56 protein-coding genes and 1 riboswitch (1 of these 57 only partly in view) are annotated in these 55690 nt (G+C 63.5%); of the genes, 29 read left to right on the top strand and 27 right to left on the bottom strand.

The window, feature by feature from the left end:
• Positions 1-70: 70 nt before the first annotated feature.
• Together LB559_RS15540 and LB559_RS15535 are read left to right on the top strand one after the other, a co-directional pair.
• Positions 71-877, top strand: a complete 807-nt coding sequence (locus LB559_RS15540) for an alpha/beta hydrolase (protein ID WP_013529363.1) — start codon at positions 71-73, stop codon at positions 875-877.
• 98 nt (positions 878-975) lie between these two features.
• On the top strand, positions 976-2529 hold the full coding sequence (locus LB559_RS15535; RefSeq protein WP_224674437.1) for an acetolactate synthase large subunit: 1554 nt from the start codon (positions 976-978) through the stop codon (positions 2527-2529).
• Between the two features lie 15 nt (positions 2530-2544).
• On the opposite strand, the gene LB559_RS15530 is transcribed toward LB559_RS15535, so the two are convergent.
• Positions 2545-2847, bottom strand: coding sequence for a BolA family protein (locus tag LB559_RS15530; protein ID WP_013529365.1), 303 nt, complete (start codon positions 2845-2847; stop codon positions 2545-2547).
• Between the two features lie 181 nt (positions 2848-3028).
• Between LB559_RS15530 and LB559_RS15525 the strand changes: the two genes are divergently transcribed.
• The 4 genes from LB559_RS15525 to LB559_RS15510 all read left to right on the top strand — a co-directional run bounded on the left by LB559_RS15525 (position 3029) and on the right by LB559_RS15510 (position 7706).
• Positions 3029-3658 carry a J domain-containing protein gene (locus LB559_RS15525; protein WP_013529366.1) on the top strand — a complete coding sequence of 210 codons (630 nt, stop codon included), beginning with the start codon at positions 3029-3031 and terminating at the stop codon, positions 3656-3658.
• A 123-nt stretch (positions 3659-3781) separates the two neighbouring features.
• Positions 3782-4768, top strand: a complete 987-nt coding sequence (cobS, locus tag LB559_RS15520) for a cobaltochelatase subunit CobS (RefSeq protein WP_013529367.1) — start codon at positions 3782-3784, stop codon at positions 4766-4768.
• An 11-nt stretch (positions 4769-4779) separates the two neighbouring features.
• Positions 4780-6681, top strand: a complete 1902-nt coding sequence (cobT, locus tag LB559_RS15515) for a cobaltochelatase subunit CobT (RefSeq protein ID WP_063169108.1) — start codon at positions 4780-4782, stop codon at positions 6679-6681.
• Entirely contained in the window at positions 6678-7706 is a 1029-nt protein-coding gene (locus tag LB559_RS15510; protein ID WP_224674436.1) for an esterase-like activity of phytase family protein, read from the top strand. Before cobT ends, LB559_RS15510 begins: the two co-directional genes overlap by 4 nt.
• 11 nt (positions 7707-7717) lie before the next feature.
• On the opposite strand, the gene LB559_RS15505 is transcribed toward LB559_RS15510, so the two are convergent.
• The 3 genes from LB559_RS15505 to rpmB all read right to left on the bottom strand — a co-directional run bounded on the left by LB559_RS15505 (position 7718) and on the right by rpmB (position 9587).
• Positions 7718-8389: a spermidine synthase gene (locus LB559_RS15505; protein WP_024503742.1), complete on the bottom strand. Its 672-nt coding sequence runs from the start codon at positions 8387-8389 to the stop codon at positions 7718-7720.
• A gap of 59 nt (positions 8390-8448) precedes the next feature.
• Positions 8449-9129, bottom strand: coding sequence for a queuosine precursor transporter (locus LB559_RS15500; protein ID WP_024503743.1), 681 nt, complete (start codon positions 9127-9129; stop codon positions 8449-8451).
• Between the two features lie 161 nt (positions 9130-9290).
• The gene (gene rpmB, locus LB559_RS15495; RefSeq protein ID WP_013529373.1) at positions 9291-9587 is read right to left on the bottom strand and encodes a 50S ribosomal protein L28; all 297 of its coding nucleotides are present in this window, start codon (positions 9585-9587) and stop codon (positions 9291-9293) included.
• 258 nt (positions 9588-9845) lie between these two features.
• On the opposite strand from rpmB, the gene LB559_RS15490 reads away from it, so the two are divergent.
• From LB559_RS15490 to LB559_RS15480, 3 genes are read left to right on the top strand one after another with little or no spacing between them, the layout of a single operon-like run.
• Positions 9846-10634 (top strand): DUF3108 domain-containing protein, encoded by a 789-nt coding sequence (locus LB559_RS15490; protein WP_013529374.1) that lies wholly within the window; start codon positions 9846-9848, stop codon positions 10632-10634.
• A 34-nt stretch (positions 10635-10668) separates the two neighbouring features.
• Positions 10669-11580, top strand: a complete 912-nt coding sequence (locus tag LB559_RS15485) for a DMT family transporter (RefSeq protein WP_024503744.1) — start codon at positions 10669-10671, stop codon at positions 11578-11580.
• Positions 11577-12263 carry a lysoplasmalogenase gene (locus LB559_RS15480; protein ID WP_024503745.1) on the top strand — a complete coding sequence of 229 codons (687 nt, stop codon included), beginning with the start codon at positions 11577-11579 and terminating at the stop codon, positions 12261-12263. Before LB559_RS15485 ends, LB559_RS15480 begins: the two co-directional genes overlap by 4 nt.
• 1 nt (position 12264) lies before the next feature.
• Here LB559_RS15480 and LB559_RS15475 read toward each other — a convergent pair whose 3' ends face one another.
• Positions 12265-12693: a cupin domain-containing protein gene (locus LB559_RS15475; protein ID WP_013529377.1), complete on the bottom strand. Its 429-nt coding sequence runs from the start codon at positions 12691-12693 to the stop codon at positions 12265-12267.
• A gap of 22 nt (positions 12694-12715) precedes the next feature.
• Positions 12716-13483 (bottom strand): hydroxyacylglutathione hydrolase, encoded by a 768-nt coding sequence (gene gloB, locus LB559_RS15470; RefSeq protein ID WP_013529378.1) that lies wholly within the window; start codon positions 13481-13483, stop codon positions 12716-12718.
• Positions 13484-13620: 137 nt separating this feature from the next.
• On the opposite strand from gloB, the gene LB559_RS15465 reads away from it, so the two are divergent.
• The 3 genes from LB559_RS15465 to LB559_RS15455 all read left to right on the top strand — a co-directional run bounded on the left by LB559_RS15465 (position 13621) and on the right by LB559_RS15455 (position 17249).
• The gene (locus LB559_RS15465; RefSeq protein WP_013529379.1) at positions 13621-14403 is read left to right on the top strand and encodes a class I SAM-dependent methyltransferase; all 783 of its coding nucleotides are present in this window, start codon (positions 13621-13623) and stop codon (positions 14401-14403) included.
• Positions 14404-14535: 132 nt separating this feature from the next.
• Entirely contained in the window at positions 14536-16362 is a 1827-nt protein-coding gene (locus LB559_RS15460) for an ABC transporter ATP-binding protein/permease (RefSeq protein WP_224674435.1), read from the top strand.
• An 83-nt stretch (positions 16363-16445) separates the two neighbouring features.
• Positions 16446-17249 carry a DUF1194 domain-containing protein gene (locus LB559_RS15455; RefSeq protein ID WP_224674434.1) on the top strand — a complete coding sequence of 268 codons (804 nt, stop codon included), beginning with the start codon at positions 16446-16448 and terminating at the stop codon, positions 17247-17249.
• 71 nt (positions 17250-17320) lie between these two features.
• On the opposite strand, the gene LB559_RS15450 is transcribed toward LB559_RS15455, so the two are convergent.
• Positions 17321-18253 (bottom strand): glycosyltransferase family 2 protein, encoded by a 933-nt coding sequence (locus LB559_RS15450; protein ID WP_027162915.1) that lies wholly within the window; start codon positions 18251-18253, stop codon positions 17321-17323.
• Positions 18254-18617: 364 nt separating this feature from the next.
• Between LB559_RS15450 and LB559_RS15445 the strand changes: the two genes are divergently transcribed.
• The gene (locus LB559_RS15445) at positions 18618-18968 is read left to right on the top strand and encodes a DUF1330 domain-containing protein (protein WP_063173160.1); all 351 of its coding nucleotides are present in this window, start codon (positions 18618-18620) and stop codon (positions 18966-18968) included.
• A 30-nt stretch (positions 18969-18998) separates the two neighbouring features.
• Here the strand turns inward: LB559_RS15445 and LB559_RS15440 are convergent, their stop codons facing one another.
• The 3 genes from LB559_RS15440 to metX all read right to left on the bottom strand — a co-directional run bounded on the left by LB559_RS15440 (position 18999) and on the right by metX (position 21994).
• Entirely contained in the window at positions 18999-19991 is a 993-nt protein-coding gene (locus LB559_RS15440; protein ID WP_063169100.1) for a glycosyltransferase family 2 protein, read from the bottom strand.
• 160 nt (positions 19992-20151) lie between these two features.
• A complete protein-coding gene (gene metW, locus LB559_RS15435) occupies positions 20152-20766 on the bottom strand; it encodes a methionine biosynthesis protein MetW (protein ID WP_013529385.1) in 615 nt (204 codons plus the stop codon).
• 58 nt (positions 20767-20824) lie between these two features.
• Positions 20825-21994 carry a homoserine O-acetyltransferase MetX gene (gene metX, locus LB559_RS15430; protein WP_224674433.1) on the bottom strand — a complete coding sequence of 390 codons (1170 nt, stop codon included), beginning with the start codon at positions 21992-21994 and terminating at the stop codon, positions 20825-20827.
• 114 nt (positions 21995-22108) lie between these two features.
• Positions 22109-22186, bottom strand: a riboswitch (SAM riboswitch).
• Positions 22187-22323: 137 nt separating this feature from the next.
• Between metX and hisC the strand changes: the two genes are divergently transcribed.
• Together hisC and LB559_RS15420 are read left to right on the top strand one after the other, a co-directional pair.
• Positions 22324-23433: a histidinol-phosphate transaminase gene (hisC, locus tag LB559_RS15425; RefSeq protein ID WP_224674432.1), complete on the top strand. Its 1110-nt coding sequence runs from the start codon at positions 22324-22326 to the stop codon at positions 23431-23433.
• A gap of 5 nt (positions 23434-23438) precedes the next feature.
• A complete protein-coding gene (locus tag LB559_RS15420) occupies positions 23439-24374 on the top strand; it encodes a prephenate/arogenate dehydrogenase family protein (RefSeq protein WP_224674431.1) in 936 nt (311 codons plus the stop codon).
• Between the two features lie 7 nt (positions 24375-24381).
• Here the strand turns inward: LB559_RS15420 and LB559_RS15415 are convergent, their stop codons facing one another.
• Complete coding sequence (locus LB559_RS15415) at positions 24382-25305, bottom strand: sugar kinase (RefSeq protein ID WP_224674430.1); 924 nt, start codon at positions 25303-25305, stop codon at positions 24382-24384.
• Between the two features lie 7 nt (positions 25306-25312).
• Positions 25313-26311, bottom strand: coding sequence for a DUF2125 domain-containing protein (locus LB559_RS15410; RefSeq protein WP_224674429.1), 999 nt, complete (start codon positions 26309-26311; stop codon positions 25313-25315).
• Positions 26312-26453: 142 nt separating this feature from the next.
• On the opposite strand from LB559_RS15410, the gene LB559_RS15405 reads away from it, so the two are divergent.
• The 3 genes from LB559_RS15405 (at position 26454) to LB559_RS15395 (ending at position 28760) form a co-directional block, all read left to right on the top strand.
• A complete protein-coding gene (locus tag LB559_RS15405; protein ID WP_224674428.1) occupies positions 26454-26975 on the top strand; it encodes a gamma-glutamylcyclotransferase in 522 nt (173 codons plus the stop codon).
• Between the two features lie 120 nt (positions 26976-27095).
• On the top strand, positions 27096-28043 hold the full coding sequence (locus LB559_RS15400; protein WP_224620163.1) for an aldo/keto reductase: 948 nt from the start codon (positions 27096-27098) through the stop codon (positions 28041-28043).
• Positions 28044-28133: 90 nt separating this feature from the next.
• Positions 28134-28760: a LysE family translocator gene (locus LB559_RS15395; RefSeq protein WP_063169095.1), complete on the top strand. Its 627-nt coding sequence runs from the start codon at positions 28134-28136 to the stop codon at positions 28758-28760.
• A gap of 25 nt (positions 28761-28785) precedes the next feature.
• On the opposite strand, the gene LB559_RS15390 is transcribed toward LB559_RS15395, so the two are convergent.
• Both LB559_RS15390 and LB559_RS15385 read right to left on the bottom strand, forming a co-directional pair.
• On the bottom strand, positions 28786-29586 hold the full coding sequence (locus tag LB559_RS15390; RefSeq protein WP_064993070.1) for a lysophospholipid acyltransferase family protein: 801 nt from the start codon (positions 29584-29586) through the stop codon (positions 28786-28788).
• Between the two features lie 118 nt (positions 29587-29704).
• Positions 29705-30607 (bottom strand): LysR family transcriptional regulator, encoded by a 903-nt coding sequence (locus LB559_RS15385; protein ID WP_224674427.1) that lies wholly within the window; start codon positions 30605-30607, stop codon positions 29705-29707.
• Between the two features lie 119 nt (positions 30608-30726).
• Here LB559_RS15385 and LB559_RS15380 point away from each other — a divergent pair, with 119 nt between their 5' ends.
• Both LB559_RS15380 and LB559_RS15375 read left to right on the top strand, forming a co-directional pair.
• On the top strand, positions 30727-31197 hold the full coding sequence (locus tag LB559_RS15380) for a DUF1348 family protein (RefSeq protein ID WP_224674426.1): 471 nt from the start codon (positions 30727-30729) through the stop codon (positions 31195-31197).
• Between the two features lie 24 nt (positions 31198-31221).
• On the top strand, positions 31222-31854 hold the full coding sequence (locus LB559_RS15375; protein ID WP_224674425.1) for a pyridoxamine 5'-phosphate oxidase family protein: 633 nt from the start codon (positions 31222-31224) through the stop codon (positions 31852-31854).
• On the opposite strand, the gene LB559_RS15370 is transcribed toward LB559_RS15375, so the two are convergent.
• From LB559_RS15370 to ftsE, 3 genes are all read right to left on the bottom strand, one after another.
• Positions 31855-32580, bottom strand: coding sequence for a YdcF family protein (locus LB559_RS15370; RefSeq protein WP_024503762.1), 726 nt, complete (start codon positions 32578-32580; stop codon positions 31855-31857). It abuts the gene before it with no gap.
• A gap of 135 nt (positions 32581-32715) precedes the next feature.
• On the bottom strand, positions 32716-33711 hold the full coding sequence (locus LB559_RS15365) for a cell division protein FtsX (RefSeq protein WP_013529399.1): 996 nt from the start codon (positions 33709-33711) through the stop codon (positions 32716-32718).
• The gene (ftsE, locus tag LB559_RS15360; protein WP_010911739.1) at positions 33704-34363 is read right to left on the bottom strand and encodes a cell division ATP-binding protein FtsE; all 660 of its coding nucleotides are present in this window, start codon (positions 34361-34363) and stop codon (positions 33704-33706) included. Before ftsE ends, LB559_RS15365 begins: the two co-directional genes overlap by 8 nt.
• Before the next feature lie 192 nt (positions 34364-34555).
• Between ftsE and LB559_RS15355 the strand changes: the two genes are divergently transcribed.
• The 3 genes from LB559_RS15355 (at position 34556) to LB559_RS15345 (ending at position 36371) form a co-directional block, all read left to right on the top strand.
• Positions 34556-35200, top strand: a complete 645-nt coding sequence (locus tag LB559_RS15355; protein WP_024503763.1) for a hypothetical protein — start codon at positions 34556-34558, stop codon at positions 35198-35200.
• A 182-nt stretch (positions 35201-35382) separates the two neighbouring features.
• Complete coding sequence (gene hpt, locus LB559_RS15350; RefSeq protein ID WP_013529401.1) at positions 35383-35925, top strand: hypoxanthine phosphoribosyltransferase; 543 nt, start codon at positions 35383-35385, stop codon at positions 35923-35925.
• A gap of 74 nt (positions 35926-35999) precedes the next feature.
• Positions 36000-36371, top strand: a complete 372-nt coding sequence (locus tag LB559_RS15345; RefSeq protein ID WP_024503765.1) for a response regulator — start codon at positions 36000-36002, stop codon at positions 36369-36371.
• On the opposite strand, the gene LB559_RS15340 is transcribed toward LB559_RS15345, so the two are convergent.
• On the bottom strand, positions 36372-37319 hold the full coding sequence (locus LB559_RS15340) for a DMT family transporter (protein WP_063173806.1): 948 nt from the start codon (positions 37317-37319) through the stop codon (positions 36372-36374).
• A gap of 222 nt (positions 37320-37541) precedes the next feature.
• On the opposite strand from LB559_RS15340, the gene LB559_RS15335 reads away from it, so the two are divergent.
• Positions 37542-38423, top strand: a complete 882-nt coding sequence (locus LB559_RS15335) for a LysR family transcriptional regulator (RefSeq protein WP_024503767.1) — start codon at positions 37542-37544, stop codon at positions 38421-38423.
• Here LB559_RS15335 and LB559_RS15330 read toward each other — a convergent pair.
• The 6 genes from LB559_RS15330 to argH form a co-directional block, all read right to left on the bottom strand.
• Positions 38402-38773 carry a glyoxalase superfamily protein gene (locus LB559_RS15330; RefSeq protein WP_224674424.1) on the bottom strand — a complete coding sequence of 124 codons (372 nt, stop codon included), beginning with the start codon at positions 38771-38773 and terminating at the stop codon, positions 38402-38404. The two genes, LB559_RS15335 and LB559_RS15330, sit on opposite strands and share 22 nt — an antisense overlap.
• A 112-nt stretch (positions 38774-38885) precedes the next feature.
• Complete coding sequence (locus tag LB559_RS15325; protein ID WP_224674423.1) at positions 38886-41471, bottom strand: TIGR02302 family protein; 2586 nt, start codon at positions 41469-41471, stop codon at positions 38886-38888.
• A gap of 238 nt (positions 41472-41709) precedes the next feature.
• On the bottom strand, positions 41710-42651 hold the full coding sequence (locus tag LB559_RS15320) for a threonine/serine dehydratase (protein WP_224674422.1): 942 nt from the start codon (positions 42649-42651) through the stop codon (positions 41710-41712).
• Positions 42652-42690: 39 nt separating this feature from the next.
• Positions 42691-43959 (bottom strand): diaminopimelate decarboxylase, encoded by a 1269-nt coding sequence (gene lysA / locus LB559_RS15315; RefSeq protein WP_224674421.1) that lies wholly within the window; start codon positions 43957-43959, stop codon positions 42691-42693.
• 62 nt (positions 43960-44021) lie between these two features.
• Positions 44022-44228 carry a lipoprotein gene (locus LB559_RS15310; protein ID WP_013529409.1) on the bottom strand — a complete coding sequence of 69 codons (207 nt, stop codon included), beginning with the start codon at positions 44226-44228 and terminating at the stop codon, positions 44022-44024.
• A 151-nt stretch (positions 44229-44379) separates the two neighbouring features.
• On the bottom strand, positions 44380-45780 hold the full coding sequence (gene argH / locus LB559_RS15305; RefSeq protein WP_063169086.1) for an argininosuccinate lyase: 1401 nt from the start codon (positions 45778-45780) through the stop codon (positions 44380-44382).
• Positions 45781-45815: 35 nt separating this feature from the next.
• Between argH and tlpA the strand changes: the two genes are divergently transcribed.
• Entirely contained in the window at positions 45816-46505 is a 690-nt protein-coding gene (gene tlpA, locus LB559_RS15300) for a thiol:disulfide interchange protein TlpA (protein WP_063169085.1), read from the top strand.
• 1 nt (position 46506) lies between these two features.
• Here tlpA and LB559_RS15295 read toward each other — a convergent pair whose 3' ends face one another.
• Positions 46507-48939, bottom strand: a complete 2433-nt coding sequence (locus LB559_RS15295) for an EAL domain-containing protein (RefSeq protein WP_224674420.1) — start codon at positions 48937-48939, stop codon at positions 46507-46509.
• 361 nt (positions 48940-49300) lie between these two features.
• Here LB559_RS15295 and ugpB point away from each other — a divergent pair, with 361 nt between their 5' ends.
• The 4 genes from ugpB (at position 49301) to LB559_RS15275 (ending at position 53617) form a co-directional block, all read left to right on the top strand.
• Positions 49301-50611 carry a sn-glycerol-3-phosphate ABC transporter substrate-binding protein UgpB gene (ugpB, locus tag LB559_RS15290; RefSeq protein ID WP_224674419.1) on the top strand — a complete coding sequence of 437 codons (1311 nt, stop codon included), beginning with the start codon at positions 49301-49303 and terminating at the stop codon, positions 50609-50611.
• 158 nt (positions 50612-50769) lie between these two features.
• Positions 50770-51690 carry a sn-glycerol-3-phosphate ABC transporter permease UgpA gene (gene ugpA, locus LB559_RS15285; protein WP_224620169.1) on the top strand — a complete coding sequence of 307 codons (921 nt, stop codon included), beginning with the start codon at positions 50770-50772 and terminating at the stop codon, positions 51688-51690.
• A gap of 9 nt (positions 51691-51699) precedes the next feature.
• The gene (gene ugpE / locus LB559_RS15280; protein WP_013529415.1) at positions 51700-52548 is read left to right on the top strand and encodes a sn-glycerol-3-phosphate ABC transporter permease UgpE; all 849 of its coding nucleotides are present in this window, start codon (positions 51700-51702) and stop codon (positions 52546-52548) included.
• A 7-nt stretch (positions 52549-52555) separates the two neighbouring features.
• Positions 52556-53617 (top strand): sn-glycerol-3-phosphate import ATP-binding protein UgpC, encoded by a 1062-nt coding sequence (locus LB559_RS15275; protein ID WP_013529416.1) that lies wholly within the window; start codon positions 52556-52558, stop codon positions 53615-53617.
• Between the two features lie 36 nt (positions 53618-53653).
• Here the strand turns inward: LB559_RS15275 and LB559_RS15270 are convergent, their stop codons facing one another.
• Positions 53654-54736, bottom strand: coding sequence for an ABC transporter ATP-binding protein (locus LB559_RS15270; protein WP_013529417.1), 1083 nt, complete (start codon positions 54734-54736; stop codon positions 53654-53656).
• On the bottom strand, positions 54733-55690 hold the 3' portion of the coding sequence (locus tag LB559_RS15265) for an ABC transporter permease (RefSeq protein WP_024503777.1). 623 nt of this gene lie beyond the right edge of the window; 958 of the gene's 1581 nt are visible here — the last part of the coding sequence; the start codon falls outside the window, past its right edge — the gene reads right to left on this strand; its stop codon occupies positions 54733-54735. Before LB559_RS15265 ends, LB559_RS15270 begins: the two co-directional genes overlap by 4 nt.

The raw sequence follows: 55690 nt of genomic DNA, 5'->3' as shown, positions 1-55690 counted from the left end.
GGTGTGTTGCGAACCCCTGACTGGACGGCTGGGGCGGCCGCGTGCAGTCTTGCCTTGCCAGGAGACAATGATGATCGATCGACGAAGCCTGATCATGGCCTCCATGGCGGCGATGCTGCCGTTGGAAGCGTCGGCCGCGTGGAAAACACGCCGGCCCACGCCAGAAACCTTCGACTACGGGCCGGCCAAGCTCGACATCTACGCGCCCGATGGTGCAATCGGCCTGCCGGTCGTGTTTTTCGTTCATGGCGGCACCTGGCAGTTTGGCAAACGCAGTCAGGTGGACGCCAAACCGGCCTTCCTGCTCGCCAACGGCTTCTGCTTCGTCTCCATCGATTACCGCATGCTGCCGCAGGCCAATGTCGCCACCCAGGCTGGTGACGTCGAAAAGGCCTATGCCTACATCAGGGCCAATATCGCCCGGCATGGCGGCGATCCTAACCGCATCGTCGGCATGGGCCATTCGGCCGGCTGCCATCTGGTTGCGCTGACCGGCATGCGCGGCGGATTGCCGGGCATAGCCGCGCTCATCCTCGACGACACCAGGGCCTATGATCTTGCAGCACTTGCCAAGAATGGCGGTATGGTCCGGGCCTATGCCCGCGTCTTTTCCGATCCCGCGCAATGGGCGGCACTTTCGCCGGCCAGCTATGTCGACGGCCGCAAGCACCCGCCGACTTTCATCGCCTATTCGCGGGCATCGGGCCGGAGCGAGGACTCCAAGGCCTTTGCCGAGCGCCTGCGCTCGACGGGCACCAAGGTTACGCTGTTCGACGGCAGCGCCTATACGCATATGTCGATCAATCGCGATTTCGGCGAGGACGGCGACGCGTTGACCGCGGCCGCGCTGGCATTCCTGAAATCGACGGTTGGCTGATCTATACGGCACTGGATTAGATCAAAAGTAGCGGCAGGACATTGCTGCGGGTGCTCGCGGGTGCAACTGCTCTGCGATCTTGAGCGGGAGGGAATTGCATGAACGGCGCCGATGTCCTGTGTGACGTGCTTCTGGCCAATGATGTGACGGTCTGCTTCGCCAATCCCGGCACCTCCGAAATGCACTTCGTTGCAGCGCTTGACCGCAAGCCGAAAATGCGTTGCGTGCTCGGGCTGTTCGAAGGCGTGGTGACGGGTGCCGCCGATGGCTATGCGCGGATGACCGATCGGCCGGCCGCGACGCTGCTGCATACCGGTCCCGGCCTGGCCAATGGGCTGGCCAACATGCACAATGCCCGGCGTGCCTTCAGCCCGATGATCAACATCGTCGGCGACCACGCCTCTTACCATCTGCCGCTCGATGCCCCACTCACCAGCGATATCGAGAGCCTTGCGGCGCCGATGTCCAACTGGGTCGGCCGCGTCAAGGGTCCGGCCGATGTCGTGCCGGCAGCTGAAGCGGCCTTTCGCGCCTCGCTGACACCACCCGGCGTCGCGACCCTGATCCTGCCGGCGGATGCCGCCTGGGGCGAAGTCGAGGCGGTTTTGCCCGGCAAGGTGACGTTGGCGCCGACGCCGGCCGTCGATATGGACGCGGTACGCAAGATCGCCGCGGCGATCCGTGCCGCTCCGGGCCGGGCCGGCATGATCGTTCGCGGAAAGGCCGCGCGCGCCGATGCGCTCGCCATCGCCGGGCAGATCTCGACGGGCAGCGACGTCCGGCTGTTCGGCGAGGTTCTGATCGCACGGATGCAACGCGGGCGCGGGCGTGCCGCGCCGACCCGCATCCCCTATCCGGTCGATGCGGCGATGGCTGTGCTGAGCGACGTCGATGTTCTGATCCTGGTCGGCGCAAAGGAGCCGGTTGCCTTCTTCGCCTATCCGGGAAAACCGGGACGGCTTGTCCGGGAAGGCTGCGAGGTGCTGACATTGGCCGCCCATGGCGACGATCTGCATGCGGCGCTGGAGGCGCTTCGCGACGAACTTGGCATCAAGCCGTCGCAACACAAGGTGCTGGCGGCCGCTTTTCCCGACGAGGCAACGCCGAACGGCAAGCTGACGGAAGATGCCGTCGCACTTTCGGTGGCGCGCAAACTGCCGGCCGATGCGATCGTCTGCGATGAAGCGGTCACCTCGGCCAGGCGTTTCTTCGCGCTGTCGGCCTTTGCCGCGCCGCACGACTACATGATGGGCACGGGCGGATCGATCGGTGGCGGCATCCCGATGGCGACCGGGGCGGCAATCGCCTGTCCCGACCGCAAGGTGGTCAATCTCGAAGCCGACGGCAGCGGCATGTACACGGTGCAGGGATTGTGGACGCAGGCGCGGGAAAAGCTCGACGTGGTGACGATCGTGTTTTCCAACCGAACCTATGCGATCCTGCATGGCGAGATGAAGAATGTCGGCGTCGGCGCCATCGGCGAGAACGCCAGGCGCATGCTCGACCTCGACCATCCCTCGCTCGACTGGGTATCGCTGGCCAAAGGCATGGGCGTGGAGGCGGCTCGCGCCGATACGTGCGAGCGCTTCGACGCGTTGCTGGACAGTGCGCTGTCACGGCGCGGGCCGTTCCTCATCGAAGCGGTGCTCTGAGCGCGGGGAAGCGACCTACCAGCGGGTCTTTTCGCCGGGAGCCGCGGGTTCGATCGCCAGCGCGTGCACGCCGGCCTTCAGTTCGTCGGCAAGCAGTTCGTTGACGGCGCGGTGACGGTCGATGCGGCTCATGCCGGCAAAGGCGGAAGCGACGACGCGGACGCGAAAATGCGTCTCGCCGGTGCCGTCGTAAGTGCCGTGATGGTCGGAGCCGTGATGGTGGTGGCCGGCATGGAGATGGCTCTCGTTGATGATAACCAGCCTGTCCGGCGAAAATGCCTTGTTGAGCTTGTCTTCCATGGTCGCCTGTATGGACATCGCCATCTCCCTTCACCACATATCGTTGGCGTCTCGGCCTGGAAACCGAAAATCGGTTTCGCGAAGGGCCGCCGCCGCGCAACAAAATCCGCCATTCGCCTGCTTTATGCCGCGATTCAGCGGTTAGGGCGATGATCGCGAAAATGTCAATTCTTGTTTCGCATCTGCGAACGCCCCATAAATGGGTAAGATGAAGCCGTACCCCAAATATTTCGAGAAGATTCGCGTCCGCCCCGACAAGGACGCGGAGCTGAAGTCGCACTCGCCGATCTGCCAGTGGGACGGCTGCAAGGAAGCGGGCACCCATCGTGCGCCGGTCGGGCGCATGAAGGAGGGTGAGTATTTCCACTTCTGCTTCGATCATGTGCGCGAGTACAACAAGGGCTTCAACTACTTTTCCGGCGTACCGGACACCGAGGTCGCGCGCTTCCAGAAGGAAGCCATGACCGGGCACCGGCCGACCTGGAAGATGGGCGCCAACGGGGCCTCGACCCGGTCGTCGCCCGATATGGCCCAGATGCGTTCCGGCCGCGCCGGCTACTATAACCGCATGCGCGACCCGTTCGACCTGTTCAAGGGACCCAAGGATCCGCGCGAGGCGCGCGAGCGCAAGGCCAAGCCGCTTGAGGCCAAGGCGCTGGAAACGCTTGGTCTTGATACAAAGGCGACTGGCAAGGAGATCAAGGCGCGCTATAAGGAACTGGTGAAACTACACCATCCGGATGCGAATGGTGGCGACAGAGGTTCGGAAGACCGGTTCCGCGATGTGCTGCAAGCCTATCGCGTGCTCAAACAGGCGGGCCTGTGCTGAGCGACCATACGGTTCGTGTCGTTTTCCAACTTTCATAAGGTTGGAAAAGGCTTTAAGACCGCCCCCGGACAAAATCGATTGCCGGCGAAATCAGACGTTTCGCCCGTGGAGACGTTGAGAGATATGAACAAGGTCGATCGCGACATCGCCAACCTGCCCGACACGACGGTGTCGGTGAAGGAGAAATTCGGCTTCGAATCCAAGATGGTGGTGCCGGCCTATTCGGTGACATCGGAGCATGTGCCCGACATCGACCCGGACTATCTGTTCGACAAGAACACGACGATGGCGATCCTTGCGGGCTTTGCCTACAACCGCCGCGTCATGGTGTCGGGCTATCACGGTACCGGCAAGTCGACCCATATCGAACAGGTCGCCGCCCGCCTCAACTGGCCCTGCGTGCGCGTCAACCTCGACAGCCATGTCAGCCGTATCGATCTCGTCGGCAAGGACGCGATCGTGGTCAAGGACGGCTTGCAGATCACCGAATTCCGCGACGGCATCCTGCCCTGGGCCTACCAGCACAATGTCGCGCTGTGCTTCGACGAGTATGATGCCGGCCGTCCGGATGTGATGTTCGTCATCCAGCGCGTGCTGGAATCGTCAGGCCGGCTGACGCTGCTCGACCAGAGCCGGGTTATCCGCCCGCATCCGGCCTTCCGGTTGTTCTCGACCGCCAACACGGTCGGCCTGGGCGACACCACCGGCCTCTATCACGGCACCCAGCAGATCAACCAGGCCCAGATGGACCGCTGGTCGATCGTCACCACGCTGAATTATTTGCCGCACGACAATGAAGTCGCCATCGTGCTGGCCAAGGCCAAGCACTATCGCGACGGCAAGGGCAAGGACATCGTCAACAAGATGGTGCGCGTCGCCGACATGACGCGCTCGGCCTTCATCAACGGCGATCTGTCGACCGTGATGAGCCCGCGCACGGTGATCACCTGGGCAGAGAATGCCGAGATATTCGGCAATATAGGCATGGCGTTCCGGCTGACCTTCCTCAACAAGTGCGACGAACTGGAGCGCTCGGTGGTGGCCGAGTTCTACCAGCGCGCCTTCGGCGAGGATCTGCCCGAGAGCGCCGCCAACGTGGTGCTGGGGTAAGCACAGTCTCAATGGCGGGGCCGGGCGACAACACGCGCAACAAGTCGAAGACGGGGTCTGAAGCCGACAGCTTCAAGCGTGCCGTCACCGTCTGCATGCGCGCCATTGCCGGCGACAAGGAACTGGAAGTCGGTTTCGCCAAGGACCGGCCGGCGCTCGCCGGCAGCCGTGCGCGTCTGCCCGAATTGCCGAAGAAGGCGTCAAAGACCGATATTGCGATCACCCGCGGCCTCGGCGATTCCATGGCGCTGAAGCGCGCCTGCCACGATGTGCGCATCCACACCAAGCTGGCGCCGGAAGGCAAGGCGGCCCGCGCCATCTATGACGCGGTCGAGCAGGCTCGCGTCGAGGCGATAGGCTCACGCGCCATGCAGGGCGTCGCCGACAATATCGGCTCGATGCTGGAGGACAAATACGCCAAGGCCAACCTCGTCGACATCAAGGACAAGGCCGACGCGCCGATCGAGGAAGCTCTTGCCCTGATGGTGCGCGAGAAGCTGACCGGCCGTCCGATCCCGAAAAGCGGCGAGCGGCTGGTCGAACTTTGGCGCCCCTGGGTCGAGGAGAAGGCCAAGGCCGACCTCGACGGATTGTCGGCCAAGCTCGGCGACCAGCAGGCGTTCGCCCGGGTCGTGCGCGAGATGCTGGCCTCCATGGAAATGGCCGAGGAACTCGGCGACGACCAGGAGACGGAAGATTCCGAGGACAATGACGACAACCAGCCGCAAGGCGAGGAGCAGAGCGAGGAGGGCGGCGAAGAGGATTCCGGCTCCGAGCAGTCGCAGTCCGAGGATGCCGAAGCTTCCGCCGATGACGAACAGTCGGCCGAGACGGAAGCCTCCGACGCCACCGCCGACGATCTGTCCGACGATGACGACGCCGATGCCGAAACACCCGGCGAGGCGCGCCGCAACGACAATCCCTTCACCAATCTGCCGAAGGAGATCGACTACAAGGTCTTCACCACGGCTTTCGACGAGACGGTCGGCGCCGAGGAGCTGTGCGAAGAAGAAGAACTCGACCGGCTGCGTGCCTTCCTCGACAAGCAGCTGGCCAATCTGTCCGGCGTCGTCGGGCGGTTAGCCAACCGCCTGCAGCGCCGGCTGATGGCGCAGCAGAACCGCTCCTGGGATTTCGACCTGGAAGAGGGTTACCTCGACCCGGCAAGGCTGGTGCGGGTCGTCATCGACCCGATGCAGCCGCTGTCGTTCAAGCAGGAGCGCGACACCAAATTTCGCGACACGGTGGTGACGCTGGTGCTCGACAATTCCGGCTCGATGCGCGGCCGGCCGATCACGGTTGCGGCAACCTGCGCCGACATCTTGGCGCGCACGCTGGAGCGTTGCGGCGTCTCGGTCGAGATCCTCGGCTTCACGACGCGGGCGTGGAAGGGCGGGCAGGCGCGCGAGAAATGGCTGAAGGATGGCAAGCCGCCGAATCCTGGCCGGCTCAACGATCTGCGCCACATCATCTACAAGTCCGCCGACCATCCATGGCGGCGGGCACGGCGCAATCTCGGCCTGATGATGCGCGAAGGCCTGCTCAAGGAAAATATCGACGGCGAGGCGCTGCTGTGGGCGCACAACCGGCTGATCGCCCGGCCCGAGCAGCGCAAGATCCTGATGATGATCTCGGACGGCGCGCCGGTCGACGATTCGACGCTGTCGGTCAATCCGGGCAATTATCTCGAACGCCATCTGCGCGCCGTCATCGAGCTGATCGAGACGCGTTCGCCGGTGGAACTCTTGGCCATCGGCATCGGCCACGACGTCACGCGCTACTACCGCCGCGCCGTCACCATCGTCGATGCCGAGGAGCTGGCTGGCGCCATGACCGAGCAGCTGGCTTCGCTGTTTGCCGAGGAAAGCGCGAAGGATACGCGGCGCGGCGGTGGTATGCGGCGCGCCGGATGATCTCCAGGCGCGGCGGCTTTCAGCAGACGCTTTTCGCCGCCATCGCCCTGCTTTCCGGCTTGGCTTCGGCGGCAGCCGGTTCGCCCGACTCTGGTTCTGTCGAACCGGTCGAAATCTCGGCCCGCCCGATCACCGAATTTCACATTGGCCGTGCCGACAAGCAATTCGGCCCTTTCGAATTCGTCGGCGGGCTGGAGATGACCTCGCCGACACGCGATTTCGGCGCGCTGTCGGCCTTCCGCTTCCTGAAGGCCGGCGGTGACTTCATCGGCGTTGCCGACACCGGCTTCTGGTTCTTCGGCACGGTGGTCCGCGACGCGGAAAAGCGGCCCTCCGGCATCCAGAATTTCCGCATGCAGCAGATGGTCGACGAGACCGGCCGGCCGATCGACAGGAAATGGGAGGTCGATGCGGAAGGCCTCGCCGTCAAGGACGGCATTGCCACCGTCGGCTTCGAGCGCAGCCACCGCGTCGCCCAGTTCAAGATCGACCCCAACGACATGAAGGCGCCGTTCAAGCCGCTGGATTTCGTCGTTCCGGCCCAGGAGCTGCGCCAGAATCGCGGCTTCGAGACCGTCACCCACGCCAATGCCAACGGTCAGCATGAGGGCGGCCTGGTCGTGGTCTCCGAAAAGAGCCTCGACAAGGCCGGCAACATCTATGCCGCCATCATCGAAGGGCCGCACAAGGGCGTCTTTACTGTCAAGCGCAACGGCGATTTCGACATCACCGACGGCGCCTTCCTGCCGGATGGCGATCTGCTGCTTCTGGAGCGCAGTTTCTCGATGGCGAGGGGCGTCAAGATGCGGCTGCGGCGCATCTATGGCGAAAGCGTCGAGAAGGGCGCGGTCGCCGACGGGCCGGTGCTGCTGGAGGCCGACATGGGCTACCAGATCGACAATATGGAAGGGCTGGACGTCTGGACCCGCGACGACGGCGCGCTGATGGTGTCGCTGATCTCCGACGACAACCACTCGATCCTGCAGCGCAACCTCTATCTGGAATTCATCCTGCACCAGGATTGAGCCCGCCGGCTTTACGTCTTGGTGGCGATCCAGATGATATGGCGCGCGCCGCGCTTGCCGTTGGCGCGCGTACTGACCTCTTCGACCCCGAAGCCTGCCTGCTTCAGCCGCCGCGTGAAGCCGTTGTCGGGGCCTTGCGACCACACCGCCAGCACGCCGCCCGGCTTGAGGGCGCTGCGTGCGGCTGCGAGGCCCTGCAGGCTGTAGAGCGCGTCGTTGGATTTGTGGACGATGCCTTCCGGGCCGTTGTCGACATCGAGCAGGATGGCGTCCCAGGCCGCGGGCTGCGAGCGTATCAGCTGCCCGACATCGGTCTCCTGAATGGTGACGCGCGGATCGTCGAGACAGCCGCCAAAGATTTCGGCCATCGGACCGCGCGCCCAGGCGACAACGGCCGGCACCAGTTCAGCGATAACGATTCCGGCATCATTGGCCAATTCTGCAAGCGCGGCGCGCAAGGTAAAACCCATGCCAAGCCCACCGATCAGGATTGTTGGCTGGCTATGGCCGGCAATCCGCCCGCAGGACAGTTTTGCCAGCGCTTCCTCGGAACCGCTGAGGCGGCTGTTCATGAGCTCGTTGGTGCCCAGCATGATCGAGAATTCGGTGCCGCGCCGCTTGAGGCGAAGTTCTTGTCCGCCGTCTGGGGTCTTCGCTGAATCGAGCTGGATCCACGGGATCATGATCTTTGTCCGACCATGATCTTTTCCGAAAACCGGGTCCCACTTTTCGGGATCATGGTTTAAGCCGCAACCGCGGGCTGGCTCCAGCGGGCGGCGAGCAGCCGGTAGGGGATGAGTGCGACGACGGCGATGATCAGCTTCACCGAGAGATCACCAAGCGCCCAGGAGATCCAGCGCATCGCCTCGACATGGAAGACGCCCATCAAGGGTGCGTTTTCCAACGCAAAGCCGTCGTTTGGTCCGGCGAAGGCAAAGGCAGCCGAGAAAGCGACGGTGAAGAACACGGCGGTGTCGAACACCGACCCGACCAGCGTGCCGATGATCGGCGCCCGCCACCAACTCTGCCGGCGCAGCCGGTTGAACACGGTGACGTCGAGCAGTTGCGCGGAAAGGAACGCCGCTCCGGACGCGGCCGCGATACGCACCAGCCGGTCGGCGGCGGTCTCGAATTCGATCAGGCCGTGACGGAACAGGAAGGGCGGGACAAGGATCGAGCAGATCACCGCCGTCATGAAGCCGACAAGGACGATCCGGCGCGCCACAGTGGGTCCGTAGCGGCGGTTGGCGAGGTCGGTGACCAGAAACGAGAAGGGATAGGTGAACGCCCCCCAAGTCAGAAGGTCGGCCAGCGAGAGGCCCCCGATCTGGCCCTGCATCGGGAATTGCACGAGAATGTTCGATGCCACGACGACAAGCGCCATGGCGGCCACGAAGGGCAAATACCGCGAGAAGGAAGTCATTTTTTTATCCTGGGTAATGGAACCAGCCAAGCATCATGCCCATGCGGGCGATGCTCGCCTTCATATGTGGGCACCGGATTGCCAAAACCTTGCGGCTTCGATCCGATGCCCAAGGCCAACAAGATGTTGGCCAGGGCGGTCGTCCCCCGCCTTTGAACTGTTTAAGCGGCAGCCTGCTCGGCGGTCTTCTTGGCGATCTGCTTCTTCAGTAGACGGGCGCGCTGCGACAATTCCTTGACGTCGGCCTTGGCCAGGAAGGCGTCGAGACCGCCGCGATGTTCGACCGAACGCAGTGCGTTGGCCGAAATGCGCAGGCGCACATTCTGGTTCAGCGCTTCCGAAATCAGCGTCACATTGACGAGGTTCGGCAGGAAGCGACGCTTGGTCTTGTTGTTGGCGTGGCTCACATTGTTGCCGGACATGACTGCCTTGGCAGTGAGTTCGCAGGTGCGGGACATTGTTCTAACCTTCAGTTCTCGGGGTCTGCCAAACACTCAAGCCCACGCCGGGTGGCGCGCGGTTCTGGTCAGGCGGCCTTATGGAAAAAGTTGGCGTTCCATAGTTGCATTTCGCCGAGGCGTCAAGCTCCTGCATTGCCCACGGCGCGCCCGGCATTTTCATATTAAGGCCGGAATTCATCCTATAAGCGGTCTCATAGGGACATGCCAGACCGGAGTTGCCCGCCTCCGGCCGAAAATCAAGGACCCGATCCCGCCATGCTTCGTTCGTCACATGCCTTTGCCGCCATGCTTGCCGCAGCCTTGCCGTCCGCCGCGTCTGCTGCCTCGCCGCAGTCGTTCAAGGGCGAGTATACGGTGTCGTTCCTTGGACTTTCGATAGCGAAATCAACGTTTTCCAGCCGTTATGAGAACGGCGCCTACGCGATCGAAGGCAGCGTCAGCGCGGCAGGGTTGGCAAAACTGTTCGACGACACGCGTGGCACGATCTCGTCCAAAGGCACGATTGCGGGCAAGAGGATGGTGCCGCAGGCATTCCGCGCCGATTACACCTCCGGCAAGAAGGCATCGGTGGTCGACATCCGCTTTGCAAATGGCAGGGTCACCTCGACGCAGGTCGTCCCGGCGCCGGGCAAGCGCGACCCCAAGAGTTGGGTGCCGCTCGGTGCCGGCGACCTGGCATCGGTGCTCGATCCGATGGCTGCCACCGTCATCCATGCCGACAGCCTCGACCAGGTCTGCGGCCGCACGGTAAAGTTCTACGACGGCGAGATGCGCGCCGATCTGACGCTGACCTACGCTTCGAAGGGCACGATCTCGGTGCCGGGCTACAAGGGCGACACGGTTACCTGCCGGATGGGCTTCGCGCCGGTGGCTGGCTATCGCAAGGGCCGCAAGGCGCTCAACTATCTCAAGAACAAAAGCCGCATGATGGTGACGTTTGCACCGCTCGGCCAAACCGGCGTATATGCGCCGATCCATGCCACGGTGGGCACGCAGATCGGCACCTTGACCATCAGCGCCGGACGTTTCGAAGCGGTACAATAGCCAGGCGCAGAATTGGCGCGCCACTGGAGACAGAATGGGGCGCGCAACACTGATCGGCTTTTCGGCGGTCGCCATGTGGGCGCTGCTCGCACTGCTCACCGATGCGTCGGGCCAGGTGCCGCCGTTCCTCTTGTCGGCGATCACCTTCTCGATCGGCACCGGTGTCGGGCTGGTCGCGCGGCTGTTCATGCCGGCACCCGACAAGAGCCAGAGGATACCGCCGCAGGTGTGGCTGATCGGCATTGCCGGGCTGTTCGGCTACCACTTCTTCTATTTCACAGCGCTGCGCAATGCGCCGGCTGTGGAGGCGAGCCTGATCGCCTATCTATGGCCTTTGCTGATCGTGCTCGGCTCGGCGCTGATGCCGGGCGAAAAACTGGCCTGGAACCATGTCGTCGGCGCGCTGCTCGGCCTTGCCGGCACCGTGCTGATCGTCACCAAGGGCGGGGGCCTCGCCTTCGACGCCCGTTACGCCTTCGGCTATGCGATGGCCGCCGTTTGTGCCGTGCTGTGGTCGTCCTATTCGCTGTTGTCGCGGCGCTTCCCGTCGGTGCCGACCAGCATCGTCACCTGGTTCTGCGCGGCGACCGCGGTGTTGTCGCTCGCCTGCCACCTGGCGCTGGAACAGACGGTTCTGCCTGACGGTGCCGGCCAGTGGCTGGCCGTGCTCGGCCTTGGCCTGATGCCGGTGGGGGCGGCCTTCTATGCCTGGGACATCGGCGTCAAGCGCGGCAATATCCAGGTGCTGGGTGCTGCAAGCTACGCCGCACCGCTGTTGTCGACGCTGGTGCTGATCGCGGCCGGCGTCGCCGAGCCGTCGCTGCGCATCCTCGCCGCCTGCGTGCTCATCACCGGCGGGGCCGCACTTGCAGCGAAGTCGCTGTTCCTGCGCAAACCGGCGGCTGAGAGCGGGGCCAGGGCATCCCAAAGCGGAGCCGGGGCATGACGATGCCGTTTGCCGGCGGCATCGACGCAAATGCCAATGCGACACTGATCTTTTCGCTGGCGGCGGCGGTGATCTACGCCTTTACGCTTGGCATGCCACCAACGCTCGCCCGCTCGGCGGCAAAGACGCTCGCCGTGGCGATGCTTGCCGTGCTGGCCGGGCTGCAGGGCGGCCCGCTGCTGCTCGCCGCCGCGCTCGCCCTCAGCGCCGTTGGCGACGCATTCCTGTCGCGCGACGGTGAAAAGGCCTTTCTCGGCGGGCTGGCCAGTTTTCTTGTCGCCCACATCGTCTATGTCGCGCTGTTCCTGCGCAGCGGTGGCGGGTTGGGGGTGCTTGGCGCCGAGTCGTGGCGCGGAGCGATCGCGCTCGCCATGGCGGTGTTTGCGGCCGTCATGCTGGCGGCGCTGTGGCGGCGCGTCGGTCCCGGCCTGCGTATCCCGATCGCCGTCTATGTCGCTGCGATCCTGGCAATGGGTATCTCGGCGCTGACCACCAGCAACGTCTCCGTGATCGGCGGCGCGCTGTTGTTCATGGCATCCGACGGGCTGCTCGCCACGGAGAAATTCCTGGTGGCCGCCATCTCGCCGCACCGCGCCTGGATGCGCTTCGCCGTCTGGGCGCTGTACTACGCCGCCCAACTCGCGATCACGCTTGGGTCCCTGCTATATCCGGGCTCTTATTGAGCTACGGTTGTTTCGGCTGCCAGCCGGGTGCTGCCAGTTCGAAGGCGGCAAACTCGAAGCCCGGCGCGACGGTGCAGCCGACCAGCGTCCATTCGCCGAGGCTGCGCGCCGATTGCCACCAGCCCGCCGGCACGACGATCTGCGGCCGCTCACCGGCTGCGAGATCGATTCCAAGCACCTGCTCCACAACGGTGCTGCCTTCTTCCCACATTGCCAGTGCCAGCGGGGCGCCGGCATGGAAATGCCAGACCTCGGCGGCGTCCTTGACCCGGTGCCAGGCCGAAACCTGATGCTCCTCAAGCAGGAAATAAATGGCGGTCGAATGGCCGCGCGCGCCGCCAGTGCCATCGCGAAAGGTCTCGGCATACCAGCCGCCTTCCGGATGCGGCTTCAGCCCGAGCGTCGCGATGATTTCGGCGGAGCTGGTCATGGCGTCGACGATATCACGGGCTCTAGAAGTTGTCCTTGCGCTTGCGGATTTCGGCAAAGACCTCGGCGTCGGAAGCCTTCTCCAGCCCAAGATGCTTGCGGATCGCCGGGTCGTGCCAGCGCAGGAAGGGATTGGTCGACAGTTCCTCGCCGATCGTCGTCGGCAGCGTCGGCTTGTTCTCGGCGCGCAGCTTTTCGATCCTGGCGGCGCGTTCCTTCAATGCTGAATTGGACGGGTCGACGGTCAGCGCGAAACGGGCGTTGGAGAGCGTGTATTCGTGGCCGCAATAGATGGCCGTTTCAGCTGGAAGTGCAGCCAGCTTCTTCAGCGAATCATACATTACCGGCGGCTTGCATTCGAACAGCCGCCCACAACCCAGCGCAAACAGCGTGTCGGCGGTGAACGCCACGCTCGAGGCCGGCAAATAATAGGAAACGTGGCCGGCAGTGTGGCCGGGGGTGGCGATGACTTCGATCCTTTCATCGCCAAGATGGAGAACCGAGCCGTCTTCGACGGTCTCGTCTATGCCGGGGATCTTGGCCTTTTCGGCCTCTGGACCGACGATGCGCAGCTTGAAGCGCTCCTTCAGCGCCAGATTGGCCTCAACGTGATCCATGTGATGATGTGTGGTCAGGATCATCGTCGGCGTCCAGCCGGTGCGCTTTATCGCGGCCAAGATTGGCGCTTCCTCGGGCGCATCGATGATCGCGGTCTGGCCGCTTTTGGGGTCATGCACCAGCACGCCGAAATTGTCGCTGCGGCACATGAACTGTTCGATTTCGACCGGCATCACATCTCTCCGTTATGGCCGCAGACATAGGGCGCTTGCGGGTCGATGTCATCCCGGATGTCGAATGACATTCCCGGAATGTCGGGTCGTCGCGGCCTTTTGTTGAAACCTGGCGACATCACGGCTACATCCCTGCCATGCATTCCGACATCGTCGATCTTCGCTCGTTCTATTCGACAACGCTCGGCCGGTTCGCCGAGCGTTCGATCACCATGGCGTTGTCGTCGATATGGGCGGCCGTTCCCAACGAGCGGCTGGTTGGTCTGGGCTACACCTTGCCGTGGCTGGAGCGGTTCGGCAGCGACGCCGAGCGGGTCTTCGCCTTCATGCCGGCAACGCAAGGCGCGGTGGTGTGGCCGGCGACGGGGCCGACGGCGACGGCACTGGTCTTCGACGAGGAACTGCCGCTGGTCGATTCCTGCATCGACCGCATGCTGCTCGTCCATTCGCTCGAACATGTCGAGAACCCGCGTGAGACGCTGAACGAGATCTGGCGCGTGCTGTCGCCGGCCGGCCGGGTGGTCATCGTCGTGCCCAACCGGCGCGGTGTCTGGGCGCGCTTCGAGCACACCCCATTCGGCAACGGCCGGCCCTTTTCGCGCGGCCAGCTTACGGAACTGCTGCGCGAGGCCAATTTCACGCCCGCCGCCTGGTCCGATGCGCTGTTCTTTCCGCCATCGCGGCGCCGTTTCATGATGCGCTTCCACAATGTACTGGAGCGCGCCGGCCGGCGGCTGTGGCCGATCTTTTCCGGGGTCATCGTGGTCGAGGCGCAGAAGCGGCTCTATCAAGGCGTGCCGGTGGCGCAGCGCGCATCGCGCCGCGTCTTCGTGCCGGTGCTGTCGCCGCATGGCGCCACCCGGCTTGGCCGTCACAAAGCGGATGCCAAGCCCTTGGCTGCGCGGGTGACGGCTTCGTGATCGCGGCAAGCGTGCCTGACGTCGTTTCCCTGCCTATCTGTCGCAAGCAGACCGACAGCCCATCCGGCAGCCCATACGAACGCCTGTCAAGTTTCTCCATCCGGTTGCAGCACTGACGCAAGGACCTCGGCCATGGCTGATCAACCGGACAATGCCGCCGCCGTTCAGCCGGTTGCCGTGGCGGTCGAGGCCAGCAGCCTGCACGATCAGGTGATGACGATCCGGCGGGCGCTTGCGGGATCGCCGGTTCGCAGATGGTTGCTGTGGACATCGGTCGGCATCATGGCCGTGATCATCGCAACGTCGATCGGCCAGGTTCTGCTCAACCGCTGGAACCAGCCTTTCTACGATGCGCTTGCCCGCCGCGACATGGCGGCCTTTTTGCACCAGCTCCTCGTCTTCGCGGCCATAGCCGGGGGACTTCTGGTGCTCAATATCGGCCAGACCTGGCTCAACCAGATGATCAGGCTCAAGCTGCGCGAGGCGCTGACGCTGGATCTGATCGATCAATGGATGCGGCCGGCGCGCGCCTTCCGGCTGGCCAATGCCGGTGCCATCGGCGTCAATCCCGACCAGCGCATGCAGCAGGACGCCGCGCATCTGTCCGATCTGTCAACCGATCTCGGCGTCGGCCTGCTGCAGTCATGCATCCTGCTCGTGTCCTTCGTCGGCGTGCTGTGGGAGCTGTCCTCGGGCTTCGTGTTCCACATCGGCGGGACCTCGCTGGCCATACCTGGCTATATGGTCTGGGCCGCCATCCTTTACGCCGGCATCGCCTCCTGGCTGAGTTGGCTGGTCGGGCGGCCGCTCATCCGCCTGAACAGCGACCGTTATACACGCGAAGCCGAGCTGCGCTCCTCGATGGTGCGCGTCAACGAGAATGTCGATGCCATTGCGTTGTATCATGGCGAGGCCGACGCCAGGCGGCGGCTCGAACTCGATCTCGGCACGGTGCTGGGCGCCATGCGGTGCATCTACACCGCCCAGATCAATCTGTCCTGGGTGACCGACACCTATGGCTGGATCACCGTCGTGGCACCCATACTGGTTGCTTCGCCGGTCTATTTCTCAGGTGATATCAGCTTTGGCGGGCTGATGATGGCGGTCGGCGCCTTCAACCAGGTCCACTCCTCCTTGCGCTGGTTCATCAACAACATCGGCAGCATCGCCGATTGGCGCGCCACGCTGATGCGCGTGGCCGATTTCCGCATCGCGCTCGATGAAACCGATGCGCTGCACGACACCGAAAAGCGCATCGCCTTCGGCCAAAACGGCAGTGGCAGCCTGACTTTCGAGAAGCTCGAAGTGGCCTCGCCGGAGGGCTGCACCAGGCTCGCCGACCCGCATGTCGAAATCCGCCCCGGCGAGCGCGTCATGATCACCGGCGATCCCGGTGCGGGCAAGACGCTGTTCTTTCGTGCCATTGCCGGCCTGTGGCCATGGGGAAGCGGCCGGATCGGCCTGCCGGCGGGAGAAACCCCCATATTCGTGCCGCGCGTGCCTTATTTTCCGGTCGGCACATTGCGCGAAGTCCTCGATCACCCGAACGGCCCCGCGCCGGCGGACGATGCCGACATTTCGGCGGTGCTGGCCGAGGTCGGTCTGGGACGGCTATCCTCATCGCTCGACCGCGCCGGGCGTTGGGACCATGAGTTGGGCGATGACGAACAGCGCTCGCTGGCCTTCGCCAGGCTCGCGTTGCGGCAGCCGAAATGGGTGATCATCGACGAGGCGCTGGATGCATTCGACGGCCCATCGCTAAGACGCGTGCTGTCGATGCTCGAGAAGCGTTTGCCGGGGACAGCGATCCTCAACATCGGGCGCGGCCAGCACAACAACCACTTCTTCCCGCGCGCGTTGACGATCGTCAAGGATTCCGGTGCGCCAGCGCTGAAGCCCGCCCGCGTCAGAGCCGGCGCGATCGAACCGCCGCCAGTCGCCGCCCGCCGCAAGAAATGAGCTGATATCCGGACGGGGAAGCAAAGCTTTATTTTGCCGTGATCGCGAGGGAAGCTCTTCGGGAGAACAACCTGGCGACGGCCATGCTTGATGCTCTGCGCCTGCTTGCCTGTCTTGCCTGCGCCCAGGCTGCTCCCGCCGCCTCGCCGCGGGATGCGCTCGCCGTTGACGTCGAGCTGGTGCTGGCAGTCGACATCTCGCTGTCGATAGACGAGAAGGAGTTCGCGCTGCAGCGCGCCGGTTATGTCGAGGCGCTGCGGCATCCCGACTTCATCAAGGCTGTCCGCGCCGGCGCCACGGGCCGCATAGCGCTGACCTATTTCGAGTGGGCCGGCACGGTGCGCGACGACGCGGTCATCGGCTGGCAGATCATCGATAGTGCCGAGAGCGCCAACAGCTTTGCCGACGAGGTCGCGGCGCGCCCGTTCCGCAGCTTTCGCGGCACTTCGATTTCCGGCGCGCTGGCCTTCGGTGCCGAGCTTTTCGACCGCACGTCTTTCCAGGGCGAACGTAGCGTCATCGACATTTCGGGCGACGGACCGAACAATATCGGACCGCCAGTCACCGCGACGCGTGATGCGGCGACTGCCAAAGGCATCGTCGTCAACGGCCTGCCGATCCTGATCAGCCCGTCGCCCACCTTCAGCCATCTCGACCAGTATTACGCGCAATGCGTGACCGGCGGGCCCGGTTCCTTCGTGCTGCCCATCTATGCCGCCGCGGAGTTTTCGACAGCCATCCGGCGCAAGCTGATCCTCGAAGTGAGCGGCATTCGGGACAAGGCGAGAATCACCCCCGTCGACGCGGCCAAGCCGATAGACTGCCTGCAGGGCGAACGGGACAGGCGGTTTTTATCGGATCCGTATTTTCCCGAACTTGACCGCTGAGCTCTCAATAGTGCGGTTCACGCAATCCGGAGGGAAAACCGTTCCACGATTTTCCTGGAGTTGCTCTGGGTTCAGGCGAGCCGGGCGCCACACTGGTTGCGAAACTCGTTGGAGAGATCGCGGCGCCAGCGTCGGCCATGGACATAGCCTTGCATCAATTCCGGCAGCGAGTAGCCAAGCGCTTTCGACGAACGGTTGGCCATGTAGCCCTGGAATGCCTCCGGTATCCTGCCTCGCAGGATATCGGCGATGAGCTGCCGCGAGATCATGTAAGGCGGAATGTGCGGGTAGGCGTGGGCAATATGAGGATGTTTGCCCATCAGGTTCGCATAGGCCTCGACATAGCCGTCACGGCGGCCGGAAATCGAGTTCTCCGAATTGTATTTCGTCCAGTCGAGGTCGTCGGACAGTTGCGCACCGAAGCGCCGGGCAAGGCGCAGCAGCAATTCGCGATCCTGCATGCGGGTGATGTCGCTGTCGTAGCCGCCGATGGCCAGCAAGGCTTCACGGCGAGCAGTGATCGCGGAGCCGGCGATGAAGATGGTCTGCCCAACCAGCGTCCGCTCAAGCATTGCGGGGCTCACGAATGCCTCGGGGTTGGCGCAGTTTGTGATGCGATTGCCCTTCAGGGACACGAACGAACTGATCAGCACTTGCAGTGCAGGATTTTCATCGAACCAGGTCAGGGTTCGTTCAAGCCGGTGCGGCATGTAGATGTCGTCGGAATCGAGGAACGTCACCAACGGTGCCCGCGCCCGCTCGATGCCGGCATTCCTGGCGGCGTTGGCGCCTCGCCATTTCGCCCCGACATAGATCAGCCGCGGGTCCTGGATGCGGGCCAGCGCCGCTTCGGTCCCATCGGTCGAACCATCGTCGACGACAATGTGCTCAAACCTCGACATGCTCTGGGAGAATACGCTTTCCACGGCGCGCAACACTGTTTCGCGTCGGTTGTGGGTCGGCGTAATGACCGTGATGAGAGGTACTGGATCGATCCCGGCCATGTCTGTCAGCTGTTTCCTGCGCAGGGTTGCGCGTCTGTCCAGGACTTTTCGATTTTCAGAACGGTCGAATGGATTGGACTTCCCTTTCTCTACATCACAGTCGGCGCGACGCTATAAAAAACGACTGCCCCTGTCACCCACCGTGCCGGTACTCAATCCAGGCGAGACAACGAATCCCCGCTCTTAGCGTTCCAATTGCAACAGCACCGCCGCACATAGCATTACGAATCACCATGGAAGCAACCCATCATGACAGATAGCATACATGCCATTACCTCAGACGTAATCGCTTAGCGCTCGGCCTTTGGTCAGATTGCCCATGCAGAGGCCGGCAACTCGGCTTCGATGACAAGGGAGTTCAGTCATGGCCGCTTACGCCGTCGCCCATATGCGCCAAGCCACAATGGGTCCGCAGATCGTCGAATATCTGCATAGGATAGATGCCACGCTGGAACCTTTCGGCGGCCGTTTTCTGGTCCATGGCGGCGATGTGGAGGCGATCGAGAACGACTGGCCTGGCCATCTGATCATCATAGAATTTCCCGACAGGCAGCATGTGCATGGCTGGTACAATTCGCCGGCCTACCAAGCGATACTGGCGCTGCGCACGGACAATTCGGAGGCCGATGTGGTGTTCGTCGACGGCGTCGAACATCCGCACAAGGCCACGGATGTTCTGGAGCAATCGCCGGATCAAGGATCAATTGGACGCTGAACTGCGGTTCAAGGAATGGCGGTACAGCGTCTAGCTATGCCCAACATAGTCTGGCACCGTTTCGATTTTGTCGCGAACCATGCCAGTTGCGAAACTGAACTGGCCCCAAAACGCCAAACCATAAAATGCCTGACCGACAATCAGAGAAAAGGGAACCTGCCAAAGCGGCATCCCGGTTTCCCGGGCATGGCCTACGATCCGTCGTGTCGTGCGCCATGACATGGTGAGCCACCGGCTGAAGGACTTGACTATCCGTCGCGTGCGGCTCGGCGAATTGAGCGCAACGAACTTCCGGTCGGCGTCGCGACCTGTAACCAGGGCGCGCCAGTAAAAGAACCGCCAGCCCCGCGGCGAATAGTGATAAACGCGTGCGTTGACATTATGAATTTTGTGGCCCTCCCGCAGCAGTTCGCGCATCAGCAAAGTGCAGGAAACCTTGAAGCCGTTATGTTTTGGAAAAGGATGGCTGAGGATCCACTCGCGTCGAAACGCTACATTGTTGGCGTTGATCGCTCGCTTCGAGGCAAATCGCCCGTCTCCACGGGCCATAGGGAAAAACCAGATCAACGCAAAGGTTCTTGAAAAGAAGTCGTCGTATGAAAGGTATGTATATCCGTTTGCGCAGATAACTTCAGAGTTTTCAAAGGGTTCAAGCAGTCCTGATAGCCATCCTGGTTCCGCGACCACGTCGGAATCCAGAAAGATGACGATATCTCCGTCCGATGCCAGCATACCGTTGTTCTTCAGGTCGTAATATCGGCCGCCAGGGAAAGCTGTGAAGACGAGTTCGGCAACCTGACCGAGCTGCGGGGCCTCATTCGAAATCTCACGACGCAACGCCTCTTTGTCCGACTCTGCTCCGCCGTGAGAGATGACGATCCTTGGTCGCGCTGAACCGGTTGCTGAAACCGATGAGATTTCCCGAGCCAAGGCCTTCATCCCAACGCCGATCTCGCCCCAGTCGATCGATTTTGCATTCTCCATTTCGACGACGAGTGAATAAGTTGCGCGTTCTTCGACCATTTTTTGCCCCCCCGAGCCGTCAGTGTGGCTATAGCCGCACTAGCCCGCTGTCAAACAGTCGACGCCATTTACACTGGTTCGCGATCGTCATACAGGGCGACTTTGCTCGGCGCCAAACACACTGTTGCTTGGCGAGTCGGGTCTTTGATCGGTGAGGAAATTACCGTTTCAGCAAGAACACTGCCTGCTGGCCGAAGAAGTTCCAGAACCACCACGGCATCGACAGGCCGATCTTCTGGCCGGCGGCGTCGAGGGCGGTTGCCTTCTCGACTGTCGCGCCGAGTTCGTCGCACAGATTGACGAAATCGCGGATGGTGCAGAAGTGGATGTTGGGCGTGTCGTACCAGGAATAGGGCAGGTCCTTGGTCACCGGCATGCGGCCGTTGAGGAACAGCGACAGGCGCACACGCCAATGGCCGAAATTGGGGAAGGAGACGATGGCGCGGTTGCCGATCCTGAGCAGTTCGTCCAGCACCAGCTTGGGATTGCGGGTGGCCTGCAGCGTCTGCGACAGGACGACGAAGTCAAAGCCCTTGTCGGGATAGAATTCGAGATCCTTGTCGGCATCGCCCTGGATGACCGAGAGGCCGCGCGCCACACATTCGTTGACGCCGCGCTGCGACAGCTCGAGTCCGCGGCCGTCGACCTGCTTGGTGTCCTGCAGCAGCTCGAGCAGCGAGCCGTCGCCCGAGCCGACATCGAGCACGCGCGACTGTGGCGGGATGAGGTTGGCGACGACTTCGAGGTCGACGCGCTGGTCGCGGTTGACGCTCATGGCTTCGCCTCCCGCCTGGCGCATGATCCCGATCCGAAAAGCCTGCAATTTTTCCGGGTCATGCGCTGAGCCCTCTCGCCCGGGCGGCCGAGCCGATGAAGCCGTTAATGGCGGCAAACAGTTCCGGCTCGTCGAGCAGGAATGCGTCGTGGCCACGGTCGGTCTCGATCTCGACGAAGGATACCGATGCGCCGGCGGCGTTGAGCGCATGCACGATCGAGCGGCTCTCCTCGGTCGGGAACAGCCAATCCGAGGTGAACGACACCAAGCAGAAGCGGGTTTTCGTGCCGGCGAAGGCATCGGCCAACCGGCCGCCATGGTCTGCGGCGAGGTCGAAATAGTCCATCGACCGCGTCATGTAGAGGTAGGAATTGGCGTCGAAGCGATCGACGAAGGTCATGCCCTGGTGCCGAAGATAGCTTTCGATCTGGAAGTCGGCGTCGAAGCCGAAGGTCAGCGCTTCGCGATCCTGCAGATTGCGGCCGAACTTGCGGTGCAGGGCGGCTTCCGACAGGTAAGTGATGTGGGCGGCCATGCGCGCTACCGCCAGGCCCTTTTCCGGGCGTTTGCCGTGCTCGAAATATTTGCCGCCATGCCAGTCCGGATCGGCCATAACAGCCTGCCGGCCAACCTCATGAAAGGCGATGTTCTGCGAGGAATGGCGCGCGCCGGTGGCGATCGGCAGCGCCGAGAAGACGCGCTCCGGATAGCTCGACGCCCATTCCAGCACCTGCATGCCGCCCATCGAGCCGCCGAGCACGCAAAACAGTTTCTCGATGCCGAAATGGTCGATCAGCATCTGTTGCGCCCGCACCATGTCGCGGATGGTGATGATCGGCAGGTCGAGCCCATACGGCTTGCCGGTGGCCGGATTGGTCGAAGCCGGGCCGGTGGAGCCAAGGCAACCGCCGATGACGTTGGAGCAGATGACGAAGAAACGATTGGTGTCGATGATCTTGCCGGGGCCGATCAGCACTTCCCACCAGCCAGGCTTGCCGGTCACCGGATTGGTGCTGGCGACGTGCTGGTCTCCGGTCAGCGCATGGCAGACGAGGATGGCGTTGGAGCGGGCATCGTTCAGCGTGCCATAGGTCTGGTAGGCGATCTGGAACGGTGACAGCAGCGTGCCGGCGTCCAGCTTGAGCGGCTTGTCGGATCCAAAACGCAAAACCGGGCTCGACGGTTGGTCGATCTCGTTGTTGGTTTTGCGGGCACGCAGAACGGCCATGACATCCATCTCACACTTTGAGCCCACGCATCGCACTCGTCGAAAGTCGATGCCGATACGGGTGTCCGGCCGGCGCGGACAACAAAAAACCGGCATTGCGGTCGCAAAGCCGGTTACAGGATGCAAACGGCCCTTTAGCAAGTTGTTTAACGTGGCTGCAAGCCGACCGGCCAAATCACCACGGAAGTTCGCTCCCCTTCTAGGGCTGTGGCGCGCCGGCGTCAACGGCCTGCCTTGGGCGGGAGGCTGTCGCCTCTCGACATTGCAGGCCACGGCTTGTATTTCCGCTGCGGCTTCCCTCAGGAAGCGTTCTCGACGGATTTTGCGACATGAGCCAGACACCGGACCAGGCACGTCCAACCCCGCGCGCGGGCATCATGGACATAGACGCCTATGTGCCGGGCAAGAGCACGGCGCCTGCCGGCGTCGCCAAGGTCCACAAGCTGTCCTCCAACGAGAACCCGCTCGGGCCCTCACCGAAGGCGATCGAAGCCGCGCGCGAGATTGCCGGAAAGCTTGACGTCTATCCAGATGGCACCGCCAGGCGGCTGCGCGAAGCGATCGCCGAGGTGCATGGCCTCAACCCGCAGAACATCATCTGCTCCAACGGCTCCGACGAGATCCTCGGCCTGCTGGCGCAGACCTATCTGGCGCCCGGCGACGAGGCCGTCATCACCGAACACGCCTTCATGGTCTACAAGATCTACATCCAGTCGGCGGGCGCCGTTCCGGTGACGATCAAGGAAACAGACGAGCGCGCCGATATCGACGCCATCCTGGCCGCCGTCACGCCGCGTACCAAGATCGTGTTCCTCGCCAATCCCAACAATCCGACCGGCACCTATGTGCCGTTCCAGGAGGTGCGCCGGCTGCATGCCGGTCTGCCCAGGCACGTGCTTCTGGTGCTCGACGCGGCCTATGCCGAATATGTTCGCCGCAACGACTATGAGGCCGGCATCGAACTGGTCGGCAGCGCAGAGAACGTGGTGATGACCCGGACCTTCTCCAAGATCGGCCTCGGCGGCGCGCGGATCGGCTGGATGTATGCGCCGATGCACATCGTCGACGCCATCAACCGCGTGCGCGGCCCCTTCAACGTCAATGCGACGGCGATCGAGGCCGGCATCGCCGCCATTCGCGATCGCGCCCATGTCGAGCGCAGCGTGGCGCACAACGAGACCTGGCTGGCCTGGCTGAGTGCGGAATTCACAAAGCTTGGGTTGCGGGTGACGCCCAGCGTCGGCAATTTCATCCTCATTCATTTTCCCGAGGACCAGAAACATTCGGCAGCGGCGGCGGACGACTATCTGACGGCGCGCGGCTATATATTGCGGCGCGTTTCGGGCTATGGCTTTCCCAACGCGCTGCGCATGACCGTCGGTACCGAAGAGGCCAATCGCGGCGTTGTCGCCGCTCTCACGACATTCCTGAAAAGCTAGAAACCATGACATCACCGATGTTTGAAAAGATCGCTCTGGTCGGCATCGGCCTGATCGGCTCGTCGCTGGCCCGCGTCATCCGCCGCGAGGGCCTCGCCCGCCACGTATCCATCTCGACCCGCAGTGCGGCGACGCTGGCACGGGCCGAGGAGCTTGGGCTGGGCGATAGCTATAGCACCGATGCGAGAGAAGCTGTCCGCGATGCCGACCTGGTCATCATTTCGGTGCCGGTTGGATCGTCCGGCGCGGTTGCCGAGGAAATCGCGCCGGCGCTGAAGCCGGGCGCGATCCTCACCGATGTCGGCTCGACCAAGGCGTCTGTCATTGCGCAAATGCAGCCTTATGTGCCTGAAGGTGTCCATTTCATTCCCGGCCACCCGCTGGCGGGCACAGAAAAATCCGGCCCCGACGCCGGTTTCGCCGACCTGTTCGACAATCGCTGGTGCATCTTCACGCCGCTGCCCGACACCGACCCGGACGCGTTGGAGAGGCTGTCGGAGTTCTGGCGGCGCTGCGGCGCCAACATCGACACGATGGATCCCCAGCATCACGATATGACGCTGGCCATCGTCTCGCATCTGCCGCACATCATCGCCTACAACATCGTCGGCACCGCCGATGATCTGCAGTCGGTGACCAAATCCGAAGTGATCAAATATTCGGCTTCCGGCTTCCGCGACTTCACCCGCCTTGCCGCCTCCGATCCGACCATGTGGCGGGATGTCTGTCTGCACAACAAGGACGCCATCCTCGAAATGCTGGCGCGGTTCTCGGAAGATCTGGCGTCGCTGCAGCGCGCAATCCGCTGGGGCGACGGCGAAAAACTCTTCGACCTGTTCACCCGCACCCGCGCCGTGCGCCGCTCGATCATCGAAGCCGGCCAGGACATCGACGTTCCCGATTTCGGCCGTCAGGCGGTCGAGCACCCCGCGAAGGGCTAGGTCTGTCTCAGGCAGGCCAGGTCTGCGCAACCATGGCCAGCGTCTCGGCTCGGTTCGGCGCGCCAAGCCTGCCGCCGAAGCGCAGGCATTTGAGCGCCGCGGCCGCACTGGCAAACCGCAAAGCCTGCTCGACCGGCATGGCTTCCGCCAGCCCGACGGCGAAGGCGCCGTGAAAGACATCGCCGGCGGCGAGCGTGTCGACCGCCTTGATTTTTGGCGCCGCGACATGGCGCACGCAGCCAGCGCGACGGTCGTGCCACCAACTGCCCGCCGCGCCGCCTGTCACTGCGACAAAAGCGTCGGTGCGGCTGGCGAGATCGGCGCAAGCCGTTTCCGGATCGAGCGCCTGGCCGCAGACGATGCGCGCTGCCGGCTCCGAAGCGATGATGTGCGTAGCGAGCGGCAACAACTGCTCAAGGACCTCCAGCGGCGCGGTGTCGGCATCGAGGATCGCCGGACGGCTGATGGCGCGCGCCGCCTTCAGGGCGAGTGCCGCCGCACCCGGCCAGCGGACATCTACCAGAACGGCATCGAATGCCATGAGGTCGGCGACCGGCAGGACATCGGGATCGGCCTGGGCAAGCCTGTCATAGAACGGCACGATGATGCGCTCGCCATGCGCGTCGACCAGGATCGAGGCCAGCGCCGAGCGGGCACCTCTGACGCGCCGCACGAAGGTGCAATCGACGCCTTCGGCCTCTATGCCGGCGATGAGCTGGTCGGCGACGGCATCGTCGCCGGCACTCGCCCACAGCGATACTTCGGCGCCCAGGCGATGGGCGGCGCAGGCGGCGCTGGTGGCCATGCCCGAGGCGATCTGGACGCCGTCGGAGGCCATGAACTTGCCCTGATGCATGGGCAGCGTCTCGACGCGCAGGATGGTGTCCAGCGTCAATGCGCCAACGCTCAGCAGCTTCACCGGTTTTGCCATGGCTGAGCTATTCGACCGGCTTGATCTTGCCCAGCGGAATGAAGCTGAGCGAGGCCTTGCCCCTGACCACCTTCAGCGGCATGGACGGTTCGTTGCCGAGCACCGCCAGGGCAGAAAAACCCTGCTCGATCTGGCTTTTCTGCTCGGGTATGGCGGTGCCGAGGATGGCCGCCACCGCTTTCGGGTCCTTCAACCTGATCATCAGGTCGGCGTTGACCAGGCCCTCGGCATCGACCGAGAGCGGTCCCGAAACGGTGATGCGCGCCGTCCCCGACGACAGGTCAAGGTTGCGGATTTCGATCGCCTGGCCACGAAGGCTCTTCACCCGCGTGCCGATCAGTGCGACGCCGTTCTTCAATGTCACGTCGCCGCTGGCATCGAGCGCCGGAAGCACGCGCCCCCCAATTGCGTCGGGGTCGACCTCGAGATCGCCGAAACTGCCGAGATAGTCGATATCCTCGCCGTTGGGCTGCAACTGACCTGATGCCTTGCCGGCACTGAACAGTTGCACCGGATCGGTATCGTCGGCCGGATCGGTCTGGCCGGAAAGGCCCTCTGCCTCCAGCGAAATCCGCCGCGGCAGCGGCCACCACAATTTGAAATTGGCCTGCAGATTGTCCCAGTCGATCCACAGCGGCACCATGTCCGGCACGGAGGTCCTGAGCGGGCCGCGCAGATTGGCAACCGGCGACAGAGGCTGGATGATCTGGGCGGCTGCGTTGAAACTGCCGGCCGAGGCCGCAATGTTCTTGGCATCGTCCTCATAGGCGAGGTTGTCGCAGGAGACGGTAAAGCTCAAGGGATAGCCGCTGACCTGGAGATTGGCGCAGCCGGCCTCGACGCCATTCTTGTTGAGCGTGGCAACCGCCTTGTCGGCCTCGCTCCTGACGCGGTCAGCCAGATAGAACCAGCCGCCGCTGTAGAGGGCGAACAGCACGACGATGAATGCTGCAAGCCAGATCAGGCGGCGACGTTTGTTCGGCTGGCGTTCGTCACTTGACGTCATGCTTTGGCTCTCGTTAACGCATGGGTATTGCGGACGGGTAGTCGATTCCGCCAGGTGGACAGACGAATAGTTAGACGGGACGGGCGGAAAAAACACCGGTCCGGGTGCGGTGTTGGCATCTTTTGCAATCAGGCGCGGCGATATGGGCGATTTTTGGGTGTTTGGCTATGGCTCGCTGATCTGGCGGCCGGGATTCGCGCATGTCGAAACACAGCGTGCCCGCCTGCATGGCTACCGGCGCTCGCTCTGCGTCTATTCCTTCGTGCATCGCGGCACGCGCGAGCGGCCGGGGCTGGTGCTCGGCCTCGATCGTGGCGGGTCCTGCGTCGGCCTCGCATTCCGCGTCCCCGGCGACTTGCGCGACGAGGTTATGGCCTATCTGCGCGAGCGCGAGCTGGTCACCAATGTCTATCTGGAGCGTCTGCTCAAGGTTCGCCTCGACGGCGGCGGTACGGTCGACGCGGTGGTTTACATTGTCGACCGCCAGCACGAGCAATATGCCGGAGCGCTCGACGCTGCACATGCGGCGGCCGTGGTGCGCGGTGCGGTCGGCCAGTCCGGCAACAACGAGGACTATGTGCTGAGCACGCTGGAGCATCTCGAGGCGCTGGGCATTCGCGATCATTGGCTGGAAGAGGTGGCGCTGCAGGTCGCGCCTTTGTGAAGCTGGCTCTGCGGAAAAAGGCCGCCAGGCCTTTGACCTCGTTCAGGCAAGACCTAGGTTAGGCTCCAACCCTCAGCCCGCGGGCGCCATTTGCCCGCCCAATCATCCCGGAGATCCGCCTTGCAGAAACGTCATCTCGGTCGCACCGACTTGTCCATCGCGCCGCTGGTTCTGGGCGGCAACGTCTTCGGCTGGACTGCCGACGAGAAAACCTCGTTCGACCTGCTCGACCGCTTCGTCGGCGCCGGCCTCAACGCCATCGATACGGCGGACGCCTATTCGCGCTGGGTTCCAGGCCACAAGGGCGGCGAATCGGAAACCATCATCGGTAAATGGATGAAAGACCGTGGCAATCGCGACAAGGTCGTGGTGATCACCAAGGTCGGTTCGGATATGGGACAGGGACACAAGGACCTGTCCGCCGCCTACATCGAAAAGGCCGTCGACGCATCGTTGAAGCGGCTGCAGACCGAATTCATCGATCTCTATCTGTCGCATTGGCCGGATCCTGCGACGCCCTATGAGGAAACGCTTGGCGCCTACGAGAAGCTGCTCGCCAAGGGCAAGATTCGCTATGCCGGGTGCTCTAACCTCGACGCCGGCCAGTTGCGTGCGGCACTCGATGTGGCGAGCCTGCGCAGTCTGCCGCGCTACGAGGTGCTGCAGCCGGAATACAATCTCTACGATCGCTCATCCTTTGACGGGCCGTTGCGCGATCTGTGCGTGGCCGAGGACATCGGCGTCATCACCTATTTCAGCCTGGCCAAAGGTTTCCTCAGCGGCAAATACCGCAGCGAGGCCGATCTCGGCCAAAGCCCGCGTGGCGGCGGCGTGAAGGACTATCTCAATGCGCGCGGCATGCGCATCCTTGCGGCACTCGACGCGGTGTCATCAAGGCATTCGGCCAAGCAGGCGGAAGTCGCGCTTGCCTGGGTGATCGCTCGGCCGGGCGTCACCGCGCCGATCGCCAGCGCCACCAAGCCCGAGCAGATGGACAGCCTGATCAAGGCGGCGTCGCTGAAGCTGAGCGCCGCCGACATGGCCGAACTCGACAAAGCAAGCGACTGAAGTTTCGGCGGCCGCTCCTCGCACGAACGTCCAAGACGACCCTCTTGTCTTGCCATAGCCTCCTTCGCACGGGGCAAGACAGAGGGTGAGATGACTGAGCCGCTTCTTTTGCAGCCGGATCTTTGGCGCCAGTTGTGCGCGCTCGTGCTTGCCTCCGCCGTCGTCATGGGCAGCCCGGGGCCGGCAACGATAAGCGTCACCGCCGTTGGTGCCGCCTTCGGTTTGCGCCATTCCCTGGGCTATGCCTGGGGAATCATCCTGGGCACGATCGCCGTGCTTTTGGTTGTCGCGACCGGGGTCATGGCAGTGCTCACCTCGATGCCGAAGCTGGCGCCGTTGCTGGCTTTGGCCTCCGCGGCCTACATCCTCTATCTCGCCTTCAAGATCGCTACGGCGCCGCCGCTGGCCGCCCGCGCCGCCGAGACTTCGCGTCCCACATGGCTGGCTGGATTTCTTCTCGCGGTCGCCAATCCAAAGGCCTATGTGGCGATCGCCGCCGTGTTCGCCGGTGCTTCGTCCAAACAGGGCGCCACTGAGCCTGGTCTATGGCTGAAGCTGGCGGTTCTCGCCCTGATGATCGTTGCCATCCACGCTCTGTGGCTTGTCGCGGGGGCTGGGTTCGCGCGCTTCCTGCGCCGGCCGGCGGCCTCGCGGATCATCAATCTGATCTTTGCCGTGACGCTGGTGTTGACCACCGCGCTGGCGGTGTTCGGCTGAGAACTGCCGGCCGGAGACTTCCGGTTCAGACTTTGGTTCTTGCGGCGTTGTCCAGCTCTTGCAGCCTTTTCGCCGCTGTCGGCGGCAAGGCAGGCGGGTTCGGGCCGCGCGCCGCATCCATCAGGAACTGGTCGCAGGCAGCTTCGGTCTCGCCGATTAGCCGGGCCATGAATTCGTCCTTGCTCAGTCCCGGTGGGATCGGCGGCAGGAAACGCGCCTTGATGGTGCCGGGATAGCGCAGGAATTTGCGGCGCGGCCAATAGAGGCCGGCGACATGGGCAACCGGCACCACCGGAACACCAAGCTGCGTGTAGATTTCGACGATGCCGTATTTGTAGGCCGGTTCGTCGCCCGGCGCGCGTCTTGTCCCTTCGGGGTAGATGATGAGCTGGCGGGGGTTGCGCGCCATCTCTTCCTTTGTCGCGGCGACCACGGCCTTCAGTGCCTTCGAACGGCTGCCGCGATGAACCGGGATCATGCGCATCTTCATGATGTACCAGCCGAAGAACGGGATCCAGGTCAGCTCGCGCTTGAGGATGTAGAGCGGGTCCTGAAGGAAGGGGAAGAAGGCGATCGCGTCCCAGAACGACTGGTGCTTTGGTGCCAGGATGAAGGAGCCTTCGGGCAGGTTTTCCCGGCCGGTGATCTCGTTCTTCGTTCCGGCGATCTTCTCGTAAAGCCACATCGAGGTGCGCGACCAGAATTTCGGCACGAACCAGGCGCGGTGCCGGGGCGACAGGAAATAGTAGGGGGTCCAGAGGATCATCTGGACGATCAGGTTGACGTAGAAGACGAAATTGAACGTCAGCGATCTGATGTAGAGCATTGGGGGAGCCCGGTGAGGAGGTGAGCGTTGGTTACACCAAGCACGGGAAAAAAGGAAATGGCCGCAGGCGCTTTGGTTGGCGACGAAGAACGGTCGCCGATGGGGTGGCCTGGTTCCGCTACATCAGCCGCGCCAGCCGCTCCTTCAGGCGTGGAGCGGCAAAATCGAGGAAGGCGCGTAGCTTGACCGGTAGCAGGCCATGGCCCGCATGCACCAGGCTTACCGGCCATGGCGCCGGCTCGAATTCCTGCAGCAGGACGCGCAGCGCGCCGGACCGCAGCGCGGCTTCGATCTGGTAGGAAAGCACACGCGTCAGCCCGACGCCGGCAATCGCGGCATCGATGGCCGCTTCGGCGGTGTTGACCTGAAGCCGCGAGCGGACCCGAACCGGGATTTCGGCCTTGCCCTTGATGAAGCTCCAACTGGCGGCGGAGGCGAGCCCCTCGAAGGTGATGCAATCGTGTGTTTCCAGATCCTCCGGGGTCGTTGGCGTGCCGTGTTCGGCCAGATAGGCCGGGCTGGCGCAGACGACGCGGCGGATCGCGCCGACGCCGATGGCGACCAGGCTCGAATCGGGCAATCGGCCGATGCGGATGGCGAGATCGAAATGGTCCTCGACTAGCTGGGTTATGCGATCGGCCAATGTCAGGCGGATGTCCACGTCGGGATAGGCGGCGAGAAAGCCGGTGACGACCGGCAGCACGTGCAGGCGGCCAAAGACGACCGGCGCGGTGATGGCCAGTTCGCCGGTCGGAACACTGTATTCGCCGGCGGCCGTGCGTTCGGCCTCGCCGACGTCGTCCAGGATGCGGCGGCAGGCGGCAAGATAGGCCTGGCCGGCATCGGTCGGTGTCAGCCGTCGCGTCGAACGATTCAGGAGGCGTGTGTTCAGATGGCGCTCGAGATCGGAAATCTTGCGGCTGACCGTCGCCAGCGGAATGCCGAAACGGCGGCTGGCCGCGGAAAGGCTGCCGGCCTCCACCGCGGCGACGAAGAGCGACATGGCCTCGAGACGATCCATAGCTTCTTCCGAAAAATGGAAGGACAAGTTACGAATATGCCACCTGCCTTTGAATGATGGAAGGCTTATATTCCGGTCTGTCGGCCCTGCCTGCAGCATGGCCTCGCACAGGAGTTGCCATGTCCGAAGCCCGCCCGCCGCTGCCGCCGTTTACCGCCGAGACCGCAGCGCAGAAGGCGCGCATGGCCGAGGATGCCTGGAATTCACGCGATCCAGCGCGGGTCGCGCTCGCCTATACGACGAACAGCCGCTGGCGCAACCGCGCCGAATTCCTGCAAGGCCGCGACGCCATCCAGGCCTTCCTGACGCGCAAATGGAGCCGCGAGCTCGACTACCGGCTGATCAAGGAGGTCTGGGCCTTCCACGGCAACCGCATCGCCGTGCGTTTCGCCTACGAATGGCGCGACGACAGCGGTTCATGGTTCCGCAGCTACGGCAACGAGAACTGGGAATTCGACGAACACGGGCTGATGCGTCTGCGCATCGCCAGCATCAACGACCTGCCGATCGGCGAGGCCGATCGCAAGTATCACTGGCCGCTCGGCCGGCGGCCGGACGACCACCCGACATTGTCGGAGCTCGGACTTTAGCATCTTGCCGCAAGGAAGCTTTCGATGAACGCGCATGCTTTCACCAGCGACGTCGCCTTCACGCCGACCGTCAAGGCGATCCAGGCCCGCAAGGGCTCACGTCAGTCCTACGCCCGCGTCGAGGAGCGTGGCGGCTGGCAGGCCGGCATCACCCCGGACCTTGCCGCCTTCATCGAAATGCAGACCAGCGTCTTCCTGTCGACCGCCAACCGCGAGGGGCAGCCCTATGTCCAGCATCGCGGCGGGCCGGCCGGCTTCCTCAAGGTGCTGGATGAACATACGATCGGCTTCGCGGATTTTTCCGGCAACCGGCAGTTCATCACGCAGGGCAATCTGGCCGACAATCCAAGGGCGTTCCTGTTCCTGATCGACTATATGCACCGCCAGCGCATCAAGCTCTGGGGCACCGCGCGCGTCGTCGAGAACGATGCCGAACTGATAGCGAAGCTGATGCCGCAAGACTACAGAGCGCGCCCCGAGCAGGTCGTCCTGTTCACGGTCTCGGCCTGGGATGCCAATTGCCCGCAGCACATCCCGCAACGGTTCGAGGCAGCCGACGTCGCGGCGGCACTCGGCGAGCGGGACAAGCGTATCGAATGCCTTGAGCAGGAGATCGCACGACTCAGGGGAAATTCGGGCGCGGCCGCAGGGGAATAATCAGCCGCCGGCCGCGGTTTCGGCCAGCGCAATGCCGTTGGGCGTCGGCTTGACAGGCACGATGCCGCGCGCCAGCGCAAGCAGATATTTGTTGTATTCGGTGAACAGCACGCGCAATGCCCGCGGCTTGGTTAGCCAGCCGCCATTGTCGAGGTTGGAATTGACCACCGGATAGGGCTCGAGCTTGGCGCCATGCAGCAGCCTGCCCATTTCCAGCAGGCTGCGCGGCATATGATAATTGTTGGTGACGAGGATCACCGTGCCATAGGCGTGGCTCTCGACCCATTTGGCGCTTTCCTCGGCATTGCCGATCGTGTCGAGCGCGGCGCGGTCGATGTCGACGCAACAGGAGAACAGATTCTTGTCGCCGCCGGTTGCCGCCTGCAGCTGGCGACGGCTGGCCGAAGGATGCACGCCGCTGATCAGCAGCCGTTCGCCCTTGCCGGACGCCAGCAGATCCATCGCGGCATCGAGGCGGGACTGGCCGCCGGTCAAGACGATGATCGCGTCTGCCCTGGCCGGATTGGCGGGCGTCGTCAGGTGACTGACCTTGTTGGCGAACCAACCGAAACCGCCGGCAAACAAAGTTGCAAGGATGAGGACGGAGAGGGCGGACAGGCGCAACGTGGCTCTTAGACGGCTCACAGCGCGGCGGTCATGCGAACGTGCAACCACCACTGGCATCTGCCCAGCCGTACCGGTCGAATCCCGCGCGTCCATCGCCATATGGTTAATCCTGAAATGCGGCCTTGGGTAGGTAAAAGACGCACTTTGCGTTACGCGAATTCTCTATTCGTGATCACCCTGTTTTATCCATGTCGTTGTCCCAAAACCGGTTCCCACTTTTTTGGGCGACATGAATTAGCCTGCATCCGGTTGGCGGACATCGATGTCGCTGAGATAGGCAACGACGGTGGCGTGCGAGGTTGCCGCCGTCAGTCCGCCGATCACCAGCACCATCAAGACGACACCGAGATAGCCTGCCGAACCGATGGCGAAATTGCCGAACAGGGCGGTCGCCTGGTCGGCCTGCGGCGTCGCCATATTGCGCGACGACCACCAGGAAAAGACGATGAACACGAGCACTGCGGCGGCACCGCCGGCCGCCGCTCCCTTCATGCCGGTGACCAGGAAATGCCGGCGGAATTCGCGCGCGATAAAGCGTGCCTCGGCGCCGACGAAATGCAGGACTTCGATGATGTGACCGTTGCCGGCCATGGCGCCGCGCGTCGCGAACACCACGGTCAGCACGGTCGCCGACAGCATCAGCGCCAGCACGGCGATGCCGATGGTCACCGTGGTGCGGGCCATCGCCACCAGCCGGTCGACCCAGGTGCGGTGATCGTCGAGCGATGCGCTCGGCAGTTTCGGGGTGATCGCGGCGCGTATGGCGGCGAAATCGGGCGGGCTGTTCTCGTCGATGGTGACGATGATCAGTCGCGGCACCGGCAATTCGTCGATGTTGAGGCCCGAGCCCAGCCAGGGCTCAAGGAGCCGCGCGGTCGCCTCGCGGTCGATGATCCGGGTCGCCTTGACGCCGGGGAATTCGCCGGCGATCTGGGAGGCCTGGGTAAGGGCTGCTTCCATGTCGAGGCCGTCGACCGGCTTGATCTGGATCGTTGCCTCGCGTGAAATCTGGTTCTCCCAGACGGACGCTGTGTCGCGCACCAGCGTCACCGCGCCGAAAGTCAGGCAGGACAGGAAGGTCATGATGGCGATGACCAGCACCAGCGCCCGGCCGGCGATGTTCTGCGCCGGCACGATCGGCGCCATCCTGCGCTGGGCGCGCGGCTTTGCTTCGGTCGCCTCGGCGTCCTGCTCCCTTTCCACAAAATGTTCGGCGGACAGTTCAGTCATAGATGTCCAGCCTTCCCCCGGCCAGGATCATGCGGCGCGCGTCGACCTGCTCCATCAAGCCGAGGTCGTGGGTGGCGATCACCACGGCGGTGCCGAGACGGTTGAGTTCGATGAACAGCCGCAGCAGGCGTCGCGCCAGCGGCGGATCGACATTGCCGGTCGGTTCGTCGGCGAGCAGGATTTCCGGCTGCTCGATCAGCGCCCGCGCGATCGCGGCGCGCTGCTTCTCGCCACCGGACAGAACCGGCGGCAGCACATGCATGCGTTCGCCCAGCCCGACCCACTTCAACAGCTCGGTGACATCGGTGCGGTAGCTCGCCTCCTCGCGCCCGCGCACGCGCAGCGGCAGCGCGACGTTCTCATAGGTGGTCATGTGGTCGAGCAGGCGAAAATCCTGGAACACCACGCCGATCCGGCGTCTGAGATGCGGCAGCTCGGTGCGGGAAATGCGGGAGCGATCCTTGCCGAAGATGGTGATCAGCCCGCGCGTCGGCTTCAGCGACATGAACAGCAGGCGCAGCAAGGTCGTCTTGCCGGCGCCCGAAGGCCCGCTGAGGAATTGGAAGGAGCGCTCCGGAATGTGCAGGGAGATGTCGCGGAGGATTTCCGGACCCATGCCATAGCGGAGGCCGACATTTTCGAAGCGAATCAATTTCGACGACCTGAAATTCGGCACGGCAGCGAGCCGGCCTGTTCTGGGTAAAGACCATCGGCCGGCATGGTTAACCGGCGGTTAATTCCTAGGCTCTTTCGACTCGTCACGAGGGCTCCGGTGGGGAAGCGTTAACCATTTGTGTTTACGCAAAAGAAACGAAAAGCGAACACGTGCTGCAATGCTGGGGCCATGATGGCTGACGATCGAACCGCGCGCCCGGTTTCCGGCGAAATCATGACCGATCCGGCGGCAATTGCCGCGGCGGACCGGTTCATGCGCGGTTCGGCCGCCGACATCGTCGATGCCGATTACGTGGTGATGCCGCGCCCTGCACCTGCCGTGGAAAGCGTTTCGCCGCTGCCGCGTGCGATCGTCATGCCATCTATCGAAGGCATGGACATGCTGCGCAAGCCCGAAGCCCCGCCGGAGCGGCCGCCAGCCTCGCGCGGCGGGCCGATCTTCTGGATCGCCGGCATCGGCGCTGCCTTGGCCGCCTTCTGGGTTTCCGGCGGGCACGCGCTGGTGCGCCAGGTGCCGTTCCTGTCCAGCGCGCAAGCGTCGGCGCTCAGCATTTCGGGCGTCACGTCACGCGTCGATGCTTCCGGACCGAACCCTGCGCTGTTCGTCGATGGCGAGGCCGCCAATGACGGCGCCAAACCGGCGCAGCTGCCGCCGCTTGAAATCCGGGTGACCGGCAATGACGGGCACATCACCCGCTATACGTTGGGGACATCCGGCCGTTCGCTGGCCTCTGGCGAAAGATTCGGCTTTGCCAGCCGGCTCGACGTGCCTAGAAACGGTGTAAGAACTGTATCGGTCACCTTCGCCGAATAGCGTGTGCTGATATTCAGGTGAGACTGGCCGCAAACGGCGGTTTCCTGCGCTTCCGGTGCTCACGTACTTCAGTACGCTCCGCTCCGGTTCTCGGAAACCACCGTTTTCGACTCAGCCTGACCTGAATCTCAACACATGCTGGGCGTGAACGCGTTTAGGCAAGAAAATCAGCGGGGCGAAAAATGCCAATTGTACGCGGCAAGGACATCGAAGTCCTGTTTTCTGCATCGGCGATCGCGCGGCGCAATCTCGAACTCGCCAAGGAGATTGCCGGACACGACTACCATGACCTCCTGGTGATCTCGGTGCTGAAGGGGTCGTTCATCTTCGCCGCAGATCTCATCCGCGCCATGCACGATGTCGGCCTGTCGCCGGAGGTGGAATTCATCTTCATCTCCAGCTATGGCGCCGGCACCAGCAGCGGTGAGGTGAGGGTGCTGCGCGACATCGACAATGAGGTCGCTGGCCGCGACGTGCTGCTGATCGACGACATTCTCGAATCGGGCAAGACGCTGAGCTTCACCCGGGAGCTGATGCTGTCGCGGGGCGCCAAGAGCTGTTCGATCGCCGTGCTGCTCGACAAGCGCATGCGCCGCCAGACCGAACTCAATGCCGATTATGTCGGCTTCGACTGCCCCGACTATTTCGTCGTCGGCTACGGCATGGATGTAGCCCATGCCTTTCGCGAGTTGCCCTTTGTCGGTGTCGTCAAAGGGGATGCCTGAGCGGCATTAAAAAGGTTTGCTGATCCTCAGCGCTTTCAGGAAAAGTCAACTTTTGGCGGCCAAATATGCCGGCCATGGCAAAGCTTCTGATCGTCGAGGACGATGAGTCCGTCCGCACCCTGGCCGCCCGCGCGCTTGAACGCGCCGGGCACACAATCGATATCGCTGCGGATGGCGCGCAGGGGCTTGCGCTGATCCAGGCCGCGCGTGGCGGCTATGATCTCGTCGTCTCCGATATCCGCATGCCGGAGATGGACGGCATCGAGATGGCGATAGCGGCGGCAGCATTGTTTCCCGCCATCAAGATCGTGCTGATGACCGGCTATGCCGACCAGCGCGAGCGCGCCGAGGAATTGAACGGCATCATCCTCGATGTCGTGCAGAAGCCTTTCACGCTGGCTGAAATCCGCTCGCGCGTCGAACGGGCGCTGATCTGCTTCGCCTGATCAGGCTGGGTCGGCGGCAGCGAGCACAGGTGGAGTACTCTTGCGCCGTTCGGTGCTGAGCGCCAGCAGGCCGGCGCCGATGATCAAGGCGGCACCGATCACGGTCGTCGACCGCGGCACCTCGGCGAAGAACAGGAAACCCCACAGCGGCGACCACAGGATGCCGGTATATTCGAAGGTGGCAACGCGGTTGGCCGGCGCCATCCGGTAAGCCTGCGACAGCAGGATCATGCCGGCGGAGGCGACGAAGCCGCAGGCGGCCATCTTTAGAAAATCCGGCAGCGTCGGCCAAAGCCATGGCCGTACCAGGAATTCGAGGCTGGGGTGGACGGCGTGGGTTATGCCGGCAAGGTGAAACGCGCCGGCAACCACGGCGGCGCCAACCAGATAGGCGCCGTTCTGATAGAAGGCCATCACGGTGGACGATTCGGTGTCGCCGATCTTGCGGGCCATCAGCTGCGAAAAACCATAGAGCGCCGCCGAGCCCAGCGACAGCAGCGCTGCCCAGTCGAACAGCCCTGCGCCGGGGCGCAGCATCACGAGGACGCCGAACAAGCCGATCAGCACGGTTGCCAGTGTCTGCCAGGAGACGCGCTCGCCAAGGTAGGGCCCGGCGAGCACCATGATGAACAGCGGCGCCATGAAATAAAGCGCCACCGCATCGGCAAGCGGCAAGGCGGCGATGGCCAGGTAGTACATCGTATAGGAGGTGAACTGGATGAAGGCGCGCACCGTCAGCATGCCGGATCGCTTCGACAGGATCGCCCGCAAGCCGACATCGGCATGCACCAGAACGATCAGGATCGGCAGAGCGACGATCGAGCGGATCGCCATCACCTCGGTCACTGGATAACCGCTCGACACGGCTTTGACGAGCGGATCCTGCAGCGAAAAGACCAGCACGCCGAGGCACAGGCTCAGGATGCCGCCCACCATCCGATTTTGCATCTGCATCCAGGCTCCTGCGCGTACGATCCGAAGCTGCCGCCTGCGGGGTAAAAAGAACCCGCCACCGTTTCGGGCAGCGGGCACGAGTGAGGACTCTTGATTGGTCCGCGGCTGATTTCGCAGCCGCATATCCAATGGGTGAGGCGACTATCATCCGCCGTTTGACATGTTGCAAACGAATTGGAATGATGCCAGCAATCAAATTCTCTTATGGCGGATTTCATGCGGCCGACCCTCGACAGCGACCTCCTGCGCACCTTCGTGGCGATTGCCGAGACCGGCAATTTCACCAAGGCGGCGGAGCAGGCCGGCCGCACCCAATCCGCGGTGTCGATGCAGATGAAGAAGCTCGAAGATCTGATCGGCGCCAGCCTGTTCGAGCGCGGTTCGCGCGGCGTCGCGTTGACGCGGCGCGGCGGCGAACTCATCGTCAACGCCCGCCGCATCGTCTCGCTGCTCGACGAGACGTCGGCATCGATGGCGGCAGCGCCGCTTGGCGGGCCGGTGCGCATCGGCATTCCGGAGGAATATGGCCACGCCATCCTGTCGCGCGCGCTCGGCGCTTTCTCGAAGCGTCATACGCAGGTCGAGGTCACCGTGCGCTATGCCCATTCCGGGGCACAGATGGCGGCGCTCGCTGCCGGCGAGCTCGATCTGTGCGTGGTGTTCGAATGGCAGGATCCCGCCGGCGGCGAAGTGCTGATGCACGACCCGACCGTGTGGGTGACATCGTCGCTGCATCACATGCATGAGGAACAGCCGGTGCCGATCGCGCTCTACAACCGGGCCGGCTGGTGCAAGGACTTCGCCATCAAGTCGTTGGAGCAGCGCGATCTTGCCTATCGTGTCGCCTATACCAGCGACACCACCGGCGGCCTCAAGCTCGCCGTCACCTCCGGACTGGCGATCGCGCCGATCTCGCGCAGCAACATTCCGGACGGCTGTCGTGAACTGACCACGGCGGACGGATTCGGCGCCATCGATTCCTCGAACGTGGTGATGCACCGCAACCCGAACGCGTCAGGCGAGGCGATCGACGGCATGCAGGATGCGATCCGCGAAGCCTTCGTCAACAGGCTCAGTCAGCCGGCGGCATCCTCGTAGAAATGCAGCCTGTTGCCGAACGGATCGGCGACCGATACCTCGCGGGTCTTCCAAGGCGTCTCTTCCACGCCTGGCCTGGCGAAGCGGTAGTTTTTGCCGATCAGCTCGCCATGAAGAGCCGTGATGTCCTCGACCTCGATGCGCAGGGCGATGCCGGGTGCACCGTCGCCATGATGTTCGCTGAGATGCAGGACGCAGCCGTCGCGGCCGATCGCCATGTAGAGCGGCGCGTCGTCGGCGAAGCGATGTTCCCACTGCACCTTGAAGTCGAGGAAGCCGACATAGAATTCACGCGCCTTGGCAATGTCGAAGATGCGCAGGATGGGTGTGATGGCGCCAAGTCTGGGCATGGTGGTGCAACCGTGCGACAGGGTTTTCAGGTGGGATGGACGGGGGCGGCAATCCCTTTGTTTTTTCGCAATTCCGGACGGAAAACCGCTTCACATATTTCCTGGAATTGCTCTATTTCAGCTCGAGCAGCCGTTCCAGATAGCTGCGTTCGATGTCAGGGCTGAGCGCATTGCCGAGCCGCTTGCGGATCGCTTCCAGAATCTGGCGGGCGCGCTGGACGTCGATCTCGTCGGGCACCTTCACCGAATCGCCGAAATCGGGACCCTGGCTGGCGCGCGGCCGGCCGAGCGGATCGCGATCGGCGTTCTGCTGGCGGCCGCCTTCCTCGCCGCCACCCTGGTCGCCCTGCATGGCCTGCATCTGCTTCATCATGTCCTTGGCGCCCTTGCGCAGCGCTTCCAGCGCCCGGCCCTGATGGCCGACGGCCGCATCGCCTTCGCCCTCGCCGAGTGCCTGTTCGGCATTGCCCATGGACTTGCCGGCCTCGCCAAATCCTTCATTGGGCTCCATACCCATGCCTTCGAGGCCCTTCTTCAGCTGTTCGAGGTCGCTCTGCAACTGGCCCTGGCCCTGCTGCAGCTGTTTCAGCGCATCGGCGAATTCCTGGGGCGTCATCGGCTTTTGCCGGGCGAGCGGATCGCGGTCTTCGCCGACGCCGGGTCTGTCCTCATCCTGGCCGCCTTCGCCGAGCTGCTCGTCACGGTTCTGCCCGCGCTGGCGCTCGCCGCGCTGCATCTGATCCATGCGGAAGGTGTCGTTCATCATCTCCTGCTGACGGCGCAGGATCTCGCCCAGCTTGTCCATCTGCTGGCGCATCTCGCTGTCCTGCTGGCCGCCTTGCTGCTGACGGCCGGCCTGCAGATTGTTCATCATGTCCTGCAGTTGCGACAGCAATTGCTGGGCCTTGTCGCGATCACCGGACTTCGCCAGGTTCTCGATCTGGTCCATCATGCGATCGATGTCGCTCTGGCGCAGTTCCTGGCCATTCTGCTGCATCTGCGGGGCGTTGGGATTTTGCTTGGCGCGCTCCGCGAATTCCTGCAGGAACTGGTTCATCGCCTCGCGCAGTTCCTTCATCGCCTTTTCGATTTCAGCGTCGGTGGCGCCATTCTTGATGGCGTCCTGCAGCGCCTGTTGCGCCTGGCGCAGCCGCTTTTCGGCGGCCGAAAGATTGCCTTCCTCGATGCCGAGCGCGATTTCCCAGAGATAGGAGACCTCGCTGCGCAATTGATCGTCGCTGTCGGCCATCTTCAGCCGGGTGCGGGCGCTCATGATGGCGAGGTAGTGGGACATGTTGTCGAAGGTGTCTTCCGGCCGCAGCGTGATGGCGTCCATCAGGTCGAGCACGCGCGGCTTGGCGTTGGCGTCGAGCGCCAGCAGGCGGCGCTGTTCGATCACGGCGCGTGCCAGCGGATTGGCGAAAGGCCGCTCCGGCATCAGCAGCGTCTTGGTTTCGCTCGATGCGGTGTGCCCGGCATCGTCGGTAGCGACCAGCGTCAGCTTGATGCTGCTGCCGGCCCAGACATGCTCGGTCAGGTCCTTGGAGGTCCTGGCGGCGTTCGACTTGCCGCCGCGACGCGGCAGCGTCAGCGGCATTTCAGGTGCACCGTACAGTGGACGCGCATTCGGCGCCTGCGGATCGGCAAGCGCGAACACCGCCTTGGCGGTGGCGGCGCCATAGTCGTCGTTGATCTGGTAGTTGAGCTCGAAGGCGCCGTTGGCGGCGCGCTTGGGCTCGCCGACGAAGCGGATCTGCGGCGGCTTGTCCGGTACGACCGCGAAGGCCCAGCGGCCGAGCTGGTCCTCGCCCGACGTCAGCGTCAGCGTGCCGTCGCCGGTCAGCTTGCTGGTGAACTGGCGCACCTTGGACGGCGTCGCCGGGCTTGCCGGCTTGGCGGCGGCCTGCGGCGCAGCCGGGTCGATGGCGCGGGAATTGCCATTCTTGTCGGCGTAGCCGAGCGTTTCCTCGCCTGAGCCGCCCGTCACGCGCAGCGAAACGTCACTGCCTTCGGGAACCGTAAAGGTCGGGATGGCCTGGTTGGCGTCGGCGGTCAGGAAGATCGGCGGCTTGCCGGTGTAGGACGGCGGCGTCACCCAGGCGTCGATGCGCGGCGGCACGATATCGCGCGCGCCATGGGCATTGAACCCGTCGCTGATCCTGCCGCCCGTCGGCCCGAAGGAGAAGGCGAAGGCGGTAACGAGCAAAAGGGCCGCTACCGCGCGCAGGGCCCAAGGGTCGCGCTCCGGCACGCGCGTGCGCGGCAGGTCGGCGCCGAGGTTGTCGAGCTTTCCGGCCATGCGCTTCTGGTGTTCGCGCCATAGCGCCTGCGAGAAGCTGCTTTCCCGGCCGCTTGGCCGGTCGGTCTGCACCAGCACCGGGCTGTGCAACAGTTGATTGGCTGCCTCGATGCGGCGGTCGATTTCGCCGGCGCCCGGCAGGCGGAAGAAACGCAGGGGATAAAGCGCGGCCAGTGCTGCTATGGCAAAGGCAGCGACCAGGCCGATGCGCGCCATATCCGGCAGCCGGGAGAATAGCCCGAGCCAGGAGATGCTGAGGAACAGGCTGGCAACGATGACGAGGGGAAGCAGCAACGGCCAGCCGCGCTCGACCACCATCGAGACCCGCGTGGCCAGCCTGCTCAAAGCCAGCCGCCCGGCGAGGCCGCGATCGCTGCTGAAGGTGGGTCGTTGCGTCATCGGCCCTTCCTTGAGCCTATGGCATCCCGAAACCGGGATGCGGCCCTATCCCTTTGAGCATGATCTGTTCCGAAAGGGATTCCATGTTTCGGGATCATGCTGTGGAGCGGGCAGATAGCCCGACGCCTCACGACTCAAAGAATACCAGCAAACACGGCAAAGGCGAGGCGGTTCGAAAAAACGTGAAGTGGACCGTTATAGTTCCATCCTGCATACCCTTTAGAAGGTGGCAGGCACTTTAGAAGGTAGCGGGGTCCGCATTCGCCCCGCAGACCAGCACGGCGAGCCGTTCGCCCTGCGCCGGCGCATAGCGGCCCGACAGGATCGCGGCAAAGGCGGCCGCACCTCCCGGCTCGGAGATGATGCGGGTTCGGTTCCACAGCGCCCTTTGCGCGGCGACGATGTCGTCGTCGCCGACCAGGATCGAGCGTTCGACATAGGCCTCGGCGATCGGGAACATCATTTCGCCGACGCGCTTTGGCGCCAGTGAATCGGCGGCGATGCCCTCGGCCGGCGCATCGACGGGGTGTCCGGCCTCGAAGGCGCGATGCAGCGTCGGCGCTCCTTCCGGCTCGACGGCGATGATGCGGATGCGGCCCGCGAACCAGGCAGCGATGCCGCCGATCAGGCCGCCGCCGCCGACAGCGACCAGCAGCGTGTCGATCCGAGGCAAATCGGCCTCGATTTCGAGCCCAAGCGTGCCCTGGCCGACGAGCGTTTCCTCCTGGTTGAAGGCATGAATCTGCAAAGCGCCGGTCTCCTCGGCGAACCGTTCGCTGGCGGCCAGCGCTTCGGCATAGCGGGCGCCGCCGACGATCAGCTCGGCGCCATAGGAGCGGATCCGTTCCAGCTTGGCCGCCGGGCTCACTTCGGGAACGAAGATGGTCGCCTTGTGGCCAAGCCGCATGGCGGCATAGGCGACGGCCGCGCCATGGTTGCCGCCCGATGCTGCGACGACACCGGCCTTTGGGACCGCACGCTCCAGCAGGTTGGTGAAGGCGCCGCGCGCCTTGAACGAGCCGGAATGCTGCAGGCATTCGAGCTTCAGGTCGACGGCCAACGGCGGCCGATCGAAGTCGGCCATGTCGACGCGCAGCACCGGCGTGTGCCTGATATAGGGGCGGATGCGCGGTTCCATCGCGGCAATGCGCTCGCGTGTGACGGTGATGCCGTTCGTCATGATTGCTCCCTGTGACGGGTCGGTGTGTTTCCGGCGCTTCTATGCAAGCCAGTCGGGCACGGAATCCAGCCCGATCAGGTCGTCATAGGTCAGGCGTGGGCGCACGACGTGGAACCGGTCGCCGTCGACCAGCACTTCCGGAACCAGCAAGCGGGTGTTGTAGGTACCGGCCTGCACCGCGCCATAAGCGCCCGCGGTGGAGACGGCAATCAGGTCGCCGGCCCTCAGCCTGGGCAGATCGCGGTCCAGGCCGATATAATCGCCGGTCTCGCAGACCGGGCCGACGACGTCGACCATCATGCGCGGCGTGTCCGCCGGCGGCTGCACGACCGGACGGATATCGTGGAAGGCATCGTAGAGCGTCGGCCGAATGAGATCGTTCATGGCGGCGTCGACGACGAGGAAGTTCTTGGCGTCGCCTTCCTTTACGAAGATCACTTCCGAGACGAGGATACCGGCATTGCCTACGATCAGCCGGCCCGGCTCGAACATCACCTTCAGCCCGAGCTTGGTGACATGCTTCCTGACGATCTGGGCATAGGCATCGGGCAGCGGCGGCGGGTTGTTGTCGACGCGATAGGGGATGCCGAGGCCGCCGCCGAGGTCGATATGCTCGATGGCATGGCCGTCCGCCCGCAGCGCGCCGACCAGATCGACAAGCAGGGCGAAGGCGTCGTCGAAGGGCTGCAGCTCCGTGATCTGGCTGCCGATATGGGTGTCGATGCCGGTGATCCTGATGCCGGGAAGCGTTGCCGCGCGGGCATAGACCTGCCGCGCCCGCTGCCACGGGATGCCGAATTTGTTCTCGGCCTTGCCGGTGGAGATCTTCTTGTGGGTCCTGGCGTCGACATCGGGATTGATGCGCAGCGAGATCGGCGCCACCTTGCCAAGGGCAACGGCTCGCGCCGACAACAGCTCAAGTTCAGGCTCGGACTCGACGTTGAAGCAGAGAATGCCGGCGGCAAGGGCAAAGTCCATTTCGCGCGCGGTCTTGCCGACGCCCGAAAACAGGATCTTGCCGGCCGGAATGCCGGCGGCCAGCGCCCGGCGCAATTCACCTTCCGAAACCACGTCGGCGCCGGCGCCGAGCTTCGCCAGCGTCCGCAGGACGGCCTGGTTGGAATTGGCCTTCATGGCGTAGCAGACCAGCGTGTCGAGCCCGGCAAAGGACTGGGCAAACACCCGGTAGTGCCGGGTCAGGGTGGCCGTCGAGTAGCAGTAGAATGGCGTGCCGACCTGTGCGGCGATATCTGGTATCGCCACGTCCTCGGCATGGAGCACGCCGTCGCGGTAGTCGAAATGGTTCACGGGAGTGGTTCCGGAAGTTGCGGCACGATGAGATCGGGTTGGAAGGCCCCGCTCTCGTCGGCCTAGATCAGCGGGTCGAGGATGAACTTCTTGTCCTTGACCGGTTTTTCCGGCTCCGGCGGCACGGGCTGGTGGGCCTTCGAGGCATCCTTGCGCGCCTGCACGGCCGCCTCATAGGGCGTGTCGAGACCGCCCCTCCTGCCGCAGGCCGAGACGGCCGCGATCGCCACCAGCAGCGTCAGCGTCACCAAAATCCTGCTTCCGGTCATCGATCCATCCGTCCGAAACGTTTGTCAGCCGCCGCTTTTAGCCGAGTTCTCGGCGCATTGCACCCCGAGATATTGCTCGTCGCAATATCTGGCGCAACGTCCGGATATTGCTGGTCGCATGTCCGGGATATTGCTGGCACAACATCCGGCATTACGCTTTCGCCAGTCGCTTTTTCCAGGCGCGGATCTGCTTCCTCACTTCCGACGGCGCGGTGCCGCCGAAACTGGTGCGGCTCTTGACCGAGTTCTGCACCGCCAGCACTGAGAATATGTCGGCCGTGATGCCGGGATCGATCGACTGCAGATCCTCCAGCGAAAGCTTCTCCAGCCCCACCTTCTTGTCTTCGGCCAGCGCCACCGCCCGGCCGGTGACATGATGCGCCTCTCGGAACGGCAGGCCGAGCGTGCGCACCAGCCAGTCAGCAAGGTCGGTTGCTGTCGCGTGGCCGGAGCCGGCGGCCTTCTTCATCGCGGCTGCGTTGACCGTCATGTCCGAGACCATACCGGTCATCGCCGCCAGCATCAGGTCGAGCGTCTCGGCGGCGTCGAATACCGATTCCTTATCTTCCTGCATGTCCTTGCCATAGGTCAAAGGCATGCCCTTCATCACCGTCAGCAGGCCGACCAGATGGCCGGTGACACGGCCGGTCTTGCCGCGCACCAGTTCGGCGGCATCGGGATTCTTCTTCTGCGGCATGATCGACGAGCCGGTGGAAAACGAGTCCGACAGCCTGACGAAGCCGAATTGCGGCGTCGACCAGATGATGATCTCTTCGGCCAGCCGCGACAGATGCGTGGCGCAGATCGCGGCCATGGCAAGGAACTCGAGCGCGAAATCGCGATCCGAGACGCTGTCGAGCGAATTGCGCATCGGCTCGCGGAAGCCGAGCCCCTTGGCGGTCCGGTGGCGGTCGATCGGGAAGCTGGTGCCGGCAAGCGCGGCGGCACCGAGCGGGCTTTCGTCCATGCGTTCGATCGCATCGCGGACACGCGACAGGTCGCGCGAAAACATCTCGACATAGGCCATGCAGTGATGGCCGAAGGTCACCGGCTGGGCCGCCTGCATATGGGTGAAGCCCGGCATCACGGTCGCCGCATGCTCCTCGGCCCGCTCCAGCAGCGCCTCAATCAACCCCTTCAACGCCTCGGCGACGCGAAAGCACTCCTCCTTGACCCAGAGCCGCAAATCGACCGCGACCTGATCGTTGCGCGAGCGGGCGGTGTGCAGGCGGCCGGCCGCCGGGCCGATCAGATCGGCAAGGCGCGCCTCGATGTTCATGTGGATGTCTTCGAGCCGCGTCGAGAACTCGAAGCTGCCGGCCTCGATCTCTCTCAGGATCGTGTTCAGCCCGTCAGCGATTTTTTCTTGATCGGCCGCCGAAATAATGCCCGTTTGCGCCAGCATCTCGCTATGGGCGATCGAGCCTTTGATGTCCTGCGCATAGAGTTTGCGGTCGAAGGAGATAGACGCGTTGATCGCTTCCATGATGGCGGCCGGACCCGAGGCAAAACGTCCGCCCCACATCTGGTTGCTGGTTTTCTTATCGCTCATGGCTATAACCCGTGCTTCGGAGCAGTTTTGAGAAAATGGCAGACGGTAGTAGATTCTTCCCGGCCCCGCGCCTGATCCTCGCCGCCTTGGTGGCGGGCGCGCTGGCGGGCGCGGTCGCGGTATATGTCAGCGAGAGCCGGTCTGGCAACAATGCACCGGCACAAGCTGCCGTGGGTGAGAGCAAGGACGACGTGGCCTGCGCGGCCAAGAGCGACCGCGCCAAGAAGGTCGCGGCTTCGGCCACCGGTGAGGTCGCGGCACTTTTGCCGGCCGATCCGCCACAATCCCTGAAGAGCCTTGCCTTCAACGGTCCGGACGGCAAGCCGATGACGATTGCCGATCATGCCGGCAAGACGGTGCTGCTCAATCTATGGGCGACATGGTGCGCGCCGTGCCGTGCCGAAATGCCGGCGCTCGATGCGCTGCAGAAGGAAAAGGGCAGCGACGCCTTTCAAGTGATCGCCGTCAATGTCGATGCCGGCGACGATGTGAAGCCGAAGAAGTTCCTCAGCGATACCGGCGTCGCGACGCTTGGCTATTACCGGGATTCGACGATGGCGCTGTTCAACGACCTCAAGAAGCGCGGCCTGGCGCTAGGCCTTCCTGTCACCATGCTGGTCGACGGCGAGGGCTGCCTGATCGCCCATATGAACGGCCCGGCCGAATGGTCGGGGCCGGACGCCAGGCGGCTGGTCGAGACGGCACTCAAGCCCGAGAGCCTCTAGTCTAGCGTGTGGCTAGCGCAGGTGCCGGTGCGAAGGCCAGAACGCTTCTGTCGCGCAAGGTAGCGGGTTTGCTGCCGACAGCGGGTGTGACGACACCGGTCAGATCGCCGAATTCTTCGATGAGAGCTGGCCTGCCGATATAATAGCCCTGGCCGATCTCGCAGGCTTCGGCGTCCAGGAATTTCAGTTCGCCGAGCGTCTCGACCCCCTCCGCCAGAACCGGCAGGCCGAGACCACGTCCAAGTCCCAGGACGGCGCGCACGATCGCCGCGACCTGGCCGTTCTTGTCGACCGACTTGATGAAGGAGCCATCGATCTTGATCTTGTCGAAGGGGAAGGCGCGGAGGTTGGAGAGCGAGGAATAGCCGGTTCCAAAATCGTCCATGGCCACGCGCACGCCCAGCGCCTTGACCTGCCGCAAGGTGGCCAGCGCCCGCGGCATGTCCTTGACAAGCGCCGTCTCGGTGATCTCAAGCTCGAGCCTGCCGGGCGCCAGGCCGGAATTCAGCAATGTTTCGTGGACCTTGCGGCTGAAATTCGTGTTGTGGAGCTGCACCGCCGAAACGTTGACGGCCACTGTCAGCGGATTTTCCCAGCGGGCGGCTTCCTCGCAGGCAGCCGTCAGCACCCATTCGCCAATCTGGCCAATGGCGCCGCTGTCTTCGGCCACCGGGATGAATATGGCCGGCGACACGTCGCCGCGCGTCGGATGCCGCCAGCGGACCAACGCTTCGAAGCCGACCATCTTTCCGCTGCTGATCTCTTTCTGCGGCTGGTAGACGAGATAGAACTCCTGGCGTGCGACCGCCTGGCGCAGTTCGTGCTCCATGACGCGCTTGTCGCGGGCCTCGGCCCCCATCGATGCTTCGAAATAACGGTAAGTGTCCTTGCCTTCGGTCTTGGCCCGGTAGAGTGCCGTATCGGCGTGGCTTATCAGGCTGGCCTGGTTTTCGGCATCCGACGGATACAGCGCAATGCCGATGCTTGCCGACACAAGGCCGCCGCCGACCGAGAGCCGGTTTTCCTCGCGCATGGCGGTCAGCACCGCGTTGGCGATACGGCCCGCCTCCAACGGGTCGGCCAGGTTCGGCGCGATGATGGCGAACTCATCGCCGCCCAGCCGCGCCACCATCTGCCCTGGACGAAGGATACCGGTCGCGCACTGCGCAACCTTCTGCAGCATGGCGTCGCCTGCGCCGTGCCCATACAGGTCGTTGACCTCCTTGAACCGGTCGAGATCAAGCAGCAGAAGCGCAAGCTGGCCGCCTTTCCTGGTCCGGACCATCGCAGCGATTTCCGTCTCCAGCCGGCCGGAAAAGCTGCGGCGATTGGCCAGTCCGGTCAAGGGATCGAAATGGGCAAGCCGCAGGATCTCCTGTTCCGCCTTCTTGCGCTCGCGAATGTCGCGGACCGCGACCACGTTGTGCGGTTTGCCACAGTAGTCGATGCTCCTGGCGATCAGCTCGACAGGAATGCTCGTGCCATCGCGACCGCTCAATTCGGCCTCCTGCGGCTGTTCGCCGAAGCCCGACACATCGGATCCGAAGAGATCGCCAAGCTGCATTCCGTTCAGGGTCGCTGTTGCTATGCCCGTCAGTGCCGCAATGCTGTCATTGGCACTGATGATGCGGTTGCCGTCGCAGACGATCAGCCCCTCCACGGCGGCATTGGCCAGGCCGTGCATGCGGTCGACCTCGAGCTTCTGGCGACGGAAGCGCAAATCGATCCACAGCGCCGATGCCGACAGAACCAGGATCACCAGTGTGGCGGCGGCGGCGGCGAAAGCCTGCGAGGTCGGCTCGATCGTGTATTCGGATATGACGATCGAGGGATCGGGGAAGATCGAGACGGCACCCATACCGATGAAATGCAGGATGCAGATCGCCAGCGTCAGCAGCACCGCGCCGCCGGATGTCGCCTTCAAGGAGGGGCGGCGCTGCACGACACGCAGCGCCAGCGCCGCGAGCGTTACGCCGGCCAGCAGGGAAACGGCGACAAGCAAGAGGTTCCACTCGATACGGCCCTGAACCTCGAACGCCGCCATGCCGATGTAGTGCATGGCTGCGATACCGCCGCCCAGCACGGCGCCGCCGACGAGATGATAGTCGAACTCATCCCGCAAGGTGGCGATCCACATGCCGGCTGCCGTCAAAGTGACCGAAGCAGCGAGCGAAAGCACGGAGAGTGCCGGATCATAAGCACTGGGTATGCCCGGTGTGAATGCGAGCATGGCGATGAAGTGCGTTGCCCAGATGCCAAAGCCGGTCGAAGTGGCCGCGATCATCAGCCAGGCAAGCCGGTTCCGATCTGTGGAACGGCTTATGTGCTGAAGCAGGTTGACAGCAGAGAAGCAGGAAATTCCGCAGATCAGCGCGGCGAGTGCGACCAGTCTCAGATCATGTTCGTTGACGATACAATTGTAGACCGTCAGCATTTATTTCACCTGAGCTTTGGAAATAAACAGGGCAGCAGGATTGAGTAGCGCGTTGCCGTTGAGGGATCGATAAAGTCGGCTGCAACCTTGGCGTGTCTCTTCGGGTTGCTGCGGCTGCAATCAGGGCTGACACGCCGAAAGCCAGCTTGACGGTCCCGACGGTGGTTCCTGGCGCGCTTGTCGTCGCGCTAAGCCGGCTAACCGCATCGCTCTCCATGCCTCCAAGCGGAGGCGAGCGTTGCGTCAGGTAAAGGGTGAAGTTCGTCGATCTGCAACAAAACCGTTGTCTGATTGTCATGAGCGACACATATTGCCTTCGCGGGAGTGCCCCCTTTCGCCAATGACAAACGGGAGATGAAACATGAAGTCCTTCGGCTTCGCGGCCGGTGTTGCCGCTACCTTTATGACGCTTTCCTCAACCTCCGCTTTTGCCGTCACGCAGATCAGTTGGTGGCACGCCATGACTGGCGCCAATGCCGAAGTCGTCGACAAGATCTCCAAAGATTTCAATGCCAGCCAGAGCGACTATGAGCTCGTTCCGGTGTTCAAAGGCACGTATCCCGAGACGCTGAATGCCGGCATTGCCGCCTACCGCGCGGGCCAGGCGCCAGACATCATCCAGGTGTTCGACGTCGGCACCGGCGTGATGATGGCGGCCGAAGGTGCCATCAAGCCCGCAGCCGATCTGTTGACCAGCGCTGGAATGACCTTCGACAAGAGCCAGTATCTGCCAGGCATAGTCGGCTATTATTCGAAGCCGGACGGCACCATGCTCTCCTTCCCCTACAACTCCTCCTCGCCGATCCTTTATTACAACAAGGATATCTTCAAGAAGGCTGGTCTCGACGTCGATAGCCCACCCAAGACCTGGAATGAAGTGTGGGAAGACGCCAAGAAGATCAAGGCGAGCGGCGCGGCCGCCTGCGGCTACACCTCGACCTGGCTGACCTGGATACATCTGGAGAATTTCGCGGCCTGGAATGACGTGTCATGGGCCACCCAGCAGAACGGTCTGGCCGGCGGCGATGTCGAGCTCAAGATCAACGCGCCGATTTTCGTCAACCATTTCCAGGCGCTGGCGGACCTCGCCAAGGACGGCACCTTCAAATATGGCGGCCGCACCTCCGAAGCCAAGCAGATCTTCCTTGCGGGCGAATGCGGGATCATGACCGAATCGTCCGGCGGGCTTGGCGATATCGTCAAGTCCGGCATGAATTACGGCATTGGCCAATTGCCGTATGACAGCGACGCCAAGGGTGCGCCGCAGAACACGACGCCGGGTGGCGCCAGCCTGTGGGTTTTCGCGGACAAATCCGATGAGGAATACAAGGGCGTCGCGGCCTTCTTCGCCTACCTGTCGAAGACCGAGGTGCAAGAATACCTGCACCAGAAGTCGGGTTATCTGCCGGTAACGCTGGCGGCTTATGAAGCGACCAAGAAGTCCGGTTTCTATGACAAGAATGTCGGCCGCGAGACCCCGATCCTGCAGATGACGGGTAAGACGCCGACCGACAATTCCAAGGGCGTACGTCTGCCGAATCTGCCGCAGGTGCGCGATATCCAGAACGAGGAGTTCGAGAAGATGCTCGCCGGCCAGCAGACCGCGCAGCAGGCGCTCGACAATGCGGTTACGCGTGGCAATGCCGCGATCAAGGAAGCGCTGGGGAATTAGAGCGAGCGCAGGTCCTTGCTCTACGGCGCACCTACCTGTCCCGCCGGGCATCTCCCCTCGGTGAGGGGAGTTTTGCCGTGCCTTGCGATTTCGCCAATGGTCGATGATGCCCAGTCCGAGACGCTCATCAAAGCCATCTTGGCGGAGAGGGGTGCCGCATGGTGCCGCCCGCCTCATCACCTCGGAGTGGCTCCGTGACCCCTCGCGTCGTGTTCCCCAACAAGGTCCTTCCCTACCTGCTTGTGGCGCCGCAACTGGCCATCACGCTCGTTTTTTTCTACTGGCCGGCCGGTCAGGCGTTCTACCAATCCATGCTCAGGCAGGATCCGTTCGGGCTGAGGACCAAGTTCGTCTGGTTCGCCAATTTCAGGAAAGTGCTTGCCGATCCGGCCTACCTGAACTCGATCAAGGTCACGGTGGTGTTTTCCCTTGCGACCGCTATCGTCGCCATGTGCGTGGCGCTCCTGCTTGCGGTCATGGCAGAGAAGGTGGTGCGCGGCAAAGGTCTCTACCGCACGCTCTTGATCTGGCCCTACGCGGTGGCGCCGGCGATTGCCGGTATGCTGTGGCTGTTCCTCTTCAACCCTTCGATCGGGTCGCTGGCCTACATGCTGAGGAGTTTCGGCATCGCCTGGGATCCACTGCTCAATGGCACCCACGCCATGATCCTGCTGGTGTCCGCCGCTGCCTGGAAGCAGATAAGCTACAATTTCCTGTTCTTCGTCGCCGGCCTGCAGGCGGTGCCGAAAGCCTTGATCGAGGCGGCGGCCATGGACGGCGCCGGCGAGACCAAGCGATTCTGGACCATCGTCTTCCCGCTGCTTGCGCCGACGACCTTCTTCCTGCTGGTCGTCAACACCGTCTATGCCCTGTTCGACACGTTCGGCATCGTCCATGCCGTCACCGGGGGCGGTCCGGGCAAGACGACTGAGACGCTGGTCTACAAGGTCTACAATGACGGCTTCGTCAATCTGATCCTCGGTGACTCGGCGGCGCAGTCGGTTATCCTGATGGTCATCGTCATCTCGCTCACCGCCATCCAGTTCCGCTATGTGGAACGCAAAGTCCATTACGGCTGAGGGCGAGCGATGATCGGCCAGTCACCGCTCCGCACCGTCATCGCCCACGCCATGCTGATCCTCGGCATATTGATCGTCGCCTTCCCGATCTACTACACGTTCGTTGCCTCGACGCAGACGCTGCAAACGATCCTCAGGCCGCCATTGCCGCTCCTGCCCGGCGATCAGTTCTGGAACAATTACAGCGAGGCATTGTTCGGCGGTGTCGGCCGCATCGGCGGCGTCAGCGTCGGCAGGCTGCTGCTCAACACGACGATCATGGCGCTCGGCATCGCGGTGGGAAAGATATTCATCTCGATCCTGTCTGCCTATGCGATCGTGTTCTTCCGCTTTCCGCTGCGCATGACCTTCTTCTGGCTGATCTTCATCACCCTGATGCTCCCCGTCGAGGTGCGCATCCTGCCAACCTACAAGGTGATGGTCGATCTCGGCATGATCGACACTTATGCGGGCCTGATCATCCCGCTGATCGCCTCGGCCACCGCCACGCTGCTGTTCCGCCAGTTCTTCATGACGATTCCTGGCGAATTGGTTGAGGCGGCGCGGGTCGACGGTGCGGGGCCGTGGCGCTTCTTCTTCGACATCCTGTTGCCGCTGTCGCGGACAAATATCGCGGCGCTGTTCGTCATCCTCTTCATTTATGGCTGGACACAGTATCTGTGGCCGTTGCTCGTCACCAACAGCAGCAACATGAACACGATCGTCATCGCGCTCAGAAAGATGGTCTCCTTCGCCGATGCCGATACGCAATGGCACCTGGTCATGGTTACAGCGATGCTGGCCATCGTGCCGCCGATCCTGGTCGTGGTGCTGATGCAACGCTGGTTCGTTCGCGGCCTGGTCGATTCCGAAAAGTGAGAAGCTGATGGCGACCGTCGATCTGAAGGATGTGAAGAAGGTCTACCCCAGCGGTTTCGAGGCCGTGAAGGGCGTTTCAATCGCGGTTCCCGACAAGGAGCTTTGCGTGCTGGTCGGCCCGTCGGGTTGCGGCAAGTCCACGCTGCTCAGAATGATCGCCGGGCTTGAAACCATCTCCTCGGGAACAGTTGCGATCGACGGCAAGATCGTAAACTCAACCGGTCCGACCGAGCGTGACATCGCCATGGTGTTCCAGAACTACGCGCTCTATCCGCATATGAAAGTCTACGACAACATGGCCTATGGGCTGCGCAACCGCGGCACGCCGAAAGATGAGATCGACAGCCGGGTCCGCGCGACGGCGAAAATACTGGAACTTTCGGCGCTGCTCGACCGCCGCCCGCGCGAGCTTTCCGGCGGCCAGCGCCAGCGTGTCGCCATGGGTCGTGCCATTGTGCGCAATCCGAGGGTTTTCCTTTTCGACGAGCCGCTTTCCAATCTCGATGCCAAATTGCGTGGCCAGATGCGCGTCGAGATAAAGAACCTGCAGCGCTCGCTTGGCGTCACGTCGGTCTATGTCACACATGACCAGCTCGAGGCGATGACGTTGGCCGACATCCTCGTCGTCATGAATGCCGGACTGGTCGAGCAAATGGGGGCGCCGCTCGACGTCTACGAAAGGCCGGCCTCGACCTTCGTCGCTTCCTTCATTGGCGCGCCGCCGATGAATCTCCTGCCCCTTTCGCAAGGCCCGGCTGGTCCGGCGCTGGCTGATGGCAAGACGATTGAATTTGCGCCTGCGAACGCCGTCACGCTCGGCTTCCGCCCCGAGGATGCCGACGTCACCTTCGGAGCCGAGGCACCGTCCGGCGCGCTCATTCTGCCGGCGCTGGTCGAGGCAGTCGAACCGGTAGGCGCCGAAAGTTTCCTTCACTGTGCTGCAGGTGGCAGCAGGATCGTCGTGCGGGTCGCGGGTCGCGCCACCGCCACGGTTGGCAACCAATTGCGCGTGGTTGCCAAGGCAGAAAAGCTGCACTGGTTCGATCAGGCCGGAAAGCGCGTCGGCTAATCAGAAAGATATGCCTACGCTCCACCCACGCGGCGTTCAGGCGAAGACATGCGCCTTTCCCGATACAGTCAGCCGGACGATCTCGCCGACCGCCGGCGCGTCCATGCCCGGTTTGCGCAGGACCAGCGGCGTGTTGCCGATCGCTGCCGCATCGGGCGGATCGGCATTGTTCAAGAGCCGCACCGCGACCGTGCACATCGAGCCGGCGAATTCGGATTCCGTCACCTCGCCGAACAGCATGTCCGAGGTGCCGGACATACCCTCGCGCGACGTTCTCTTCAGCGCGATCTGCTCCGGGCGAAGCATGATGCGGGCGATATCGCGGCTGTCATGGGTGTCGACCGCGATGCGGCCGAGCGGCGAGTTGGCGAAGCCATTTGATATCTTGGCCGGCAGGATGATGGCGTCGCCGAGGAATTCGGCGATCATCCTGTCCTTCGGCTTGAGATAGAGCTCGCGCGGCGTGCCGATTTGCGAGAACTTGCCGTCGCGCATCACCGCGACCTGGCTGGCGAAGGACAGCGCTTCGGCCTGGTCGTGCGTCACCAGGATGGTGGTGATGCCGGCGGCCTCCAGAAGTTCGGCCACCGCCTTGCGCATCGAGGCGCGCAGGCCGGTATCGAGCGCCGAGAACGGCTCGTCGAGAAGCATCAGCCTGGGCTTCATCGCCATGGCCCGGGCCAGCGCCACACGCTGCTGCTGGCCGCCGGAAAGCTCGTGCGGGCGGCGTTTGAGGATCGCCTTGTCGAGCCCGACGATGTAGGCGAGCTCGACGATGCGCTCAGCGCGCTTGTCCTCGCCGCGGCCCATGCCGAAACCGATATTGTCGCCAATGGTCAGATGCGGAAACAGGGCACCATCCTGCGCCACCACACCGATGCCTCGGCGATATGCCGGCACCGCAGCGCCGCCGTTGGCCAATATGGCACCGTCGAGCGTGATGTGGCCCTGGTCCGGAGCCTCGAAGCCGGCAATCAGCCGCAGCAGGGTCGTCTTGCCGCAACCGGAAGGACCGACGATCGCCGTCCGGCTGCCGCTGGCGACGCTCAGGTCGACGCCGGCAAGGGCCGCCACGGGACCGTATTGCTTGTGCAGGCCGCTGATTTCGAGAAAGCTCATCGTCCGGCCATCCGTTTCGACTGGACATAGAGCAGCCAGGTCAAGGGCAGCGACATCGCCACCATGATGAAGGCGTAGGGTGCCGCCGAGGCATAATCAATCTCGCCACTGTAGGACCAGAAAGCCATCGCCAGCGTGCGGGTGCCGTTGGGCGCCAGCATCTGGGTGGCGGTCAGTTCGTTCATGATGCCGAGCGCCACCAGGGCCATGCCGGCCGCGGCACCCGGCGCCGACAGGCGGATCGTCGTCGACCACAGCGCCTGCAGCGGCGGCCGGCCGAGGCTGGAAGCGGCGCGTTCGAGCTCGACCGGCGCCTGCGCGATCGATGCCCGCAGGCTGACCAGCGCGCGCGGCAGGAACATCAGCGCATAGGCAACCAGGATGGTGAACAAGGTCTGGTAGAGCGGCAGCGCGATGCGTACGGTGATAGTGACCAGCGCCAGTGCGATGACGACCCCGGGCAGCGAGCCGACGATGTAGTTGCAGCCCTCCAGAAGACGCTGCAATGGCCCCGGCGCGCGGATCGAGATCCAGGCCATCGGCATGGCGGCGACGGTGGCGAGCAACGCGCCGGCGAGCGCCAGGAACAGCGTCTGGCCAAGCGCCAGGCCGATCTCGTCCAAGCGCCAGACAGCGGAGCCGCCGGCGGCAAGCCAGCCGCCAATGGTGACGAACGGCACGCCGAGCGCCAAAAGCGTGATGACGACTAGCAAGAGCAGGCTAGGCAGGGTGGCGCGTCCGAGGCTTGTGCGTTGCTGATGGCGCGCCGCGCCGGAGCCGACACGGGCATAGCGCTCCTCGCCGCGCACCAGCACTTCGAGGCCGAGCAGCACGAAGCAGCAGCTGACCAGCACGCCGGCCAGCATGTTGGCGGCCGGTCCATTGAAGGTCGACTGGAACTGGTCGACGATCGCCGTGGTGAAGGTGTCGAAGCGGATGAAGACATAGAGGCCG

The organism is Mesorhizobium sp. BR1-1-3 (assembly GCF_020165455.1).
GTDB classification, from domain to species: domain Bacteria; phylum Pseudomonadota; class Alphaproteobacteria; order Rhizobiales; family Rhizobiaceae; genus Mesorhizobium; species Mesorhizobium ciceri.
Note: the sequence above shows the minus strand (reverse complement) of the source record. Positions and strands in the feature narration are given on the sequence as shown.

Bases quoted from the DNA above. Each gene is read 5' to 3' on its own strand.
- LB559_RS15340 (WP_063173806.1), bottom strand. From the start codon at position 37,319: ATGCAAAATCGGATGGTGGGCGGCATCCTGAGCCTGTGCCTCGGCGTG.
- ugpA (WP_224620169.1), top strand. From the start codon at position 50,770: ATGGTGCCGCCCGCCTCATCACCTCGGAGTGGCTCCGTGACCCCTCGC.
- LB559_RS15465 (WP_013529379.1), top strand. From the start codon at position 13,621: ATGCATTCCGACATCGTCGATCTTCGCTCGTTCTATTCGACAACGCTC.
- cobS (WP_013529367.1), top strand. From the start codon at position 3,782: ATGAACAAGGTCGATCGCGACATCGCCAACCTGCCCGACACGACGGTG.
- LB559_RS15275 (WP_013529416.1), top strand. From the start codon at position 52,556: ATGGCGACCGTCGATCTGAAGGATGTGAAGAAGGTCTACCCCAGCGGT.
- ugpB (WP_224674419.1), top strand. From the start codon at position 49,301: ATGAAGTCCTTCGGCTTCGCGGCCGGTGTTGCCGCTACCTTTATGACG.
- LB559_RS15385 (WP_224674427.1), bottom strand. From the start codon at position 30,607: ATGGATCGTCTCGAGGCCATGTCGCTCTTCGTCGCCGCGGTGGAGGCC.
- LB559_RS15320 (WP_224674422.1), bottom strand. From the start codon at position 42,651: ATGACGAACGGCATCACCGTCACACGCGAGCGCATTGCCGCGATGGAA.
- LB559_RS15440 (WP_063169100.1), bottom strand. From the start codon at position 19,991: ATGGTCGAAGAACGCGCAACTTATTCACTCGTCGTCGAAATGGAGAAT.
- LB559_RS15540 (WP_013529363.1), top strand. From the start codon at position 71: ATGATCGATCGACGAAGCCTGATCATGGCCTCCATGGCGGCGATGCTG.
- LB559_RS15375 (WP_224674425.1), top strand. From the start codon at position 31,222: ATGAACGCGCATGCTTTCACCAGCGACGTCGCCTTCACGCCGACCGTC.
- gloB (WP_013529378.1), bottom strand. From the start codon at position 13,483: ATGCCGGTCGAAATCGAACAGTTCATGTGCCGCAGCGACAATTTCGGC.
- LB559_RS15505 (WP_024503742.1), bottom strand. From the start codon at position 8,389: ATGATCCCGTGGATCCAGCTCGATTCAGCGAAGACCCCAGACGGCGGA.
- hpt (WP_013529401.1), top strand. From the start codon at position 35,383: ATGCCAATTGTACGCGGCAAGGACATCGAAGTCCTGTTTTCTGCATCG.
- LB559_RS15490 (WP_013529374.1), top strand. From the start codon at position 9,846: ATGCTTCGTTCGTCACATGCCTTTGCCGCCATGCTTGCCGCAGCCTTG.
- LB559_RS15390 (WP_064993070.1), bottom strand. From the start codon at position 29,586: ATGCTCTACATCAGATCGCTGACGTTCAATTTCGTCTTCTACGTCAAC.
- LB559_RS15345 (WP_024503765.1), top strand. From the start codon at position 36,000: ATGGCAAAGCTTCTGATCGTCGAGGACGATGAGTCCGTCCGCACCCTG.
- LB559_RS15415 (WP_224674430.1), bottom strand. From the start codon at position 25,305: ATGGCAAAACCGGTGAAGCTGCTGAGCGTTGGCGCATTGACGCTGGAC.
- LB559_RS15380 (WP_224674426.1), top strand. From the start codon at position 30,727: ATGTCCGAAGCCCGCCCGCCGCTGCCGCCGTTTACCGCCGAGACCGCA.
- LB559_RS15295 (WP_224674420.1), bottom strand. From the start codon at position 48,939: ATGCTGACGGTCTACAATTGTATCGTCAACGAACATGATCTGAGACTG.
- hisC (WP_224674432.1), top strand. From the start codon at position 22,324: ATGAGCCAGACACCGGACCAGGCACGTCCAACCCCGCGCGCGGGCATC.
- metX (WP_224674433.1), bottom strand. From the start codon at position 21,994: ATGGCCGTTCTGCGTGCCCGCAAAACCAACAACGAGATCGACCAACCG.
- LB559_RS15405 (WP_224674428.1), top strand. From the start codon at position 26,454: ATGGGCGATTTTTGGGTGTTTGGCTATGGCTCGCTGATCTGGCGGCCG.
- LB559_RS15530 (WP_013529365.1), bottom strand. From the start codon at position 2,847: ATGTCCATACAGGCGACCATGGAAGACAAGCTCAACAAGGCATTTTCG.
- LB559_RS15335 (WP_024503767.1), top strand. From the start codon at position 37,542: ATGCGGCCGACCCTCGACAGCGACCTCCTGCGCACCTTCGTGGCGATT.
- LB559_RS15525 (WP_013529366.1), top strand. From the start codon at position 3,029: ATGGGTAAGATGAAGCCGTACCCCAAATATTTCGAGAAGATTCGCGTC.
- tlpA (WP_063169085.1), top strand. From the start codon at position 45,816: ATGGCAGACGGTAGTAGATTCTTCCCGGCCCCGCGCCTGATCCTCGCC.
- LB559_RS15370 (WP_024503762.1), bottom strand. From the start codon at position 32,580: ATGGCGATGGACGCGCGGGATTCGACCGGTACGGCTGGGCAGATGCCA.
- LB559_RS15480 (WP_024503745.1), top strand. From the start codon at position 11,577: ATGACGATGCCGTTTGCCGGCGGCATCGACGCAAATGCCAATGCGACA.
- LB559_RS15475 (WP_013529377.1), bottom strand. From the start codon at position 12,693: ATGACCAGCTCCGCCGAAATCATCGCGACGCTCGGGCTGAAGCCGCAT.
- LB559_RS15535 (WP_224674437.1), top strand. From the start codon at position 976: ATGAACGGCGCCGATGTCCTGTGTGACGTGCTTCTGGCCAATGATGTG.
- LB559_RS15270 (WP_013529417.1), bottom strand. From the start codon at position 54,736: ATGAGCTTTCTCGAAATCAGCGGCCTGCACAAGCAATACGGTCCCGTG.
- metW (WP_013529385.1), bottom strand. From the start codon at position 20,766: ATGAGCGTCAACCGCGACCAGCGCGTCGACCTCGAAGTCGTCGCCAAC.
- LB559_RS15500 (WP_024503743.1), bottom strand. From the start codon at position 9,129: ATGACTTCCTTCTCGCGGTATTTGCCCTTCGTGGCCGCCATGGCGCTT.
- LB559_RS15445 (WP_063173160.1), top strand. From the start codon at position 18,618: ATGGCCGCTTACGCCGTCGCCCATATGCGCCAAGCCACAATGGGTCCG.
- LB559_RS15460 (WP_224674435.1), top strand. From the start codon at position 14,536: ATGGCTGATCAACCGGACAATGCCGCCGCCGTTCAGCCGGTTGCCGTG.
- LB559_RS15355 (WP_024503763.1), top strand. From the start codon at position 34,556: ATGATGGCTGACGATCGAACCGCGCGCCCGGTTTCCGGCGAAATCATG.
- LB559_RS15485 (WP_024503744.1), top strand. From the start codon at position 10,669: ATGGGGCGCGCAACACTGATCGGCTTTTCGGCGGTCGCCATGTGGGCG.
- ugpE (WP_013529415.1), top strand. From the start codon at position 51,700: ATGATCGGCCAGTCACCGCTCCGCACCGTCATCGCCCACGCCATGCTG.
- LB559_RS15325 (WP_224674423.1), bottom strand. From the start codon at position 41,471: ATGACGCAACGACCCACCTTCAGCAGCGATCGCGGCCTCGCCGGGCGG.
- LB559_RS15395 (WP_063169095.1), top strand. From the start codon at position 28,134: ATGACTGAGCCGCTTCTTTTGCAGCCGGATCTTTGGCGCCAGTTGTGC.
- LB559_RS15455 (WP_224674434.1), top strand. From the start codon at position 16,446: ATGCTTGATGCTCTGCGCCTGCTTGCCTGTCTTGCCTGCGCCCAGGCT.
- LB559_RS15310 (WP_013529409.1), bottom strand. From the start codon at position 44,228: ATGACCGGAAGCAGGATTTTGGTGACGCTGACGCTGCTGGTGGCGATC.
- cobT (WP_063169108.1), top strand. From the start codon at position 4,780: ATGGCGGGGCCGGGCGACAACACGCGCAACAAGTCGAAGACGGGGTCT.
- LB559_RS15410 (WP_224674429.1), bottom strand. From the start codon at position 26,311: ATGACGTCAAGTGACGAACGCCAGCCGAACAAACGTCGCCGCCTGATC.
- LB559_RS15330 (WP_224674424.1), bottom strand. From the start codon at position 38,773: ATGCCCAGACTTGGCGCCATCACACCCATCCTGCGCATCTTCGACATT.
- LB559_RS15420 (WP_224674431.1), top strand. From the start codon at position 23,439: ATGACATCACCGATGTTTGAAAAGATCGCTCTGGTCGGCATCGGCCTG.
- rpmB (WP_013529373.1), bottom strand. From the start codon at position 9,587: ATGTCCCGCACCTGCGAACTCACTGCCAAGGCAGTCATGTCCGGCAAC.
- LB559_RS15365 (WP_013529399.1), bottom strand. From the start codon at position 33,711: ATGACTGAACTGTCCGCCGAACATTTTGTGGAAAGGGAGCAGGACGCC.
- LB559_RS15510 (WP_224674436.1), top strand. From the start codon at position 6,678: ATGATCTCCAGGCGCGGCGGCTTTCAGCAGACGCTTTTCGCCGCCATC.
- LB559_RS15450 (WP_027162915.1), bottom strand. From the start codon at position 18,253: ATGGCCGGGATCGATCCAGTACCTCTCATCACGGTCATTACGCCGACC.
- argH (WP_063169086.1), bottom strand. From the start codon at position 45,780: ATGAGCGATAAGAAAACCAGCAACCAGATGTGGGGCGGACGTTTTGCC.